The organism is Streptomyces sp. NPDC048254, assembly GCF_043201895.1.
In the GTDB taxonomy this organism is placed as follows: domain Bacteria; phylum Actinomycetota; class Actinomycetes; order Streptomycetales; family Streptomycetaceae; genus Streptomyces.
In genome coordinates this window covers 279,700-328,429 of sequence record NZ_JBICZJ010000002.1, presented here as the reverse complement: position 1 = coordinate 328,429, position 48,730 = coordinate 279,700, and the positions used below count along the sequence as shown (strand labels likewise).

The 48,730-nt window shown below is 72.6% G+C and carries 40 protein-coding genes, 1 pseudogene and 1 riboswitch; of the genes and pseudogenes, 13 read left to right on the top strand and 28 right to left on the bottom strand.

What is annotated here, in order from left to right:
* Positions 1-401 precede the first annotated feature (401 nt).
* The 3 genes and pseudogenes from ACGFZQ_RS06765 to ACGFZQ_RS06755 form a co-directional block, all read right to left on the bottom strand.
* Complete coding sequence (locus ACGFZQ_RS06765) at positions 402-752, bottom strand: hypothetical protein (protein ID WP_351742008.1); 351 nt, start codon at positions 750-752, stop codon at positions 402-404.
* On the bottom strand, positions 742-2,499 hold the full coding sequence (locus ACGFZQ_RS06760; RefSeq protein ID WP_393839456.1) for a hypothetical protein: 1,758 nt from the start codon (positions 2,497-2,499) through the stop codon (positions 742-744). Before ACGFZQ_RS06760 ends, ACGFZQ_RS06765 begins: the two co-directional genes overlap by 11 nt.
* Before the next feature lie 145 nt (positions 2,500-2,644).
* Positions 2,645-3,163, bottom strand: a pseudogene (locus ACGFZQ_RS06755) (LysR substrate-binding domain-containing protein); the annotation flags it as partial.
* Between the two features lie 231 nt (positions 3,164-3,394).
* Between ACGFZQ_RS06755 and ACGFZQ_RS06750 the strand changes: the two are divergent.
* Positions 3,395-4,081 (top strand): siderophore-interacting protein, encoded by a 687-nt coding sequence (locus tag ACGFZQ_RS06750; RefSeq protein WP_393839455.1) that lies wholly within the window; start codon positions 3,395-3,397, stop codon positions 4,079-4,081.
* A 9-nt stretch (positions 4,082-4,090) separates the two neighbouring features.
* Here the strand turns inward: ACGFZQ_RS06750 and ACGFZQ_RS06745 are convergent, their stop codons facing one another.
* The 8 genes from ACGFZQ_RS06745 to ACGFZQ_RS06710 form a co-directional block, all read right to left on the bottom strand.
* Positions 4,091-4,852, bottom strand: coding sequence for a hypothetical protein (locus ACGFZQ_RS06745; protein ID WP_393839454.1), 762 nt, complete (start codon positions 4,850-4,852; stop codon positions 4,091-4,093).
* An 801-nt stretch (positions 4,853-5,653) separates the two neighbouring features.
* Positions 5,654-6,643 carry a malate dehydrogenase gene (locus ACGFZQ_RS06740; protein WP_393839453.1) on the bottom strand — a complete coding sequence of 330 codons (990 nt, stop codon included), beginning with the start codon at positions 6,641-6,643 and terminating at the stop codon, positions 5,654-5,656.
* A 355-nt stretch (positions 6,644-6,998) separates the two neighbouring features.
* Entirely contained in the window at positions 6,999-8,066 is a 1,068-nt protein-coding gene (locus tag ACGFZQ_RS06735) for a DUF2690 domain-containing protein (RefSeq protein WP_393839452.1), read from the bottom strand.
* 355 nt (positions 8,067-8,421) lie between these two features.
* Positions 8,422-8,883 (bottom strand): helix-turn-helix domain-containing protein, encoded by a 462-nt coding sequence (locus ACGFZQ_RS06730; RefSeq protein ID WP_393839451.1) that lies wholly within the window; start codon positions 8,881-8,883, stop codon positions 8,422-8,424.
* A gap of 239 nt (positions 8,884-9,122) precedes the next feature.
* Positions 9,123-9,827, bottom strand: a complete 705-nt coding sequence (locus ACGFZQ_RS06725; protein ID WP_351742025.1) for a response regulator transcription factor — start codon at positions 9,825-9,827, stop codon at positions 9,123-9,125.
* Complete coding sequence (locus tag ACGFZQ_RS06720; RefSeq protein WP_393839450.1) at positions 9,824-10,987, bottom strand: sensor histidine kinase; 1,164 nt, start codon at positions 10,985-10,987, stop codon at positions 9,824-9,826. The genes ACGFZQ_RS06725 and ACGFZQ_RS06720 overlap by 4 nt, the downstream gene beginning before the upstream one ends.
* A gap of 182 nt (positions 10,988-11,169) precedes the next feature.
* Complete coding sequence (locus ACGFZQ_RS06715) at positions 11,170-11,598, bottom strand: DUF3017 domain-containing protein (RefSeq protein WP_351742029.1); 429 nt, start codon at positions 11,596-11,598, stop codon at positions 11,170-11,172.
* Positions 11,588-12,442, bottom strand: a complete 855-nt coding sequence (locus tag ACGFZQ_RS06710) for a bifunctional methylenetetrahydrofolate dehydrogenase/methenyltetrahydrofolate cyclohydrolase (protein ID WP_351742031.1) — start codon at positions 12,440-12,442, stop codon at positions 11,588-11,590. Before ACGFZQ_RS06710 ends, ACGFZQ_RS06715 begins: the two co-directional genes overlap by 11 nt.
* Positions 12,443-12,671: 229 nt before the next feature.
* On the opposite strand from ACGFZQ_RS06710, the gene ACGFZQ_RS06705 reads away from it, so the two are divergent.
* Complete coding sequence (locus ACGFZQ_RS06705) at positions 12,672-13,265, top strand: RDD family protein (RefSeq protein ID WP_393839449.1); 594 nt, start codon at positions 12,672-12,674, stop codon at positions 13,263-13,265.
* Between the two features lie 96 nt (positions 13,266-13,361).
* Here the strand turns inward: ACGFZQ_RS06705 and purH are convergent, their stop codons facing one another.
* Both purH and purN read right to left on the bottom strand, forming a co-directional pair.
* Complete coding sequence (gene purH / locus ACGFZQ_RS06700; protein ID WP_393839448.1) at positions 13,362-14,933, bottom strand: bifunctional phosphoribosylaminoimidazolecarboxamide formyltransferase/IMP cyclohydrolase; 1,572 nt, start codon at positions 14,931-14,933, stop codon at positions 13,362-13,364.
* Positions 14,930-15,559 (bottom strand): phosphoribosylglycinamide formyltransferase, encoded by a 630-nt coding sequence (gene purN, locus ACGFZQ_RS06695; protein WP_393839447.1) that lies wholly within the window; start codon positions 15,557-15,559, stop codon positions 14,930-14,932. Before purN ends, purH begins: the two co-directional genes overlap by 4 nt.
* 362 nt (positions 15,560-15,921) lie before the next feature.
* On the opposite strand from purN, the gene ACGFZQ_RS06690 reads away from it, so the two are divergent.
* Positions 15,922-16,701, top strand: a complete 780-nt coding sequence (locus tag ACGFZQ_RS06690) for a hypothetical protein (protein WP_393839446.1) — start codon at positions 15,922-15,924, stop codon at positions 16,699-16,701.
* A 294-nt stretch (positions 16,702-16,995) separates the two neighbouring features.
* On the opposite strand, the gene ACGFZQ_RS06685 is transcribed toward ACGFZQ_RS06690, so the two are convergent.
* Complete coding sequence (locus ACGFZQ_RS06685; protein WP_393839445.1) at positions 16,996-18,849, bottom strand: DUF6350 family protein; 1,854 nt, start codon at positions 18,847-18,849, stop codon at positions 16,996-16,998.
* A gap of 87 nt (positions 18,850-18,936) precedes the next feature.
* On the opposite strand from ACGFZQ_RS06685, the gene ACGFZQ_RS06680 reads away from it, so the two are divergent.
* Positions 18,937-19,788, top strand: coding sequence for an RNA polymerase sigma factor (locus ACGFZQ_RS06680; protein WP_393839444.1), 852 nt, complete (start codon positions 18,937-18,939; stop codon positions 19,786-19,788).
* A 180-nt stretch (positions 19,789-19,968) separates the two neighbouring features.
* Here the strand turns inward: ACGFZQ_RS06680 and sucD are convergent, their stop codons facing one another.
* The 7 genes from sucD to ACGFZQ_RS06645 form a co-directional block, all read right to left on the bottom strand.
* Positions 19,969-20,853: a succinate--CoA ligase subunit alpha gene (gene sucD, locus ACGFZQ_RS06675; RefSeq protein WP_351742051.1), complete on the bottom strand. Its 885-nt coding sequence runs from the start codon at positions 20,851-20,853 to the stop codon at positions 19,969-19,971.
* Between the two features lie 27 nt (positions 20,854-20,880).
* Positions 20,881-22,059, bottom strand: coding sequence for an ADP-forming succinate--CoA ligase subunit beta (gene sucC, locus ACGFZQ_RS06670; protein WP_351693433.1), 1,179 nt, complete (start codon positions 22,057-22,059; stop codon positions 20,881-20,883).
* A gap of 431 nt (positions 22,060-22,490) precedes the next feature.
* A complete protein-coding gene (locus ACGFZQ_RS06665; RefSeq protein ID WP_393839443.1) occupies positions 22,491-22,781 on the bottom strand; it encodes a hypothetical protein in 291 nt (96 codons plus the stop codon).
* A 232-nt stretch (positions 22,782-23,013) separates the two neighbouring features.
* Positions 23,014-24,222 carry a hypothetical protein gene (locus tag ACGFZQ_RS06660; RefSeq protein WP_393839442.1) on the bottom strand — a complete coding sequence of 403 codons (1,209 nt, stop codon included), beginning with the start codon at positions 24,220-24,222 and terminating at the stop codon, positions 23,014-23,016.
* A 191-nt stretch (positions 24,223-24,413) separates the two neighbouring features.
* Positions 24,414-25,571, bottom strand: a complete 1,158-nt coding sequence (locus ACGFZQ_RS06655; protein ID WP_393839864.1) for a VWA domain-containing protein — start codon at positions 25,569-25,571, stop codon at positions 24,414-24,416.
* Between the two features lie 59 nt (positions 25,572-25,630).
* On the bottom strand, positions 25,631-28,165 hold the full coding sequence (locus ACGFZQ_RS06650; RefSeq protein WP_393839441.1) for a DUF5682 family protein: 2,535 nt from the start codon (positions 28,163-28,165) through the stop codon (positions 25,631-25,633).
* A complete protein-coding gene (locus ACGFZQ_RS06645) occupies positions 28,162-29,343 on the bottom strand; it encodes an AAA family ATPase (protein ID WP_393839440.1) in 1,182 nt (393 codons plus the stop codon). Before ACGFZQ_RS06645 ends, ACGFZQ_RS06650 begins: the two co-directional genes overlap by 4 nt.
* Before the next feature lie 132 nt (positions 29,344-29,475).
* Between ACGFZQ_RS06645 and ACGFZQ_RS06640 the strand changes: the two genes are divergently transcribed.
* Both ACGFZQ_RS06640 and ACGFZQ_RS06635 read left to right on the top strand, forming a co-directional pair.
* The gene (locus tag ACGFZQ_RS06640; protein WP_393839439.1) at positions 29,476-30,831 is read left to right on the top strand and encodes an SWIM zinc finger family protein; all 1,356 of its coding nucleotides are present in this window, start codon (positions 29,476-29,478) and stop codon (positions 30,829-30,831) included.
* A 64-nt stretch (positions 30,832-30,895) separates the two neighbouring features.
* Entirely contained in the window at positions 30,896-32,488 is a 1,593-nt protein-coding gene (locus tag ACGFZQ_RS06635) for a DUF5691 domain-containing protein (RefSeq protein ID WP_393839438.1), read from the top strand.
* A 178-nt stretch (positions 32,489-32,666) separates the two neighbouring features.
* Here ACGFZQ_RS06635 and ACGFZQ_RS06630 read toward each other — a convergent pair whose 3' ends face one another.
* Positions 32,667-33,083 carry a cobalamin B12-binding domain-containing protein gene (locus ACGFZQ_RS06630; RefSeq protein WP_351693455.1) on the bottom strand — a complete coding sequence of 139 codons (417 nt, stop codon included), beginning with the start codon at positions 33,081-33,083 and terminating at the stop codon, positions 32,667-32,669.
* 316 nt (positions 33,084-33,399) lie between these two features.
* Between ACGFZQ_RS06630 and ACGFZQ_RS06625 the strand changes: the two genes are divergently transcribed.
* Positions 33,400-34,254 (top strand): esterase/lipase family protein, encoded by an 855-nt coding sequence (locus tag ACGFZQ_RS06625; RefSeq protein WP_393839437.1) that lies wholly within the window; start codon positions 33,400-33,402, stop codon positions 34,252-34,254.
* A 302-nt stretch (positions 34,255-34,556) separates the two neighbouring features.
* Positions 34,557-36,038: a M23 family metallopeptidase gene (locus tag ACGFZQ_RS06620; protein WP_351742074.1), complete on the top strand. Its 1,482-nt coding sequence runs from the start codon at positions 34,557-34,559 to the stop codon at positions 36,036-36,038.
* Between the two features lie 104 nt (positions 36,039-36,142).
* Here the strand turns inward: ACGFZQ_RS06620 and pcrA are convergent, their stop codons facing one another.
* A complete protein-coding gene (gene pcrA / locus ACGFZQ_RS06615) occupies positions 36,143-38,629 on the bottom strand; it encodes a DNA helicase PcrA (RefSeq protein WP_393839436.1) in 2,487 nt (828 codons plus the stop codon).
* 323 nt (positions 38,630-38,952) lie between these two features.
* Positions 38,953-39,126, top strand: a riboswitch (cyclic di-AMP (ydaO/yuaA leader).
* A gap of 8 nt (positions 39,127-39,134) precedes the next feature.
* Between pcrA and ACGFZQ_RS06610 the strand changes: the two genes are divergently transcribed.
* Positions 39,135-40,295 (top strand): NlpC/P60 family protein, encoded by a 1,161-nt coding sequence (locus ACGFZQ_RS06610; protein ID WP_393839435.1) that lies wholly within the window; start codon positions 39,135-39,137, stop codon positions 40,293-40,295.
* Between the two features lie 87 nt (positions 40,296-40,382).
* Positions 40,383-40,685: a hypothetical protein gene (locus ACGFZQ_RS06605; RefSeq protein ID WP_393839434.1), complete on the top strand. Its 303-nt coding sequence runs from the start codon at positions 40,383-40,385 to the stop codon at positions 40,683-40,685.
* Positions 40,686-40,688: 3 nt separating this feature from the next.
* Here ACGFZQ_RS06605 and ACGFZQ_RS06600 read toward each other — a convergent pair whose 3' ends face one another.
* Positions 40,689-41,042 carry a hypothetical protein gene (locus ACGFZQ_RS06600; RefSeq protein WP_393839433.1) on the bottom strand — a complete coding sequence of 118 codons (354 nt, stop codon included), beginning with the start codon at positions 41,040-41,042 and terminating at the stop codon, positions 40,689-40,691.
* A 471-nt stretch (positions 41,043-41,513) separates the two neighbouring features.
* Here ACGFZQ_RS06600 and ACGFZQ_RS06595 point away from each other — a divergent pair, with 471 nt between their 5' ends.
* Complete coding sequence (locus ACGFZQ_RS06595) at positions 41,514-42,572, top strand: NlpC/P60 family protein (RefSeq protein ID WP_393839432.1); 1,059 nt, start codon at positions 41,514-41,516, stop codon at positions 42,570-42,572.
* A gap of 49 nt (positions 42,573-42,621) precedes the next feature.
* Here the strand turns inward: ACGFZQ_RS06595 and ACGFZQ_RS06590 are convergent, their stop codons facing one another.
* Entirely contained in the window at positions 42,622-43,335 is a 714-nt protein-coding gene (locus ACGFZQ_RS06590; RefSeq protein WP_351742085.1) for a response regulator transcription factor, read from the bottom strand.
* Entirely contained in the window at positions 43,332-44,624 is a 1,293-nt protein-coding gene (locus tag ACGFZQ_RS06585; RefSeq protein ID WP_393839431.1) for a PspC domain-containing protein, read from the bottom strand. The genes ACGFZQ_RS06590 and ACGFZQ_RS06585 overlap by 4 nt, the downstream gene beginning before the upstream one ends.
* A gap of 335 nt (positions 44,625-44,959) precedes the next feature.
* On the opposite strand from ACGFZQ_RS06585, the gene ACGFZQ_RS06580 reads away from it, so the two are divergent.
* Positions 44,960-46,387 carry a PspC domain-containing protein gene (locus ACGFZQ_RS06580; RefSeq protein ID WP_393839430.1) on the top strand — a complete coding sequence of 476 codons (1,428 nt, stop codon included), beginning with the start codon at positions 44,960-44,962 and terminating at the stop codon, positions 46,385-46,387.
* On the top strand, positions 46,374-46,607 hold the full coding sequence (locus ACGFZQ_RS06575; RefSeq protein WP_393839429.1) for a hypothetical protein: 234 nt from the start codon (positions 46,374-46,376) through the stop codon (positions 46,605-46,607). Before ACGFZQ_RS06580 ends, ACGFZQ_RS06575 begins: the two co-directional genes overlap by 14 nt.
* Before the next feature lie 92 nt (positions 46,608-46,699).
* Here ACGFZQ_RS06575 and ACGFZQ_RS06570 read toward each other — a convergent pair whose 3' ends face one another.
* Positions 46,700-47,230, bottom strand: a complete 531-nt coding sequence (locus ACGFZQ_RS06570; RefSeq protein ID WP_393839428.1) for a DoxX family protein — start codon at positions 47,228-47,230, stop codon at positions 46,700-46,702.
* Positions 47,231-47,407: 177 nt separating this feature from the next.
* Positions 47,408-48,685, bottom strand: a complete 1,278-nt coding sequence (locus ACGFZQ_RS06565) for a hypothetical protein (protein ID WP_393839427.1) — start codon at positions 48,683-48,685, stop codon at positions 47,408-47,410.
* Between the last annotated feature and the right edge of the window lie 45 nt (positions 48,686-48,730).

Genomic DNA, 48,730 nt, shown 5'->3' with positions numbered 1-48,730 from the left:
TACGGGCGGTGGGACCGACCCGACGGGCGGTGGGACCGACCCGACGGGCGGTGGGACCGACCCGACGGGCGGTGGGACCGACCCGACGGGCGGTGGGGCCGACCCGACGGGCGGTGGGACCGACTCGGCGGGCGGCCACGCCGGCTCGCCGGACGGGCGGCCGGGAGCAGCACCGGCCGACGACCACGACGGCCCCCGACCCGCCTCCGCCCACCACTCCCCCGGCGGAGCCGCAGCCGTCGCCGGTGCCGGAGCCGAAGGGGAAGGCGGTACCGGAGCCGGAGTCGGCGTCGGGGCCGTCGCTGGTGGTGGGGGTGTCGTGGTGGTGGGCCGGGGCCCGGCCTCCCAGCGTTGTGCGTCCTCGTTCCAGTGCCGTGCTCCCCCGTTGCTCATCGGGTCTCTCACCTGCCCAGCAGGCCGGCCAGTGTGCCCGCCGAGGCCAGGACGTTCAGGAGGGCCTGGGAGTCGGTGAGGAGTTCACGCAGGCGCTCCCGGCGGGTGGGGCCCGCCTGGCCGGTGCGGGTGATCTCGTCCTCGGTCTCCGCGAGCTCCGTGCCCAGCGCCGCCGTCTGCTCGGTGCCCCGCACCCGCGCCAGGTCGGCGCGCAACTCCCGTATCGCCGCGAGGAGTTCCTCGTCGGCCGGGGAGCCGGCGGCGCCGTGGTGGTGGCTTTCGGCGTGCGCGTGGCTGCCGATGGCGAACGTGCTCCCGGAAATGTTCCCCAGGGTGACCTGCGGCTCGTCACTTGCCATTGCTGTCGGGCCCCTTCTGCGTCGTGTAACTGGTGGCGGTGGCGTGGCTGCCGAAGGCGAGCGTGGAGCCCTCGACCCGGTCGATGCTCACGTTGGTGCTGTTGTTGACGGTCTTCTGGACGAACTCGCCGGTCTCGTAACCGGCTTCGGCGAGCGCGGCGCGCACGCCGTTCGCCACCCGGTCCTGGATGCTGCGCAGGTACCGGACGACGTCCATCTCCTGGAAATGGGAGCCGACGTCCACCGCGCCCAGTTCACGCACGGACAGCGCCGGCCCCTCGGGCAGCGCGCCCGCGTGGCCGCCGGTCAGCAGCCGCCAGAGGTACACCGCGCCCCGGCCGAGCTGGCCCACCGAGCGGCCCACCGAACCGGGGACCAGGGCGATCGCGGCGGCGGTCTTGCCGGCCCAGTTGTTGTTCCGGAACCGGTGGGCGGTGCGGTCGGCGCCCTTGAAGTCCGCACGGACCGGGGTCAGTACATGCGGGGCGATCTCCAGCACGAGCATCCGGCCCTGGGTGTGGATGCGCACGAACACCGTGACGACCACCTCCTCCTCCCAGCCGCCGACGCGGATCCGCAGGAAGTGCCGGCGCTTCTCGGCGCCCTCCTCGACGGCCCGCGCCCGGTGCTCCTCGAAGGCCTGCGGGGTGTACGGCGCCTGGTCCCGGGTGAGCAGCCCCTCGGTGGGCAGGAACACGCACTCGTCGATCTCCAGCTGGCGCAGCCGGTCGCGGTTGCCGGGGCCGGCGTACTCGGCGGGGACGCGGAGCTGTTCGAGCAGCGGGCGGACCTTCTCCAGGATCGCCCGGTTGCTGAGCGGCTGCCGCTCCTTCTTCAGCTCGTCCGGCCTGAGTTCGACGGCGAGCACCCACGTGTCGTAGGCGGCGCCCGCCCCGCAGAACGGGTCGGCCTCGTTGTACATGATCAGCGGCGCGTGCTGTTCGATCCGGATGCGCTGCTTGAGCCGCTGGAAGCGGGGGTTCTCCGCCTTCTCGGCGGGGTCGTTCGCCGCGTCCGGGAAGCGCTGCGGGGAGAGCTCGCCGGCCAGCGCCCGGCTGAACTGGGTGCGCTGGGCGTGCGCGCACAGGGCGACACCGGCGAACACGGCGAGTGTGAGCCAGGCGTGCCAGGCCTCGGCCAGGCCGCCGAGGTCGCCGACGCCCGGGGCGAACAGGTCGCCGAAGCTGGTCGAGTCGGAGTAGCTGGAGCCGTAGTAACCGTCGGAGCCGTACGAGTCGTACGACGGGCTGTCGTCCGAGCCGCCGCCGAACGCGACGACGAGGGTCGCGATCAGGGCGGCCGCGTAGAACGACCGGCCCCACCAGCGGAGCAGGAAGGCGGCGATCACGCGGTACAGCGGCGGGCGGGCGGCACGGCCCCTGATCCAGGGCGCGACGGCGAGCGCGATGCCCGGCACCAGGAAGAGCAGGAGCAGCCCGCCGCTGAGCGGCAGCCCCACCACCCACAGGCCGAGGATCGCCCCGGCCCAGAGCAGTTCCTGGCGGCGGGCGCGCAGGGCGTGGGCGAGGACCCGGGCGGCGTCGAAGCCGAGCGAGGGCGCCGCGATCCGCTGTTCGTTGAGGTGGAGTTCCTCGATGACCCGGTCCCGGTATGCGGAATCCAGATAGGTGCCCGCGCACAGCAGCCGGCTGGCCTCACTGGCGTACGGCGGTATGGGCGGCAGCGCGGGCGGTGCCCCGGCGGGCGGCCCCGGCTGTGGTTGTTGCGGCACGTAGGCGGTGCTCACGACGATCCCCCGATGCGTGTGAAGTGCGGTGCTGGACGCGCGTTGCTAGACGTCGAGTTGACAGACCATCAGCATAGGGGGGCGACCGTGACCGGTGAGACGGAATTGACCGAAGTCGCCGCTGGTCAGAAGTCGGCCGCCGGGACTACGGCCCGGTACCGGACCCAGCGATCATCAACTCCCTTACGCGGCACCGGCGCCAGGCGTGTGCCGGGTCGGCGTCATGGCGCGGATGCCAGGCCAGCCCGATGCCGACCGGCGGGAGGTCCAGCGGTACGTCGAAGGTGACCAGGCCGAGCGCGGTGGCCAGGGGCGCGCTCCAGGAGGTGATCAGACCGATCGGGTCGGAGTCGCAGCGATCAGGGAGGCCGGGAAGGTGCCGACGGTGCCCACCACCCGGCGCACCAGGCCCAGTTCGGCCAGCGCGGTGTCCACCGGGCCGTGCAGCCTGCCGCGCCGGGAGACGTTCAGGTGACCGGCCGCGGTCGCATACCGCTCGGGCGTCGGCTCACCGTCCAGGAGCGGGTGTCCGGCCCGTACGACACCGAGCATGCGGTCCTCGTGGAGGTGCTCCACCCACCTCGGGGACGGAGGAGTCGATCACCCCCAGCTCCAGGTCGGCGGTGCCGTGCCGCAGGAACGGCGCGTCGACGTGGCTCTCGGCGTCGCGGCCACCGGCACCATCCTGTCCGCCCACACCGGCCTCGCCTCCGGCATGGGCCCGGCGCTGCGCACGGTCGCGCTGCTGGTCCTCGCGGCGACGGTGCTCGTGGTGGCCGGTTACCGCGCCCGGCCCCCGACACGCACTATCGCGTCTGACCCAAAACGCGTACTATCGCGTTCATCCGGTGCCTGAGCAACTCCCCTGACCATACGGCCCGTTGAGGAGCCTCCCATGCCCGCCCTGCTGAATCCCGTCCTCGACCTGCTGACCCTGCGCGGCACCGTCACCGAGGCCGAACAGATCACCGCCCGCATACGCCGTCTGCGCATCGACGGCGACCAGCTCGCCGGTCTCGACGTCCGCCCCGGCCAGCAGGTCCGGGTTCTGGTCACCGGCCTGACCCTCCGCACGTACTCCGTGTGGCACTACGACCCGTCCGGCGTTGTCGAGTTGTGCGTGCTGGACCATCCCGAGGGCGGCCCGGGGGCCCAGTGGGGGCGCACGGTCTCCACCGGCGAGCAGGTACGGCTGCGCAAGCCCGAGGGCACGTTCACACTGCGCCCCGACGCCGCCCACCACGTCTTCGTCGGCGACGAGACGGCCTCGGTCGCCTTCGGCGCGATGCTCGCGGCACTGCCCGAGGAGGCCACCGTCTCCGGCTGCGTGGAGACGGCGACCGCGGCGGACCGGCTGCCCCTCGCGTACGCGGAGCGCCTCGACTGGGTGCTCCGCGGCGAGACCGCACTGCCGGAGGCGGTACGGCGGCTTGCCCCCGAGCCCGGCGGGATCGCGTATGTCGCCGGGGAGGCGCGGGCCGTCCAGGCGGTGCGGAAGGTGCTCGTCCAGGAGGCGGGGTGGGACCGGCGGGCGGTCCTCACCAAGCCGTTCTGGACGCCGGGGAAGAAGGGGATGGAGTGACGCCGACGCTCAGGAACACTGGGCGCCGGCGGGGCAGAAGGAGTCGACGGCCGTGGTGAGCGGCCCCCGGACCAGCCCTGCGGCGAGGCTCCCGGGGCCGCTGGAGCGGATCGAGTACAGGGTGCCGTCGGCCGCCTGGAAGCGGTGGTCGATGACCTGTCGGGTGCCCTTGTCCTTGTCCTCGTAGCGGTACGACAGTTCGGCCCAGGTGTCGCCGGAGGTACGGTCGCCGGGCTGGTATCCGGGCTGCTTCGCGTATCCGTACCCGGGGTCGTTCTCGGCGAGGTCGAGGGACTCGGCCGGGGTGGCCTCGGAGAGCGCGAAGATCTGCAGCTGGCGCCCGTCGGACGGGGAGTCGTAGTACACCACCGGCGCCTTCTCCCCCTGCTGCTGCCGCCGGGTCCACCCCTGGGGCACGTCGAGGGTGTAGCCGACGGGATCGCGCACGACGCGGTATCCGGAGGCGACGGAGGGGGTGGGGCTGGGGCTGGCCGTGGGCTCGGGAGACGCGGGCGCGGACGACTTGGCACTGACGCTCACGCTCGCGGACGGGGCCGCTCCGGCGCCGGAGCGCTCACCGCCGTCCCGGCCCAGGTACCAGACCCCGAGCCCGGAGAGACCGGCGACAAGAACCAGACCGACCACCGCGGCGAGCGCCCGGCCGGACCGCCGCCGCGGGGCGTACCCGGCCGGCGGAGGCGTCGCCGCGAGCCGCCGCCCCGACGAGGTGGGATCACCGGACCAGGGAGGCGGGGTGTAGCTCCTCCGCACCTCGTCCGGCGACGGGGGAAGGGACGGTACCGGCGAGGCGGGCAGGGTGGGGGACGCAGACGGGGACTGCGCCCAGGAGGCGGGCAGGGTCGGGGATGGAGACTGCGCCGGCGAGGCGGGCAAGGTCGGAGACGAGGGCGGGGGCGGCGCCGGCGAGGCGGGCAGGGTCGGGGACGGAGACGAGAACGCGGTCGGGAGCGGAGGCAGGGGCAGGCCCGGGGGCGGCGTCGGGGGCCACGCCGGGCGTCCCTGGTCCTCAGCCGGTTCGTGCCCGGGGCCGTACGGCTCGTCGCCACCGCCCTGTCGCCGGGGAAGCGCGCCGGGCGCGGAGCGCTCCGTGCGCCGCGGTTTCTCCAGGGACACCGGCCACTCGGACTGCCTCGAACTCTCCGACGTGGGCGGCCACTCGGGCCGCCTGGGGCTGTCCGGCGCGGGCGGCCACTCGGACTGCCTCGGGCTCTCCGGCGGCTCCGGCCGGTCCTGTTGCCATGGACTCTCCGGGAGTCCCGTGTGCCGCGGGGTCGCCGTCGGCCATCTCTGGGTGCTCGGCTCCTCCGGCTCCTCCTGGTCGCCCGGCTCCGCTGCCTGCCGCAGGACCTCCGGCGGCTCGCTCCGGCCGGTCGGGGCGCTCTGCCCCGTGGCTTCCTCGGGCCAACCGCCGTCGCCGGTCCCGCCGTTCCTGTCGCTCATCGCGAACCCCCCGATTCACTCCACCGCTTGCCCCTTCCGACGGTAGCGGCGGAAACGGGAACGGGCCCCGTTCCGGACGAAACCGGAGTGGGGCCCGTGGGCGCGGGAAGCTCAGATGAGGCCGAGGGCGCGGACCGCGTCGCGCTCCTCCGCCAGCTCCTGCACCGAGGCGTCGATGCGGGCGCGGGAGAACTCGCTGATCTCCAGGCCCTGCACGATCTCGTACACGCCGTCCTTGGTGGTGACCGGGAAGGAGGAGATCAGGCCCTCCGGGACGCCGTAGGAACCGTCCGACGGGATGCCCATGGAGGTCCAGTCGCCGTCGGCGGTGCCGTTGACCCAGGTGTGGACGTGGTCGATGGCGGCGTTGGCGGCCGAGGCCGCCGAGGAGGCACCGCGGGCCTCGATGATGGCCGCACCGCGCTTGGCGACGGTCGGGATGAACTCCTCGGCCAGCCACTTCTCGTCGTTCACGGTCTCCGCGGCGTTCTTGCCGGCGACGGTCGCGTGGAAGATGTCGGGGTACTGGGTGGCGGAGTGGTTGCCCCAGATGGTCAGACGCTTGATGTCGGCGACCGTGGAGCCCGTCTTCTTCGCCAGCTGGGTCAGCGCGCGGTTGTGGTCGAGGCGGGTCATCGCGGTGAAGCGCTCGGCCGGTACGTCCGGCGCCGCGGCCTGCGCGATCAGCGCGTTCGTGTTGGCCGGGTTGCCGACGACCAGGACCTTGATGTCGTCCGCGGCGTGGTCGTTGATGGCCTTGCCCTGCGGCTTGAAGATGCCGCCGTTGGCCTCCAGGAGGTCACCGCGCTCCATGCCCTTGGTGCGCGGGCGGGCGCCCACGAGGAGGGCGACGTTGGCGCCGTCGAAGGCGACGTTCGGGTCGTCGCTGATGTCGATGCCGTGGAGGAGCGGGAAGGCGCAGTCGTCCAGCTCCATGGCGGTGCCCTCGGCGGCCTTGAGCGCGGGCGTGATCTCCAGGAGGCGGAGCCGGACCGGCACGTCCGCGCCGAGCAGCTGGCCGGAGGCGATGCGGAAGAGCAGGGCGTAACCGATCTGGCCGGCCGCGCCGGTGACGGTGACGTTCACGGGAGTGCGGGTCATGGCGTTCTCCGTATGACAGCTGGCGGTGGGCGTCCTTGCCCTGGGGTGCGGACGTACAAATGATCGATCTCTTGGCATCAAGAGATCCACCGGTCAGGCTATCGCGCATTCCGGATGCCGGACGTGGAGGGGTGGGTGTGGCTCACCCCACAGACGTGCCCCGCGGACGCGCCCCCACGGACGTGACCCTGCAGACGTGCCCCCCGCAAGCGACGTACGAAAAAGAGGCGGCCGCCCGTCCGGGAGAGGTGAGACGGGGCGGCCGCCACCCGGGGGTGCCGGAATCCGGACTCCCGTGGGGGGTACGGTTCGCGTGCCCAGGAAACGCCACGGCATTCCTGGGCCCGCCGATTTTCTACGAGGTGCACCCCGTCCGCCCCGACGCCAGCGTCGCGCACGCCTTGGCCTGGGCCGCGTCCCGTACCGCCACCATCGGCGTGTACGCGATCGTGTCGCCGGCGGCCGTGATGTCGCCGGTCTTCGTGGTGGTGCCGGCCGTGACCCGGACCGAGTCGCCCTGGGCGGCGCCGGTGATACGGCCCCAGGCGGCGCCGCAGGTGCTGCTGTAGCGGACCTCCAGGGTGGTCGCGCCGACCGTGGCGGTCTTGGCGGTGGTCACCAGATCGCCGCTGCACCCCATGGCCTCCGCGTCCTTGCCGGTGCAGCCGGCGCCCGCGCACTTCACGCCGGCCGGCAGGTCGGTGCCTGCGCTGGTGGACGGGGCGGACGAGGTGGCACCGCTCCGGTTCTTCTTCCCGTCGCCGCCGTCGCTGCCGGTGAGGAAGAAGACGGCGGCGACGACCACGGCCACGCCGACCACCCCCGCGAGGAACATCGTCAGCCGCCGCCGGCCGCCGCCGGGGGCACCCGTCCCCCCGGGCGCGGCCGGCCCGCGGGACCCCGTCCCCTCCCGCCCCTCCCGGCGGTTCGCGTCGGGTGCCGTCGGCTGGGGCGGGATGGTGGGCGAGACGCCCGCCGGCCCGGCGATCCCCGGCGTCGCCACCGCACTGCCCGCCCGGCGCGGCAGTGCCTTGCCGCCGGCCTTGCTCCCGGCCGTGGTCGTGGACGTGGCCGGCGGTGCTCCGAACTCCCCCAGCGCGGCCCGCGCCTGGGAGACCCGGATCGCCTCCATCGTCATGTCGTGACGCATCTCCGAACGGCTCCAGGCCCGTTCGGCCAGCTCCCACATGGTGGTGAGATGGACGGGATTGGCGCCGGTGACCTCGGCGAGCGCGACGACCGCGCCCTTGGGCGCCAGCAGGCGCCCGCCCAGGTACCGCTCCCAGGACGTCTTGCTGTAGCCGGTGCGGTCGGACAGTGCCGCGACGCTCAGCCCGCTGCGGTCCACGAGCCGCCGCAACTGGGTCGCGAACTCCCTGACCTGCGGATCGAGTTCATCCGGCAGAGCCTTCCAACGAGGCATTGCTTCCCCCCTCTTCCCCCGGTCCTCCCCGGTCCTCTTGTCCCCGGTTCAGTGCCGTGTCTTCCCCCGCGTTCCCCTTGCGCGTGGTGCCGCCGCGCCGGTCCCCGTTCTGGCTACCCAGCGGACCGCGGCGCCCCCGGAACCCAGTCCCCCGGCAGGGGGCGCACAGGAGCACTGACCCGCCCACGTGCACCGTCGCACGCCTACCGCGACGCGGTCCAACGGGCCCTCGGGTCGCCCCGATTGGACACGTTAGCCCGCTTGTGAGTCGGCTTCGTGACATATCCGCGAACTTGTCAACACATCGACACACCGGTCATCCAGCCGTGACCTCGCAGGTCACAGGAGACCCGGCTCACCCGAGAAGCACGGCACCGACGACCGCCACCAGGAGCAGTGCGAGCAGCAGCAGGACCGCGGCCGGCAGCAGCCGCCCGTGCCGGCGGGGCGCCGGCTCCTCCTCCGGGCGGTCCCACCAGGGGAGGGTGGGGTCGTCCTCGTACTCCCCGGCGCCGGGCGGCCGTTCCGGCATGTTCGCCGGGCGTGGCCAGGCCTGGACGGCCAGCTCCCAGCGCACGGTGTGCCGTTCGGCGTCGGCGCCGGTGAGGCCCGCGACCCGGCACAGCGCGGCGACGGCCTGCCGCGGCGGCGGCTGTACGGCGTTGAGGTACCGCTGCCAGGAGGACTTGCTGTACGCGGTGCGGGCGCCCAGCGCGACCAGGCTGAGACCGGTGCCGTCCTTGAGGAGCCGCAACTGCTCCACGAAGTGCCGCACCTCCGCCGGAAGCCCCTCCGGCAGCGGCTGCCAGCCGCCCATCACACACCTCCACGGCTTCCCGCGTTGCCAGTTCGTTGCCAGTTCAGAGCGGGTGACGACGGTCGGCGGTCCGACGGTTCCCGCAGGCTGTGGCAGTGCGGGCGGTCCGTAGCGGAACTGTCACCTCTGTGCCACAGCGCACGGACGGCCGTTGAACAGCCGCCGTGCCATGGGAAGGCTGAAACCCGACGGCGGTCCGTCCTGCTCGGGGGAGGGGACGGGCCGCCTATCGGCCGCTTTCAGCCGCCCAGGCCTCCTGGCCCCGCGGGCCCGCCCAGCCCGCCGGGCGTCACCAGTCCCGTCTCGTACGCCACCACCACCGCCTGCGCCCGGCTGCCCAGGTCGAGCTTGGTCATCGTGCGGTTGAGGTGGGTCTTCACGGTGGCCTCGCTGATGTAGAGGCGGTCGGCGATCTCCAGGTTGGACAGCCCGCGCGCGGTGAGCCTGAGGACCTCGACCTCACGGGAGGTGAGCACGTCGAGGTCGGGCGGCGGGCCGGCCTGCGGGTCGGGGCCGTGCTGCCGGGCGAAGGCCTCGACCAGGCGCCGGGTGACGCTGGGCGCGAACAGGGCGTCACCGCCGTCCACCGCGGTGACGGCGGCCAGCAGCCGTTCGGGGCCGGAGTCCTTGAGGAGAAACCCCGAGGCGCCGGCGCGCAGCGCGCCGTACACGTACTCGTCGAGGTCGAAGGTGGTGAGCACGAGGACCCGGGGCGCGGGCCCCGCCGCCTGCGCGAGGATGCGCTCGGTGGCCTCGATGCCGTTCAGACCCGGCATCCGGATGTCCATGAGCACGACGTCGGGGCCGGTCTCGGCGGCCAGCCGCACCGCCTCCGCACCGTCCCCGGCCTCCCCGACCACCTCGAACCCGGGCGCGGCTTCCAGCAGCCCCACCAGACCCGCGCGGATGAGGAACTGGTCGTCGACCACGAGCACTCTGGTCATCCGGTACGGTCGTCCCCCCGCCGTGCGAGTGTGGCCGAGGTCGGCAGGGCCAGTTCGACCGCGTAGCCTCCCTCGGAGCGTGGGCCGACGCTGATCGTCCCGCCGTAGAGCTTGGCCCGCTCGCGCATGCCAATCAAGCCATGTCCGGCGCCCGTTCGCACTCTGTCCGGATTCACCCCCTCCCCGTCGTCGCGGACGGACACGGTCAGCTCGTGCGGGTGGTACCGCAGCAGCACGCGCGCGTGGGCGCGGCCGGCGTGCTTGAGGACGTTGGTGAGCGCCTCCTGGACCACGCGGTAGGCGCACAGCTCGACACCGGGCGGCAGCGGCCGGGGCTCGCCCTCGACCACGAACTCGACCGGCAGCCCGCCGCTGCGCACCCGCTCCACGAGGTCGGCGAGCCGGTCCAGGGTGGGCATGGGAGCCCGCTCGGCGGCCTGCGGATCCTCCTCCCGCAGCACCTGGAGCATGCGCCGCAGCTCCTCCAGGGCCTCCCCGCTGGTGTCCGCGATCGTCCCCAGCGCCCCGCGCGCCTTGCCGGGGTCCGACTCGAAGACGAACCGGGCGAGGCCCGCCTGCACGGAGATCACCGACATGTGATGGGCGACGACGTCGTGCAACTCCCGCGCTATCCGCCCGCGTTCCTCGGCGACGGCCCGCCGCGCCCGCTCGGCCTGCTCGGCCTTGAGATGCCGGGAGAGTACGGCGGACCGCTGCGCGAGATGTCCGAACCAGACGAACACCGAGCAGTACAGCAGGGCCTGGACGACGACGGAGGGCATCGAGGAGCCGTGGGTGACGAGCCCGGCGTACACCCACATGCCGGTCATGCAGACCGCGCAGCCGACGGCGACCCGGACCGGCCGCACCGACGCGACCGTGTACAGCCCCAGCAGAGAGCCGAAGGTGCACACCACGGGCCAGAAGCCGAGGCCGACGTAGACGATCGACGCGCACTGCATGACGGCGAAGACCGCGACCGGCCACCGCCCGCGCAGGGCGACGGGCAGCTGCGCCAGCAAGATCAGCGCATACGCCCGCGCGTCGAGCTGCGGCCACCCCTGGGCGGGCGACTCCTGCCCCAGCAACACGGCCATCACGACCGTCCCGCACGCGATCAGCGTGTCGACGGCGAGTGGGGGCGGGTTCCGCAGTCGCATCGTCGCAGCGTAACGCGGGGGTCCGGGGTGGGGAGTCAACCACCGGAGGTACCGCGGAAGTTGTAGTCGGTTCAATCAGAAGGGGGATTCGCCGGGGGTGCCGGGTCCCTACCTTCGAACAGGGGGAAGGCCCGCACCCACCGGGGGAGGTGCGGGCCACTCTTCTGCTGCCCGGGCTGCCGCTAGCTCCTCATCGTGAAGTGCAGCGTGTCCTTCAGATACGGGATCACCAGCCACGGCTTCGGCTGCGCCATCAGCGCCAGCAGCACGATCGCCAGCCCCAGCACCCCGTACGTCGCGATGTCCGTGAAACGGGACCGCACCGCCAGCATCCCCACGCTCGGCAGTATCCAGCGCATCACCGCCCCCGCGAGCAGCGCCGCCCCGATCAGCAGCGCACCCACCCGGAACTGGTCCAGCGAGGTCAGCAGCAACCCCACCGCGACGGCCGCCAGCACCACCAGCAGCGGCCACTGCCGGGCCGGCGCCGGCAGGTCTCCCGACGCGGCCCTGCCGCCCCCCTCGGGGCGCGCCGTGTCCCGTGTGAACAGCGGGAAGCGCCGGGTCGCCCGGCGCCCCGCGCCCTGTCCGTGACCGCCGTCAGCCGACACTGCGCTCCGCCGCCTCGACCACGTTGACGAGCAGCTGCGCCCGGGTCATCGGCCCGACACCGCCGGGGTTCGGGGAGAGCCACCCGGCGACCTCGGCGACGTCGGGGTGCACATCGCCGACGATCTTGCCGTCGGCGTTGCGGGAGACGCCGATGTCCAGGACGGCCGCGCCCGGCTTGACGTCCTCGGCGCGGATCAGGTGCGGGGAGCCGGCCGCGGCGACGATGATGTCGGCGCGCTTGAGATGGGCGGACAGGTCACGCGTGCCGGTGTGGCACTGGGTCACGGTCGCGTTCTCGCTGCGCCGGGTGAGCAGCAGCGGCATCGGGCGCCCGATGGTCACGCCCCGGCCGACGACCACGACCTCGGCGCCCTTGATCTCGACGCCGTAGCGGCGCAGCAGGGTCAGCACGCCGTTGGGGGTGCAGGGCAGCGGCGCGGGCTCGCCGAGCACCAGCCGGCCGAGGTTCATCGGGTGCAGGCCGTCCGCGTCCTTGTGCGGGTCCATCAGCTCGAGGATGCGGTTCTCGTCGATGCCCTTGGGCAGCGGGAGCTGGACGATGTAGCCGGTGCAGGCGGGGTCGTCGTTGAGCTCGCGGACGACGGCCTCGATCTCCTCCTGGGTCGCGGTGGCGGGCAGCTCGCGCTGGATGGAGGCGATGCCGACCTGCGCACAGTCACGGTGCTTGCCGGCGACGTACTTCTGGCTGCCGGGGTCGTCCCCGACCAGGATCGTGCCGAGGCCGGGCGTGACGCCCTTCTCCTTCAGCACCGCCACGCGGGCGGTCAGATCGGACTTGATCGCGGCTGCGGTGGCCTTGCCATCGAGAATCTGGGCGGTCATGGCTCCATCCTCGCGGATGCCGGTGTCCCGGTTCCAATCGGGTGTGCGGTCATGATCAATGATGTTGCACTTGCACAACACCTCGCGAATCGGACTGGACAACAACTCGCCCTTACTAAACGATGAGCGGCGCAGTATCGCGGTCCGGTTGGGGGGCAAACCGCTCAGATCATGACGTACCTCCGTCCCAATCCGCGTCGTCCCCGCAGGTCCAACGGAGGAATCGGCCATGAGTTTCGGCTCGCCCAACAACCCCTACGGTCAGCAGCCGCAGAACCCGCAGCAGGGTCAGCCCGGCTACGGCTACCCCCAGCAGCCCGGCTACCAGCAGGCCCCGCAGGGCGTGCCGCCGCAGCAGGGCTACGGCTACCCCCAGCAGCCCGGTTACCCGCAGCAGGGCGGCTACGGCTACCCGCAGCAGGGTTACGGCGCGACCCCGCCGTACGCGAACTGGGGTCAGCGCTTCCTCGGCACGCTCGTCGACGGCCTGGTCTTCCTGGTGCCGTACATCCTGGTGATCGTCGGCAAGGACACCCCGGCGCTGGCGGCCATCGGCGGGCTCGCGCTCCTCGGCCTGGCGATCTGGCAGCTGATCATGGAGGGCCGCACCGGCCAGACGGTCGGCAAGAAGGCGCTGGGCATCCGCCTGGTGAAGGAGGCCACCGGCCAGCCGATCGGCGTCGGCATGGCCTTCGTGCGCCGTATCGCCCACATCCTGGACAGCCTCGCGTGCTACCTGGGCTGGCTGTGGCCGGCGTGGGACTCCAAGCGCCAGACGTTCGCCGACAAGGTGTGCGGCACGATCGTGATCCGCAGCAACTGAGCGCCGACTGAGCAACCGGCCGACTCCCGCACACTCCAAGGGCCGTGTCCCCCGCACTGGGGGACACGGCCCTGGTGTTGTTCGGTCCCACAACCCTCAGTGGAAGAAGTGCCGCGTCCCCGTGAAGTACATCGTCACGCCCGCCTTCTTCGCGGCCTCGACGACGAGTTCGTCACGCATCGAACCACCCGGCTGCGCCACGGCCTTCACGCCGGCCGCGGTGAGGATCTCCAGGCCGTCGGGGAAGGGGAAGAACGCGTCGGAGGCGGCGTAGGAGCCACGCGCCCGCTCCTCCCCCGCCCGCTCGACGGCGAGCTTCGCGGAGTCGACGCGGTTGACCTGGCCCATGCCGACACCGACCGAGGCGCCGTCCTTGGCGAGCAGGATGGCGTTGGACTTCACGGCCCGGCAGGCCTTCCAGGCGAACGCGAGCTCGGCCAGTTCCTCGGGGCTGAGCGCCTCGCCGGTGGCCAGGGTCCAGTTGGCCGGGTCGTCGCCGTCGGCCTGGAGCCGGTCGGTGACCTGGAGCAGCACACCGCCGTCGACGGGCTTGACCTCGACCGGGTTGGCGGGGGCGCCCGGCGCCTTCAGCACCCGGATGTTCTTCTTCTTGGCGAGGGCCTCCAGAGCCCCCTCCTCGTAGTCGGGCGCCACGATGACCTCGGTGAAGATCTCCGCGACCTGCTCGGCCAGCTCCTTGCTGACCGGCCGGTTCACGGCGATGACCCCGCCGAACGCGGACAGCGGGTCGCAGGCGTGCGCCTTGCGGTGCGCCTCGGCGACGTCCGCACCGATCGCGATGCCGCAGGGGTTGGCGTGCTTGATGATCGCGACGCAGGGCTCGTCGTGGTCGTACGCGGCACGGCGCGCGGCGTCCGTGTCCGTGTAGTTGTTGTACGACATCTCCTTGCCGTGCAGCTGCTCGGCCTTCGCGAGGCCACCGCCGCTGGCGTCGACGTAGAGGGCGGCGGGCTGGTGCGGGTTCTCGCCGTAGCGCAGGGTGTTCTCGCGCTCCCAGGTGGCGCCCAGGAAGTCCGGGAACTGCGACTCGTCGACCGGGGCGTACTCGGAGGCGAACCAGGAGGCGACCGCCACGTCGTACGACGCGGTGTGCTGGAAGGCCTCGGCGGCGAGCCGCTTGCGGGTGGCGAGGTCGAAGCCGCCGTTCTGCACGGCCGCGAGGACGTCGGCATACCGCTCCGGGCTGGTGACCACGGCGACCGAGGGGTGGTTCTTGGCGGCGGCGCGGACCATCGAGGGGCCGCCGATGTCGATCTGCTCGACGCACTCGTCGGGCGAGGCACCCGAGGCGACGGTCTCGCGGAACGGGTAGAGATTGACGACGACGAGGTCGAACGGCTCGACGCCGAGCTCGCCGAGCTGCTGCCGGTGGCTCTCCAGGCGCAGGTCGGCGAGGATGCCGGCGTGGACCTTGGGGTGCAGGGTCTTGACCCGGCCGTCCAGGCACTCCGGGAAGCCGGTGAGCTCCTCGACCTTGGTCACGGGAACGCCGGCGGCGGCGATGCGGGAGGCAGTGGAGCCGGTGGAGACGAGTGCGACACCTGCCTCGTGCAGTCCGCGGGCGAGCTCTTCGAGCCCGGTCTTGTCATAGACGCTGACGAGCGCGCGCCGGATGGGCCGCTTGTTGCTCTCGGCGGTGGCGGTCACTGGATAACTACCTTTCGTCCCTCAATGCGGTGGCCGTTGCGAGCGATCCGCCCCACGACCTCGACGAGCAGGCTTCGCTCGACTTCCTTGATGCGCTCGTGCAGAGCGCTCTCGTCGTCCTCGTCCCGGACCTCCACCACGCCCTGAGCGATGATCGGCCCGGTGTCGACACCGTCGTCGACGAAGTGGACGGTGCAGCCGGTGACCTTGGCGCCGTACGCGAGCGCGTCCCGCACGCCGTGGGCCCCGGGGAAACTGGGCAGCAGGGCGGGGTGCGTGTTCACGGTCCGCCCGCCGAACCGCGCCAGGAACTCCTTCCCGACGATCTTCATGAACCCGGCGGAGACGACGAGGTCGGGTTCGTGGGCGGCCACGGCCTCGGCCAGCGCCCGGTCCCACTCCTCCCGGCTCCCGAAGTCCTTCACCCTGGTCACGAAGGTCGCGATCCCGGCGCGCTCGGCACGCGCGAGGCCCTCGATGCCGTCCCGGTCGGCACCGACGGCGACGACCTCGGCGCCGTAGGCCTCGACACCGGTCTCGGCGATCGCGTCGAGGAGCGCCTGGAGGTTGGTGCCGGATCCGGAGACCAGCACGACGAGGCGCTTGGCCACGGGCTTGGCGGCCACGGTGGGGCCCTTTCTCGGGGGAGCGTCGGTACGGCGGCCGGACTCGCACACGCTTTGTACATTCGTACGAGTGCTTCGCGCCCCGGGATACGGGGAAGTCTACGAAGCGGCCGACCGTCAGCAACGATACCGGCACACCGGACGGCCCCCACGGGACGGGGGCGTGGCCGGAAGGTAGCGTCTGGGAGGTACCGGGACGGGAACGCGTCCGGGATACGACGCGTTCACGAAGTAACCAGCCGTTTCGTCCGCTGTATCGATCAGCCGTAGCCATCAGCTGTATCCATGCAGCCGTATCCGTAAGCCAGCCTGTCGTATCCATCTGCTCTGTTCATCTTGATCTAGGGGAAGACGCTCACTTGATGCCGGACCGCAGCCTGGGACTTCGTATGCTCCCCCCGCAGTCGGTGCAGGGAGGGCCGCGTTTCGTCGTGCTGTTGCGGGAGCGGCCGACCTCGCCGCCGGAGGCACCCTCGGACCGGCCGAAGGGTGACCAGCAGGACGACAACCCCTTCGCCCCACCGCCGGAGGGCACGCCGGACAAGCCGTGGCAGCCGCGCCGCCCGGCCGGGGACGGCGACCAGGAGTCGCCCTGGGGCAGCCAGTGGAGCGACCGTCAGCCCGGCCGGCAGTCCGGCGGCTTCGGGCAGCGTCCCGACGAGAGCGGTCCGGGAGGCGGCGGTCAGGGCGGCCCCGGCGGCCCGGGCATGCGTTTCGACCCGACGGACCCGGCCCAGCGCCGGGCGCGGTACGCCCTGCTGAGCGGCATGTGGGGCTTCCTCTTCGCCCTCTTCGGCTGGCCGTACCTGGCACTGCTGCTGGGCGCGCTGGGCATCTACTGGGGTGTCAGCGCGCTCCGCGCCAAGCCGCGCAGCCCCGAGGAGGCCGCGGCCCACGCCAACGCCCACGCCACTGCCCACGCCAACGTCAACGCCGGCCGACCGCAGACGACGGCGGCGATCAGCGGCCTGGTCACGGCGTCCCTGGCCCTGGCCCTGGTGGCGGCGACCTTCACGGCCCAGATGGTCTACCGCGACTACTACACCTGCGTCGGCGACGCCCTCACCAACGAGGCCAAGCAGTCCTGCGACCACCTGCTCCCCCAGGAACTCCGCACCATCCTGGGCACCACGAACAGCTGAGGGAACGGGCGGGGGGCGGCCGGGAGTGGCCGGGGGCCGCCGACGGGACGACCGAGGGCGGCCGAGGGCGCCGGGGGCGGTCGGGAGCGGCCAGGGGCCGCTGATGGGGCGATCGATGGCGACCGAGGGCGGCCGAGGATCGCTGACCGGACGACGGGTAGCAGTCGGGGGCGGCCGGGAGGTTGCTGAGACGGCAGAGAGCACCTGATGGCGGTCCGGACCTGCTGACCGACGGTCGGGAGCCGGTCCCGGCTCGCTGACGGGCGGTCAGGGTCCGTCGGAGCTGTCCGGCGCTCAGGTTCTGTCCGGCGGCCTGGGTCCGTCCGGGCTGTCCGGCGGTCGGGTTCCGTTGAGGCTGTCCGATGGTCGGGGCCCGTTGAGGCTGTCCGGCGGCCTGGGTCCGTCCGGGCTGTCCGGCGATCGGGTTCCGTTGAGGCTGTCCGATGGTCGGGGCCCGTTGAGGCTGTCCGGCGGCCTGGGTCCGTCCGGGCTGTCCGGCGGTCGGGTTCGGTCGAGGCTGTCCGATGGTCGGGGCCCGTTGTGGCTGTCCGATGGATCGGATGCCTCTCGTAGTGCCGCCCAGCGGGTCCTGCGTGCCGTCTCGTCCTGCCAGGTGTCGGGCGGTGGTGGGGTGGCCGGCACCATCTCGTACGGCTCGGCGGGCAGCGCCTCGTACGGCTCGAAGGTGTCGCCGTCGCCCTGGTCGGGCAGGAGGACGGACGCCGGGGCCGGGGTCTCGCCCTTCTTCTCCGTCGGCGGCTCCTCCCCCGGCTCCTGCTTGCCGAAGCCCAGCCATGCCGCGAGCGAGGCCGGGCCCAGCCCCCGCCAGGCCCGCAGCGCCAGGGCCGCCGGGACGCCCGCCCCGAGGAGCCAGGCGCAGGTCGCCGCGCCCGTCTGCCACCAGACCGGGCCGAAACGGGTGAGCGCGGCAACGCCCAGGGGGCCGCCCGCCAACTCGGCCAGGGCCGCGAGCAGCAGCGCGCACAGCAGTGCCGCCAGTGTCATCACCCCGGCCGTTCGCCCGGCCGGCCAGCGCCGTCTGGCCGCCCTGCCCACCACGAACCACGCCATCGTCACCCCGGCCGCCACCGGCACCGCCCCGGCCAGCCAGTTCACCGGCGTGCCCGGGCCGTGGGCCGGCACGGCCGCGAGCAGCGGAAAGGGCGGCAGCAGTGGGGCCGGGTCAGCGGCCAGCGGGTTCACGACATGACCGGCGCCGAGCGCGAAGCCGGGGCCGACGGCGTACGACGCCGACCACACCGCCGCGTTCGGGATCAGCGAGACGCAGAGCAGCAGGACCGCGAACCGGCCCGTCCACCCCTCCGTCAGCTGCAGGAACGACGCCCGGGCCGCGTCACCGTGCGCCACCAGCTCCACCGCGAGCAGCAGCGTCCCGCCCCCGAAGAACACGGTCACCCCGGCCAGGGAGGCTCGGACGGCCGTACCCCACCGCACCCGGGTGTCCCGGCCGAGGAGCCGTCGCCGTACCCGCCCCGGGAGCACCACCGCCAGACTCAGCAGCGGCTCGCGCGGACGGCCGTACGCCGTCCACACCCCGGCGCCCGCCGCGCCCGCCGCGAGCAGCGGCAGACACACCGCCACCCACCCCCACTCGGGGCGAAGTTCACCGCCGGACGCGTACAACGCGGCGCAGCCGCCGACGCCGAGGTAGCCGGTCACGACCCCGGTCCAGGCCGTACGGGCCCGGACCGGCGGCGCTGCGTCGGCGCCGTCGCCGTCGTGTTCCGGGGCGTCCACCGCCTCCCGCGCCCCCCGGTACACCAGCAGCACCGGCAGCACGAGCAGCAGCAACGGCGTCACCCCGACCGGGGCCGGCACACCGGACAGGGTGTCGGTGCGGACCAGTTCGACCCCGTGGGCGAGGAACCACAGCGCCGCCGCGAGATGCAGCGCGCCGCCCGGTCCGCTGTCGGGATACGGCGAACTGACCCACAGCGCCATCACCAGCACGGCGAAACAGGCGAGTCCGAGCCCGGCCGCGATCGCGCCGCCCAGGAGGCTCGCGGCCAGCCCGGGGGAACGGTCGCGCAACCGGGTGAGCAGGAGCGGCAGAAGCGGCGGGCGCGACGGGCGCGACGGAGGTGCCGACGGCGGTCGGTGGGCGGGCATCCGAATCACGACGGCCATGCTCCCAACGACACGCGCTTTCCCGTCGTAACAGGCGAACCACCGAAGTGTCGCCCAATATATGTTTATGTGTTTTTTCGAAGGAAGGTGCGCCCGGTGACGCAGAGCCCTGTCCCCTCCGGCGAGGCCGTACCGTCCGCTGCCCTGACGCCCACTCAGGCCTTTGACGCGCTGTACGCGTTCTGCGCCCCGGCCCTGGTACGGCAGACCTACCTGCTCACCGGGCGCCGGGAGCTGGCGCGGGAGGCCGTCGAGCGGGCCTTCCAACTCGCCTGGCAGAACTGGCCGCAGGTGGCCCGCGACCGGGATCCGGCCGGCTGGGTGCGGGCGGTGGCGCACGAGTGCGCGCTCTCCCCCTGGCACCGGTTCCGGCTGCGTTACCGCCAGCCCGAAGCTCCGCCGGCCGACGCGGCCGACCGCGCCGTGCTGGAGGCACTCCTCCAACTCCCGCCGTCGTACCGCCGCACGCTCCTGCTGTACGACGGTGTCGGCCTCGACCTGCCGGAGACGGCGGCGGAGACGGAGGCGAGCACGCCGGCGGCGGCGCGGCGGCTGACCCACGCGCGGCGGGCGGTCGCCGCGCGGGTTCCCGAGCTGGCGGACCCCGCCGCGTTGCACCGGCGGCTGACCGAACTGGCCTCGACGGAGCGTCTGCGGGCGGCCCGTCCGACCGTGGTGCGGACCGGCTCCGAACGCCGGACACGTTTCTGGACCCGGTCCGCGCTGGCCTTCACGGCGACGATCATCGCGGCGACGACGCTCACACTGCGGACGGCGCCGACGCACTACGAGGCGCCGATCGGTCCGGCGCAGGCGATCAGCGGGGTACCGGCGGAGGTGGGGCTGGGACCGTTGTCGGCGGGGGAGCGGGCCTTGCAGGCGAAGCTGCGGAGGATCGCCGAGAAGGGGCCGGAGAGGTTGGTGCCGGTGGCGAGGTAGTGCGTTCGGGCGCGGGGGGGGGCTGGTCGCGCAGTTCCCCGCGCCCCTGAAGGGGCGCCTTGGTCGCGTCAGCTGCAGCGGCACCCCGCGAGCGCCGGTGAGCGAAAACGCCGGTAGGCCCGCCCCCACCCCGGGGAACGGGCCTACCGGCGTTCAGTCAACCGGCGTCGAGAACGACGCTCAGCCGGCGAGCAGCTCGCGCGCCAGCTTCGCCGTCTCGGTCGGGGTCTTGCCGACCTTGACGCCCGCGGCCTCCAGGGCCTCCTTCTTCGCCTGGGCGGTGCCCGACGAACCGGAGACGATGGCGCCGGCGTGACCCATGGTCTTGCCCTCCGGCGCGGTGAAGCCCGCGACGTAACCGACGACCGGCTTGGTCACGTTCTCCTTGATGAACGCGGCCGCACGCTCCTCGGCGTCGCCACCGATCTCACCGATCATCACGATCAGGTCGGTGTCGGGGTCGTCCTGGAACGCGGCGAGCGCGTCGATGTGCGTGGTGCCGATGATCGGGTCGCCACCGATGCCGACGGCGGTCGAGAAGCCGATGTCACGGAGCTCGTACATCATCTGGTACGTCAGCGTGCCGGACTTCGAGACCAGGCCGATACGGCCCGGCTTGGTGATGTCGCCCGGGATGATGCCGACGTTCGACTGGCCCGGGGTGATGATGCCGGGGCAGTTCGGGCCGATGATCCGAGTCTTGTTGCCCTTCTTGCCGGCGTACGCCCAGAAGGCCGCCGAGTCGTGCACGGCGATGCCCTCGGTGATCACGACGGCCAGCGGGATCTCGGCGTCGATGGCCTCGTCGACCGCGGCCTTGGTGAACTTCTCCGGCACGAAGATGACGGAGACGTTGGCGCCGGTGGCCTCGATGGCCTCTTTGACGGTACCGAAGACCGGTACCTCGGTGCCGTCGAATTCGACCTTCTGACCGGCCTTGCGCGGGTTGACGCCGCCCACGACGTTGGTGCCGTCGCCCAGCATGAGCTTGGTGTGCTTCATGCCAGTGGCGCCGGTCATGCCCTGGACGATGACCTTGCTGTCCTTGTTGAGCCAGATAGCCATGGTGTGTTCTGTCCTCGTCCTGAGTGCTTACTTGGCGGCGTGGGCCAGCTCGGCGGCCTTGTCGGCCGCGCCGTCCATGGTGTCGACGCGCTGCACCAGCGGGTGGTTGGCGTCGGTGAGGATCTTGCGACCCAGTTCGGCGTTGTTGCCGTCGAGGCGGACGACCAGCGGCTTGGAGACGTTCTCGCCGCGGTCCTCCAGGAGCTTCAGGGCCTGCACGATGCCGTTGGCGACCTCGTCGCAGGCGGTGATGCCACCGAAGACGTTGACGAACACGGACCGGACGTCCGGGTCGCCGAGGATGATCTCCAGGCCGTTCGCCATCACCTGGGCGGAGGCGCCGCCACCGATGTCGAGGAAGTTGGCGGGCTTGACGCCGCCGTGCTTCTCACCGGCGTACGCGACGACGTCCAGGGTGCTCATGACGAGACCCGCGCCGTTGCCGATGATGCCGACCTCGCCGTCGAGCTTGACGTAGTTGAGGTTCTTCTCCTTGGCGGCGGCCTCGAGGGGGTTGGCCGCGGCCTTGTCGTGCAGCTCGTCCCAGTCGTGACGGAACTCGGCGTTGTCGTCGAGCGACACCTTGCCGTCCAGGGCGAGGACCTCGCCGGAGACGACCTTCGCGAGCGGGTTGACCTCGACGAGGAGGGCGTCCGACTTGATGAAGGTGTCCCACAGCTTGACCAGGATGTCGGCGACCTGGTCGGCGACATCGGCCGGGAACTTCGCCGCGGCGACGATCTCCTTGGCCTTGGCCAGGTCCACACCGTCGATCGCGTTGATCGGGGTCTGGGCCACGGCCTCCGGACGGGTGGCCGCCACCTCCTCGATCTCCATGCCGCCCTCGACGGAGGCGATGGAGAGGAAGGTGCGGTTCGCACGGTCGAGGAGGAAGGAGACGTAGTACTCCTCGACGATCTCCGGGGCGGTCTCGGCGATCATCACCTTGTGGACCGTGTGGCCCTTGATGTCCATGCCGAGGATGTCCGTCGCACGGGCGACGGCCTCGTCCGCGGAGGCGGCCAGCTTGACGCCACCGGCCTTGCCACGACCACCGACCTTCACCTGCGCCTTGACGACGGACTTGCCGCCCAGACGCTCGGTGATCTCGCGCGCCGCCTCAGGCGTGTCGATGACTTCACCGGCCAGCACCGGTACATCGTGCTTGGCGAAGAGGTCCCTCGCCTGGTACTCGAACAGGTCCACGCGCTTCCGTCCCTATCAGTGATCTCGCGGTTCGTTGGATGCGTGGGCGTGCCGCGAAGGGCAACGTGACGTCCGCAATGTGTCACAAGGGGGGCGCACACGGTGTCCGAGCGCGCGGCATGTCCGTCTCGCAGATTATCGCCGCTCGCGGGGGGTCTCTAAATCAGGGGTCACACCTGAGCGGTGATACCTGTCACATGATGCCGGGTATCCGGGGTTCTGGTGGCACGGCGTGCCGTCCTGCGAACGATGTGCGAGGCCTCACCGGGCTGGGGTTGGCCCGGTGAGGCCTCCGCCCCGGGGGGCCGCGAGCCTCCGGGGCGGGCCGCCGTTCCCCCGCCCCACTGGGGATCGGCCGGCCCGGACCGCGGGGTCCCGGCGGGGGCGAACCGACGGTGTTCGGCCGCCCGCACCGAGCTGACTCCGCGGAGTCAGACGGAGTGGGTCCTGGTCTGTGGACCGAGGACGTACTCCGGGATCATGGGGGCGGTGCCGACGCCGATCATGGTCGCCGCCCGCCGCTGCAGGGCCTGGGCGTGCGCCCTGGCGATGGCCTGAGCCTTGGCCGTGGCCTGCGCGGCCCGTGCCGCCCGGGCACCCTGGATGGCCTGCGCGGCGCGGATCCCGGCCGCCCGGCCGGTCCCCTCCGCACCGAACCGCCGGCGTGCGGCGGCGTCGTCGGCGGTGGCTATGGCGAGGTGGCCGCTGATGTTCTTGTTCATGCGTGTGTCAGTCCTTCGGGGCTCCGGTGCGTGCGTCACGCATCCGCGGAGCCGGGAGTGCCTCCGGTGAGCCGGAAGCGCGGCTGGTTGGGGACATCGCCGTCCGGAACGCTCGCAGGGGAGTCCACGGGGGATCCGAAGGAGATCCCAGGGGTTCCGGACGGACGGGCAGACCTGTTCCGCCCCCGCGCGACAGGTCTGTGGCGGGGAGTGAGGAAAGCGGTCGGCGGTCCTAGCCGGGGAAGACGGGGATGTCCCGGTACCTGTCCCGGGTCCCGGCCGCGTCGACACGCGCGGCGGCACCGGGCACGAGCCGCAGCGGCGCCCGGTCGTCGAAGGTCACGGCGTAGGCGTCGCCGTGCCGGGAGGAACCGCCGTCGACCACCGACTTGCCCAGCGCCCCGTCCGGGTCTCCGGTGGGCGCGGGGTGGCTCGGGGCGTCGAAGGCGTGGGCGGCACGGCGGCCGCCGGTGTGCGTGTGCGCCGCCGTCCGGGAGACGGGAGCGAAGGTGACCGTGGTGCCCTGCGGCCCGTACGACCCGACGGCCGCCGCCGGCTTCTTCGTGCGGGACGTCTGCTGCCGGCCGCCGTCCGTCACCGCGGGCCGTGGCTCGGTGGTGCCGGGCGCCGAGGTGACCGGCACCGGGAGCGACTCACCGGGCGGTTCCGACACCGGCAGGGTGGTGGACGTACCCGGCAGCGCCGGAAGCGTGGGGAGCGTGGGCAACCGCACGGGTAGCGTGGCCAGCTCCGCCGGCAACTCCGACACCTGCTGCGCCACGTCACCGAGCCCCTGAGTCACGACCACGCTGACGGTCACGGTCACCGAGCGAACCGTTTCGCCCACCACCGGCACGACCGGGACCACGGACGCGGCGGGCAGCGTGGGGGCGATGGGCAGCGTGGGGGCGATGGGCAGCGTGGGGGCGGGGGGTGCTGTGCGGGCCACGGGTGCGGTGGGTGTCGTGGGGCCCGAGGAGAGCGTGGAGAGCGTGGAGCGAATGGGGGCCGTGAAGCGCGTGAGGGCCGTGTGGGTGACGGGCGGCTTGTGGGGCGCGGCCTCACGGGCCGTCGCGCGGGCCGTTGCCTCGCGGGCCGTCGCCTCGTGAGGCGCTGTCGGGCGGGGCGATGTCGCGTGGGCCGGTGCCGGGCGGGCCGATGCCGGTCGGGGTGACGTCACGCGGGGCGTCGCCTTCTCCTCCTCCCGCACCGTCTCGCTGTGCGGGAGGACCTTCTCCAAGCCCAGCCGGCCCACCACGGCCGTCAACGACGGCGTCGACGGCACCGATGGCGTCTCCTCGGCCGCTTGTGCCCGCCCTCCGCAGAGGAGGCCGAGCGCGAGCAGTCCGCCGGCCAGCAGCGCCAGTTGCAACGCACGTCGCCCCGCCGCCGTGCGCGACACACGCGCGGCGGAACCGGGCACAACGGCTGGCAAGGTCAAGACGGGGAGGATCCTCCCGTGCGGCGGGACGAGGACGCGGAACTGGGACGCGGCGCGAGGGTCCGGAGGAACGCGGACCGCCACGCGGGCGTCGATCCTCGCACGCCCGGCCCTCCGTTGCACAAGCCCCCTCTTACCGACGGGTAATCATGACCGGTTCACAAGACCTCTTTGACTTGATGCGGTCTCCTTCACAAGGTGTCCGGTACGGGAAGGGGCCGCTTCTCGATCGCCGCCGCCATCACCTCCGGGAAGAGATCGGGTGTGCAGGCGAACGCCGGTGCCCCCAGCGCGGCGAGCGCGGCCGCGTGCTCCCGGTCATAGGCCGGCGCCCCCTCGTCCGACAGCGCGAGCAGCGCCACGAACCGCACCCCCGACGCCTTCATCGCCGCGACCCGCTTCAGCATCTCGTTCCGTATCCCGCCCTCGTAGAGGTCGCTGATGAGCACGACGACGGTCTCGGTCGGCCGGGTGATCTCGGACTGGCAGTAGGCGAGCGCCCGGTTGATGTCCGTACCGCCGCCGAGCTGGGTGCCGAACAGGACATCCACCGGGTCGTCGAGCTGGTCGGTGAGGTCGACCACCGCCGTGTCGAAGACGACGAGCCGGGTGTCGATGGACCGCATGGACGCCAGCACCGCCCCGAACACCGAGGCGTACACCACCGAAGCGGCCATCGACCCGGACTGGTCGATGCAGAGCACCACTTCCTTCTTCACCGACCGTGACGCCCGCCCGTACCCGATGAGCCGCTCCGGCACGATCGTCCGGTACTCGGGCAGGTAGTGCTTGAGGTTGGCCGCGATCGTGCGGTTCCAGTCGATGTCGTGGTGGCGCGGCCGGCTGATCCGGGCGCTGCGGTCGAGGGCGCCGGTGAGGGTGGCCCGGGTACGGGTGGCCAGCCGTTTCTCCAGATCCTCGACGACCTTGCGTACGACCGCCCGTGCCGTCTCCTTCGTCGTCTCCGGCATCGCCTTGTTGAGCGAGAGCAGTGTGCCGACCAGGTGCACATCGGCCTCCACCGCCTCCAACATCTCCGGCTCCAGCAGCAGCGCGGCCAGCCCGAGCCGGTCGATGGCGTCACGCTGCATGACCTGGACGACGGAGGACGGGAAGTACCTCCGGATGTCCCCGAGCCAGCGCGCCACCGACGGCGCCGACGCCCCCAGCCCCGCCGAACGCTCCCGCCCCGACCGCGGTCTGTCCCCCTTCCCGTAGAGCGCGGCCAGCGTGCCGTCCATCGCCGCGTCCCGCCCGGACAGCGTGCATCCGGTCCCGTCGGCGGCCTCGCCCCCGAGCACCAGCCGCCAGCGCCGCAGCCGTTCCTGCGCCACCTGCATCTCCGGCATGTCCGGCACCTCCTGTGCCGGGACGTCGAAGCCGGTGCCGCCGTCCGTCAGATCCGCTGTCATCTCCCCGCCCCCACAAGGTCGTCGTCGTCAACAGCCGCCGCGTCGTCCAGGCCGAGCAGCATCCGCAGCACCGGCAGTACGGCGTCCGCGCGCTCGGCATCCGCTTCGGCGCCGAAACCCGGTGTCCCGCCGACCTGCCCCGCCCCTTGCGGCCGCTCCCCCGGGCCGCGGCGCACCAGCTCGCCGAGCGTTCTGCGCACCCCCGGCTCATACGCCGAGAACGTCCGCCGCAGCAGCGGCAGTACGTCCGTGAACGCCTCCGCCGGCACCCCGGTCAGCCACGCGTCGACCAGGCCGAGCAGCCGCTCGTCGTGCACGAGCAGCATCCCGCCACCGCCGCTCCCCCCGACGAACCCCTCGATCCAGGCCGCCGCCTCGGCCGGCGGGGTCCCCGGTGAGAGCACCAGCCCCATCAGCCGGGCCGCCTCCGCCGCCTCCAGCTCCCCTTCGTCCAGCAGAATCCGCACGGCCCGCCCCCGCAGCACCCCGGGCACGGTGTCCCGCCCGGAGAGCACACGCAGCACCGCCCGCCAGCGCCCACGAAGGTCACGGTGGCCGGGGCCGGAGCCGGTCTCCGCGTCTCCCGCCGTCGCGGTCTCCGTCCCCTTCAGGGGCTCGGCACCCGCCACCGGCACGGTCTCCGCGCCCGTCGCCGTCTCGCCCAGCAACCCCACCGCCGTGTGCACCGCGTCCACATGCCCCCGCATCTCCTCCGCCGCGTCCGCGTCGAGGGCGGCGCAGGCCGGTGGGAGCCCGACGAAGACCCGCTCGGCGAGGCCCTCGGCCACCTCGGCGAGCGCCCGGGTGTCGGTACCCCGTACATCGCCGTAGCGCAGGGAACGGACCAGGGCCGGGAGAGCCTGGGCTAGTTGGCCGACGTCCGTGTCCAGGGCGGCCCGGTCGGCGAGCGCCCGCATCACCACGGGCAGCGCGTCCGGCAGGCCGGCGAGCAGGCAGTGCTCGGCGAGCGCGGTGACGTCGGCGAGGGCGGTCGCCTGCACCGCGTCGGCCTCGGCCCTGGCCGTCGCCGCGCCCTCGACGGTCGTCCCCCACACCCCGGCCTCGGCCACCCGCACCGACAGCTCCGGCTCCCAGCGCAACCGCCAGGTCTCCCGGAACGTCCCCGTGCTCCCCCGCGACTGCGCCTGCTCGCCCCACCCGATGCCCAGCAGCCTCAGCCGGTGCAGCAGCCGGCTGCGCCCGGCGTCGGTCTCCTTGCGCAGGTCGAGCTCCAACTCCCGCTCCAGCGCCTCCGGCCTGAGTCTGAGCCGGCGCTGCTCCCGGACCAGGTCGCGCTGCAACGGCACCGCGGGCGCCGCCTCCGGCACCTCCCCGAGCACGTCCCCGACCACCAGCCGGTCGTGCACCAGCGCCAGCGGGACGTCCGAGCCCTCGCAGAGCACCGCCCGCACCGCGTCGGTCGTCTCGCCCAGTCCGGGCAGCGGGCGGCCACGCATCACGGCAAGGGTCTCGGCCAGCCGTACCGCCTCGATGACATGGGCCGAGGAGACGATCCGGTCCTCCTCGCGCAGCAGCCCGGCCACCTTGGTCAGCCACCGCTCCACCGGCCGGTCCGAGGCCCGGAACAGGTGCCCGTACCAGCCCGGTGAGTCGACACCCGCGCCGTATCCGCTCGCCCGCGCCAGCCGGCGGTTGGTCCACGGCACCCAGGTCATGTCCGTCTTGACCTTGGGCAGCCCCTTCAGCAACTCCTTGTCTGCCGCGACGGTGCTCCGCGCGCGCAGCGCCGGCACATGCCACGCCCCGCACACCACCGCGACGTCCTCACCGAACTCCCGCTGTGCTACTCGCAGTTGGAGCCGCATATGGGCCTCGCGCACCGGGTCCCGATCTCGCCCGCCGACCCCGTACGTCTCCCGCAGCGCCTCCATCGCCTCCGCCACCGCGGTGAACGGCGCGAGTACGTCCCGCTCCCGCTGCCCGGTCCCGCCCCGGAGCTCGACGACGTCCTCCCACCAGCGCTCGGGGTCGTCGTAACCAGCGGCCTCGGCGAGAGCGGCGAGGGGGTCGACCCGCATCCGCAGCTCGACGTCGGATTCACCGGCCCCGGCGTCGGGCCCGGCCCCGGCCCCGGCCTCGGGCCCGCCGGATTCACCGGCCTCGGCCTCGGCCTCGGACGCACCGGCCTCGGTGCCGGGCGGTGTGACCGCTTCCTCCTCGCTCTTCCCCCACGCCAGCGTGTGCGTGGCCGGCAGGTCGATGAAGCGGGCCGGGACCTCGTGCTCCAGGGCCCATCGGAGGGCCACCCACTCGGGGCTGAAGTCGGCCAGCGGCCAGAAGGCCGAGCGGCCGGGCTCGTCCACGGCGTGGGCGAGGAGGGCGACCGGGGGCCGCATCTGCGGGTCGGCGGCCAGCGGGATCAGCGCGTCGGCCTCGGGCGGTCCCTCGATGAGCACGGTCTTCGGCCGGGCGGCCTCCAGGACGGCCAGCACCGCCCGCGCGGAGCCGGGTCCGTGGTGCCGTACCCCCAGGAGCAGCGGCCCGGTCCGCTGCCGCGCGGAATCGCTCATGCGCTCGCCTCCCGGCAGGCGCGGTAGAAGTCCTTCCAGCCGTCCCGCTCACGGACGACCGTCTCCAGGTACTCCTGCCAGATGACCCGGTCGGCGGCCGGGTCACGAACGACCGCGCCGAGGATGCCGGCCGCGACATCACCGGCCCGCAGCACGCCGTCCCCGAAGTGGGCGGCCAGGGCGAGGCCGCTGGTGACGACGGAGATCGCCTCGGCCGTGGAGAGCGTGCCGCTCGGCGACTTCAGCTTGGTGCGGCCGTCGGCGGTGATGCCGTCGCGCAGCTCCCGGAAGACGGTGACGACCCGGCGGATCTCCTCGATGCCGTCGGGCACGGCGGGCAGGTCGAGGGAGCGGCCCATCTGGTCGACGCGGCGCGCGACGATGTCGACCTCGGCGTCCGGGCTCTCCGGCAGCGGCAGTACAACGGTGTTGAAGCGGCGGCGCAGGGCGCTGGACAGGTCGTTGACGCCCCGGTCGCGGTCGTTGGCGGTGGCGATCAGGTTGAAGCCCCGGACCGCCTGCACCTCCTGTCCCAGCTCCGGGATCGGGAGGGTCTTCTCGGACAGGATGGTGATCAGGGTGTCCTGCACGTCGGCCGGGATCCGGGTCAGCTCCTCGACTCTCGCCGTCATCCCCTCCGCCATGGCCCGCATGACCGGGCTCGGCACCAGAGCGTGCCGACTCGGGCCATTGGCCAGCAGCTGGGCGTAGTTCCAGCCGTAGCGGATCGCCTCCTCCGGAGTGCCGGCCGTGCCCTGCACCAGCAGGGTCGAGTCACCGCTGACGGCGGCGGCCAGGTGCTCGGAGACCCAGGTCTTGGCGGTGCCGGGCACCCCGAGCAGGAGCAGGGCGCGGTCGGTGGCGAGGGTGGTGACGGCGACCTCGACGAGACGGCGCGGGCCGACGTACTTCGGTGTGATCACCGTGCCGTCCGGCAGGGTGCCGCCGAGGAGATAGGTGGCCACCGCCCAGGGCGACATCTTCCAGCGGGCCGGGCGCGGCCGGTCGTCCTGTGCGGCCAGCGCGGCGAGTTCGGCGGCGAAGGCGTGCTCGGCGTGCGGCCGCAGGGCGTCGGGAGCAGTGGCGGCGCCCCCGGTCACGTCCCCGCCCCCGGTCGCGGAGTCGTTCGGGCTCGGTACGGCAGTCGTCGGATCGGTCGGTTCCACGGACACAGTCATGGCTGAGGCCCCCTCCAGCTCGGCCGGTTCGGATCTGGTGTCCACCGTGCACCACGCCACTGACAATCGCTCTGACCTGCACAAATGTCCCCGCAGGATCGATTGTCAGTGGTGGGATCTACCTTCGATGACATGACTCAGCAGGGGGTGCGCTGGAGCGCGGACCAGGTGCTGGCACTGGCTCCTGACGCCGCGTCACGCAAGGCGGGAAGCAAACTCGGGGCGGCGGGGCCGTGGTCCGAGGCGGGGAGTTGCGAGGAGGGGACGGTATGGGGACTGTGCAAGGGCAGCGGCAGCAAGCCGTACCAGACGATCGTGGACATCGCGGATCAGGCCGGGCTCGCGTACAAGTGCAGTTGCCCCAGCCGGAAGTTCCCCTGCAAGCACGCCCTCGGGCTGCTCTTGCTGTGGGCGGCCGAGGACGACACGGTGCCGACGGTGGCACAGCCGCCGGACTGGGCCGAGCAGTGGATCGCGGGCCGGCGCAGGCGCGCGGAGGACAAACGGCCGGCGGACGGCGGGAGTTCCCCGGCCGCCGCTGATCCCGAGGCGGCCCGGCGGCGGGCGGAGCGGCGGGCCGAGCGGGTCACGGCGGGCGCCACAGAACTGGAGCAGCGCCTGACCGACCTGCTGCGCGGCGGCCTGGCCTCGGCCGAACAGACGGGGTACGGGCTGTGGGAGGAGACGGCGGCCCGCATGGTCGACGCCCAGGCGCCCGGGCTGGCCGGACGGGTGCGGGAGTTGGGTGCGATACCGGGCTCCGGGCCCGGCTGGCCGGTGCGGCTGCTGGAGGAGTGCGCGCTGCTGCACCTTCTCGACCAGGGCTGGCTGCGCCGCGACCGGTTTCCGGAGGGTCTGGCCGCCACGGTCCGTTCCCGCATCGGCCTGCCCGCCTCGGCGGACGGGCCGCCGGTGCGCGACCGCTGGCTGGTCCTCGCCCAGTACGACACGGCGGACGCGAAGCTGACGACCCGCCGGATCTGGCTGCACGGCGCCGACTCGGGCCGTACCGCACTGCTCCTCTCCTACGGCGCGGCCGGCCGCGCCCCGGAGCTGGCACTGCCGGTCGGTCTCGCCCTGGAGGCGGAGCTGTCCGCCTACCCCGGCGCGGGCGGGCACCGGGCGGCCCTGGGTGAGCGGTTCGCCGCGCCCGCACCCCTCTCGATGCGGCCGCCCGGCATGACGGCGACCCAGGCGGCGGCCCGGTACGGGGAGGCGCTGCGGGAGGACCCCTGGCTGGAGTCGGTGCCGGTGACGCTGGGCCGGGTGGTACCCGTCCCGGACGGCGCCTCCTGGCAACTGGCCGACGCGGACGGGGAGCTGGCGCTTCCGCTCTCCCCCGCCGCCCGCTCCCGGCCCGGCCTGTGGCGACTGGTCGCGCTCTCCGGCGGGGCTCCGGTCACGGTCTTCGGCGAGTGCGGCCACCGGGGCTTCACACCGCTGACGGCCTGGCCGGAACACGAGGGCGAGGCGGTACCGCTGTGCTGACCCGGCCGCCCCACGCAACCCGACCAACTCGCATGACTCGACCGCCGCGCAGAAAGGAAACCCCGTGACCGCCTGGGAAGACCTCGTCACCACCGCTCTGCTGGGCACGGACCGGCGTCCACCCGCGACCGGCGGGCCCGGGCGGGAGGCTCCGGCGGCTCTGCTGGACGAGGCGGCCGTGGCGACCGTACGACTACGGGCCGGACTGCGGCCCGCACGGGCCGCGCACCGCCCCGAACCAGCTCCCGAGGACCCGCGCCCCGCGCTGCCGGCCGCGGCGGCGCGCAGGCTGGCGATGCTGCTGTCCGACCGCCCCGGCACCGGGACCGGCGGTCGCCGGGGTACCTCGCCCGACCTCATGGAGCTGCTGCCCCAGTGGCTCGCGGCGGCCAACGCGCGCGGGTTCGCCGCGCCTCCGCAGACGCTGCCCGCGCTGCTGGACGCGGCCCGGGGCCGTACCGACCTGCGGCCCGCCGCGCTGGCCTTCGCCGGATCGCGCGCCCTGTGGCTGGCCCGGTTCAACCAGGACTGGCGGTTCGCCCTGCGCGCGGCCCCGGGCGGCGGCGCGAGCCTGCCCGGCCCCGGGGACACGGAGGCGATAGGGCGGTTGTGGCAGGAGGGCTTGTTCGCCGAACGGGTCGCGCTGCTGGCGGCGCTGCGGGCCCGTACCCCCGAGGCGGCGCGCGAACTGCTGGCCGGGACCTGGGCGACGGAGCGGGCGGAGGACCGGCTGATGTTCCTCGACTCGCTGCGCACGGGACTGGCCGCCGGGGACGAGCCGTTCCTGGAACTGGCGCTGTCGGACCGGAGCCGTAACGTGCGAACGACGGCGGCGGAGCTGCTGTCCGCACTGCCGGGCTCGGCGCTGGCGGGGCGGATGGCGGTGCGGGCCGGGGCGTGTGTGGCCGTCGACCACACGGGCGACGGCCCGGTGATCGCGGTGGAGGCACCGCCGGAGTGCGACCCGGGCATGGAGCGGGACGGGGTGGTGGCCAAACCGCCGACCGGGCGCGGCGAACGGTCCTGGTGGCTGGGGCAGTTGGTGGAGGCGGCCCCGCTCACCACCTGGTCGGCGCGGCTCGGCGGCGGTACGCCCGGGGAGATCGTGGCGCTGCCGGTGGCGGACGGCTGGCAGGGCGAGCTGCACGCGGCCTGGTGCCGGGCCGCCGTACGGCAGGGAGACGCCATGTGGGCGAGAGCGCTGCTCGGGGTCCCGGCGGCACCGGAGGCGGGCGGTCCGGGCGCGGTGTCGCTGGCCGAGCGGGCCAAGCTGCTGGGCACGCTGGAGGGGGCGGAGCGCGCCGGGTGGGTGGCCGGATTCATCGCCGCGCACGGTCTGTCGGAGGCGTTCCAGTTGCTCGGTGTGTGCGCCGTACCGTGGTCGGCGCCGCTCGGCCGGGCCGTGGTGGACGCCCTCAACATCGCGCGGGATGCCGGGAGTTACCCCTGGAGTTTCAGCGGGGTGATGGGCCTGGCCGAGCGCTGCCTGGATCCCGCGGAGGCGGGCCGGCTGGACGCGTTGCTGGCGGTGCCGGACGAAGGGGAGGACGCGTCACCGGGGGCCGGCGGGTACTGGGCGGAGGCGTTCCAGCGGCTGGCGACGACGCTGCGGTTGCGGGCGGTGATGCGGGAGGAACTGGGGCCGGCCGACAGCTGAGCGTCCGATGCCGCGACGACTCCCCGGCTCCCCGGGGGGCGGCGCCGAGCCCCCGCCGGCGTGAACGGCCTCGCGCCCGGACGCATCCCGGCCGTCCGGCCCAGTCGCCGGGGTCGGACGGGTCGGGCCAGACCGGCTCGGGCCAGACCGGACCGGTGCGCCCTGCCGCGCACGCGGCCTACGCCTCCGTGGGCTGCCGGACGTTCTCCCGCACCCACTCCACGATCGACGTCGTCGTCGCCCCCGGCGTGAAGATCGCGGCGACACCCTTGTCCTTGAGGGGGGCGATGTCGTCCTCGGGGATGATGCCGCCGCCGAAGACGAGGATGTCCTCGGCGTCACGCTGCCTGAGGAGGTCGATGACCGCGGCGAACAGGGTGTTGTGGGCGCCGGAGAGGATGGAGAGGCCGATCGCGTCGGCGTCCTCCTGGATGGCTGTGTCGACGATCTGTTCCGGCGTCTGGTGGAGTCCGGTGTAGATGACCTCCATGCCCGCGTCGCGCAACGCCCGCGCGATGACCTTGGCCCCGCGGTCGTGGCCGTCGAGCCCCGGTTTGGCCACCACCACGCGGATCGGACCGGCTGCCACACCCATCACTGCCTCCATGACCATGAAACGAACACGCCAGCATGTGCGCGTACCGAGAAGTACCGCACATATGACGCGTTCCGCCACCCGTCTCCAGTGAACGAACGTTATCTCCAGCATCCCGCAACCGGCAGTTTCGCGGAGGTTACCGAGGGGGAAATCACACACAGTGGGACACGACAGGGAGCCGCAGCGTGGTCCGCGGGGGCAACAGTGGCACGCGACGCGGCCCGTCGTCGTGCCCTCGCCACCTCCGCTCGGCCTCCCATGAGGGCACACGGGGGACAGAGCGGTCCTCCGCGCGCCGACAGGAGGTCGGCCGATGAAGGTCACCGGGGTACTCGAGCCCTTTCTCCCGCTCTGCCGTCGCATTCTTCCCGGGGGACTCGCCGGCCTGTCGCTGGCCCTCCTGAAATCGACCGCGCTGGAAGCCGCGATCCTGGCCGGACATCTGCTGCTCTACCCGACCGGTCTCACCCCCGAGCGCCGCTCCCCCGCGCAGCCCGCACCGCATGACGGCACGGCCCTGCTACCGGTCCGGACGGCCCCGCCGGTCGTACTGCTGCACGGGTTCATCGACAACCGCTCGGTCTTCGTCCTGCTGCGCCGCGCCCTCGCCCAGCACGGCGGCCAGCGCGTCGAGTCGCTCAACTACTCGCCGCTGACCTGCGACATCCGCACGGCCGCCGGTCTGCTGGGCCGGCACATAGAGGAGATCTGCCAGCGCACCGGCAGCCGCCGGGTCGACATCGTCGGGCACAGCCTCGGCGGCCTGATCGCCCGTTACTACGTCCAGCGGCTCGGCGGCGACTACCGCGTCCGCACCCTGGTGACGCTCGGCACCCCGCACTCCGGCACCCGGGTCGCGCCGCTCGCGGACGCACACCCGATCGTGCGGCAGATGCGCCCCGGCTCGGAGGTCATCGAGGAGCTGACCCGGCCGGCGCCCGGCTGCCGTACCCGGTTCGTCAGCTTCTGGAGCGACCTCGACTCGCTGATGGAGCCGGTCGAGACGGCCCGGATCGACCACCCGGACCTCATGGCGACGAATGTGCAGGTGACCGGCATCGGCCACCTCGCCCTGCCCGTCCACCCGGCGGTCGCGACCGGCATACGGCAGGCCCTCGACGAGATGCACACGGAGGAGCGGGTCGCGAGCGGCCTCACGGTGGCCTGAGGACGAACCGGACGAGCAGGGCGAGCCGACCAAGTCAGGCGAGCCCAGCGAGTCGGGCGAGCCGGGTATTCGGGTCGGTTCGGACGGGCAACGACTGCCCGGCGCCACCGACTTGACCCCCCGAAACCTCGAACACTCCTCGAACACAAGGCCAAACCCGCGCCCGTCGTCCCCCGAAACACGGCCGAATGCCCGTTTCCCGAAACCACGAAACCTGTTGAAGATTGTCGCGCCCGTATACCGCCGGGTACAGTCGCCGCACTGCTCTGGCAGCCCCTGTTGTCGAGGCGAAAGAGAAGTTGGTGAACGACCGTCACCCGTCGGGGACCATGACCACCCCGGCCCCGGCTTCCGACGCCGACCAGGCGCACTACGCGCCGTACGGCACCCAGGAAGCCCAGTACGGCGACTTCACCACGTACGGCGACCACACCGCTACCGGCGCCTCGTTCCACAGCGACCCGCTCTTCGGTCATCTCCCCGGCGAGGGCCAGGCCACCGGCGCGTACGACGCCACGCAGTGGCAGACGACCGGCGACCAGACGCTGAACTACGACCCCTACGCGGCCCAGCACCACGCCGCCTACGACTCCGGTGCCTACGACAGCACCGCCTGGACCGTCCCGCCGCAGGCGACACAGGGAACGGTCGCCGACGGCAGCGGCCACTGGGACGCGAACGCCTGGCTCCAGCCCGACCAGTCGAACATGGCCGGCGCGACCCAGCAGTGGGAGTGGGGCACCCAGGCCTTCGACACCGGCGCGTACGACGCCACGCAGTGGAACTCCGACGGCACCCCGGCGCAGCCCGCGGAGCCGGAGCACGCGCACGAGCCACAGCCCGCCGACCCGTTCGACCAGTCGGCGACCCAGATGTTCGAGCAGCTTCCCTACGACGAGCTCCAGGAGTTCACGGAGGACTCCCCGGATGCCGGGGAGTTGGCCGCGACCGGTGAGCTACCTGCAGTAACGCCACTGCTGGAGGACCAGGAAGAGGTCACTCCAGTCGCTCCGGCCGCGACACGCGCCGGCGGCCGCGCGGGGGCGCGTTCCCGCCGCCGTACGCCCCCCAAGCGCTCCGCGCTGCTGACCGTCGCCGTGCCCTCGGCCTGTGTGATGGGGGTCGCCGGAATCGCGGCCGCCTCCGTCGGCACCCTGACCGGTGGTGACGGCCAGGACTCCACCGCCTCCGCCTCGGACGCGCAGTCGGTGAAACCGTCCGCCGCCAACAGCAAGCTGGACGCCCAGCTGAGGACGCTCTCGGCGGGCGCCGACGACTTCGCCGACCGGGCCAGCCGGACCCAGGAGCGCATCGACCTCAAGACCCAGCAGGAGGCCGAGAAGAAGAAGGCGGCGGCGGAGGCGGCCCGCAAGGAGCGACTGCGCCCCAAGTACGCCCTCCCGGTCACACAGCGGGGGCTCAGCGCCTACTTCGGCCAGGCCGGCGTGAACTGGATGTCCGTCCACACCGGCATCGACTTCCCCGTCTCCTACGGGACGACGGTGATGGCCGCGACCGACGGCGTCGTCTCCACCAAGTGGAACAGCGCCTACGGCAACATGATGATCGTGACGGCGAAGGACGGCACGGAGACCTGGTACTGCCACCTCTCGTCGTACCGTGTCGCCTCGGGTACGACCGTGAAGGCCGGGGATCCGATCGCGTACTCCGGGAACTCCGGCAACTCGACCGGCCCGCACCTGCACTTCGAGGTCAGGCCGGCGGGGGGCTCGGCCATAGACCCGCTGCCGTGGCTGCGGAGCCACGGGCTCGACCCGACCTGATCCTGGTCCTCGACCCGACCTGATCCAGCCTGACCTGATCCCGGTCAGTGAGCCCCGCTCGTGGCAGCGGGGCTCAGCCTTCTGTCTTCACAGCGATGGTGCGGTCACAGCTTCTCCACCGGTGCGTACCGCAGCAGCAGCCGCTTCGGCTTGGTGTCGCCGAAGTCGATCGTCGCCTCCGCGTTGCCGCCGGTGCCCTTGACCCCGACGACCGTGCCGAGGCCGAACTGGTCGTGGGTGACCCGGTCGCCGACGGCCAGCGAGACCACCGGCTTCTCCGAGGTCCGCCGGGTGGCGAAGCCGGACGCGCCGGACGCCGAGGAGCGCGAGCGGGTCGAGGAGAGCGAGGCCGCCACGCCCGACGCGGGTCCGGAGGACACCGGCGCCATCGCCCCGGTCCGCTTCCACTCCAGATACCCGGCCGGGATCTCCTCCAGGAAGCGCGAGGGCGGGTTGTACGACGGCTGTCCCCAGGCGCTGCGCATCGCCGACCGCGTGAGATACAGCCGCTCACGCGCGCGCGTGATGCCGACGTACGCGAGGCGCCGCTCCTCCTCCAGCTCCTTGGTCTGGCCGAGCGCGCGCATGTGCGGGAAGACGCCGTCCTCCATGCCGGTCAGGAAGACCACCGGGAACTCGAGGCCCTTGGCGGTGTGCAGCGTCATCAGGGTGATGACGCCGGAGCCGTCCTCGTCCTCGTCGGGGATCTGGTCGGAGTCGGCGACCAGCGCCACCCGCTCGAGGAAGGCGGACAGCCCGGCCGGCGCCTCGCCCTCCCCTGACTCCTGCTCGAACTCCAGCGCCACGGAGGCGAGCTCCTGGAGGTTCTCGATCCGGGTCTCGTCCTGCGGATCGGTGGAGGCCTGCAACTCGGCGAGATAGCCGGTGCGTTCCAGGATCGCCTCCAGGACGGTGGCCGGTCCGGCGCCGGACTCCACGACCGTACGGAGGTCCTCCATCAGCGTGTTGAACCGCTTGACCGCGTTGGTCGACCGCGCGGCCATGCCGTACGCCTCGTCCACGCGCTTGAGCGCCTGGGGGAAGCTGATCTTCTCGCGCTGGGCGAGGGCGTCGATCATCGCCTCCGCACGGTCGCCGATACCGCGCTTGGGGACGTTGAGGATCCGGCGCAGCGGGACGGAGTCCTCGGGGTTGGCGAGGACCCGGAGGTAGGCCAGGACGTCCCGGACCTCCTTGCGCTCGTAGAAGCGGACACCGCCGACGACCTTGTAGGGCAGGCCGACCCGGATGAAGATCTCCTCGAAGACACGGGACTGCGCGTTGGTGCGGTAGAAGACGGCGACATCGCCCGCCTTCGCCTCGCCCGCGTCCGTCAGACGGTCTATCTCGTCGGCGACGAACTGCGCCTCGTCGTGCTCGGTGTCGGCGACGTAGCCGGTGATCTGCGCGCCCGCGCCCGCGTTGGTCCACAGGTTCTTCGGGCGGCGGGACTCGTTGCGCTCGATGACCGCGTTGGCGGCGGAGAGGATCGTCTGCGTGGAGCGGTAGTTCTGCTCCAGGAGGATCGTCGTCGCGTTCGGGTAGTCCTCCTCGAACTGGAGGATGTTGCGGATCGTCGCGCCCCGGAAGGCGTAGATCGACTGGTCGGCGTCGCCCACCACGCACAGTTCGGCGGGCGGCAGGTCCTGCTCGCCCGGCGGCACGTCCGCCTCGTGCGCACCGGTGCCGACCAGCTCGCGCACCAGGGCGTACTGGGCGTGGTTGGTGTCCTGGTACTCGTCGACCAGGACGTGCCGGAAGCGGCGGCGGTAGTGCTCGGCGACGTCCGGGAAGGCGCGCAGCAGGTTGACGGTCGTCATGATCAGGTCGTCGAAGTCGAGGGCGTTCGCCTCGCGGAGCCGCGACTGGTACATGGCGTAGGCCTGGGCGAGGGTCTTCTCGAAGCCGTCGCTCGCCCGGGCGGCGAAGTCCTCCTCGTCGACCAGCTCGTTCTTCAGGTTGCTGACCTGGGCGCTGAACGACTTCGGCGGGAAGCGCTTGGGGTCGAGGTCCAGGTCGCGGCAGACCAGGGCCATCAGACGCTTGGAGTCGGCCGCGTCGTAGATCGAGAAGGAGGAGGTGAAGCCGAGCTTCTTGCTCTCCCTGCGCAGGATCCGCACGCACGCGCTGTGGAAGGTCATCACCCACATCGCGTTCGCGCGCGGGCCGACGAGGTGCTCGACGCGTTCCTTCATCTCGCCCGCGGCCTTGTTGGTGAAGGTGATCGCGAGGATCTGCCCCGGGTGCACCTGGCGTGCGCCGAGCAGGTGCGCGATGCGGTGGGTGAGCACCCGCGTCTTGCCGGAACCGGCGCCGGCCACGATCAGCAGCGGGGAGCCGGCGTGCACGACGGCCGCCCGCTGGTTCTCGTTCAGCCCCTCCAGGAGCGCGGCCGGGTCCAGGGCCGGGCGGGCGGCGCCGTCACGGTAGTAGGCGTCCCGGTCCGGGGGCGCGTCGAACTGCCCGCCGAACAGGTCGTCCGGAATCGGCTCCGGTACGTGCTCGTCCTCGGGCGGCGGCGGGGGTTCCTCCTCGTGGCCGCGCGGGGACTGGAGGCTCGCCAGGAAGCTGTCGTCAAAGAGGCTGCTCATCGCTCTCCGAGTCTAGGGCGCCCCACTGACAACCGGTCCCCACCCCGGAAAGTCACCCCGGTCACCCGCCAGAATCGGCCCCTCACGGTCAGCGATCACGCGTCGTGAGCACGGGTGCTCCCGTCAGCCGAGAGTACGGACCACTCGACCGCACCGGACAAGTAACCCCATACCATCCCTGATCAACCGATCCGACCGATCCGCAACACCAAGGTCACGAAAATGTATCGGGCATATCGCACATCAAACTTCACACAGCGCACACGAGTTGGCTAGCGTGCCGGGCAGGCCGTACGACCCCCACCGGCGAACGTCGCCGGGCCGCACGGCCTCCGCCGAATCCAGGGTGCCGCCGCGCATCCGGAACCGGGGACCCACACCGAACCTTGGGGTGAATCGGTCCCGACTTCCCACCGGGGAACGGACCGTAGGGCAACCCTTCCGAACCACCCGCCCGAACCCGACAGCTAACTCGGTAGGCGGAGCATGGAAGGAGTCGCCCCCGTTGGCGTCGCACCGCAAGTCGCGTCCGTCCGCAACGCGCGTAGCAGGCATACGCACCCCCGCCCTGGCCACCGCCGCCCTCACCTCCGTGGCCCTGCTCTCCCAGACGGCCAACGCCGCACCCCCCGAGGACGGCAAGCCCAGCCTGGAGGAGGTCGAGAAGAAGGTCGACGCCCTCTACCGGCAGGCGGAGTCGGCGACCGAGAAGTACAACGCGGCCAAGGAGAAGACCGGCAAGCAGCGCAAGCAGGTCGACACCCTGCTCGACGACGTCGCCGAGCGCACGGACCGGCTCAACAAGGCGCGTGAGGAACTGGGATCGTTCGCCGCGGCCCAGTACCGGACCGGGGCCAGTGCGCCCGACACGGCGACCTTCCTGCTCGCGGACAGTCCTCAGGACTACTTCGACCAGACGCAACTGATGAGCCGGCTGACCTCGCGCGAGAAGGACGCGGTCGACGACTACACCACACAGCAGTCCGCGACCATGGCGAAGCGGCAGGAGGCCGCCAAGAGCCTGGAGACGCTCACCGAGACGCAGGACGACCTCAAGACCGCCAAGTCCACCGTCCAGACGAAGCTGACCTCCGCGCGGGAGCTGCTGTCGCAGCTGACGGCCCAGGAGAAGGCACGGCTGGCGGAGATCGAGCAGAAGCAGCAGGCCGAGGCGGCACGCAAGGCGGCGGAGCTCGCGAAGCAGCAGGCGGCGGCCGCGAAGCAGGAGGCGTCGTCTTCATCGACGTCGACCTCCAGCGGCTCGTCGTCCTCGTCGTCCTCGTCGTCCTCCTCCGACTCGTCCTACGGAACGAAGGCCGCCAAGGCGATCGCCTTCGCCCGCGCGCAGATCGGCAAGCCGTACGTCTGGGGCGCCACCGGCCCCGGCTCCTACGACTGCTCCGGCCTCTCCCAGGCCGCCTGGAAGGCCGCGGGCGTCTCGCTGCCGCGCACCACGTACGACCAGGTGAACGCCGGCACCACCGTCTCCCTCACCGACGCCCAGCCCGGCGACCTGGTGTTCTTCTACGACGACGTCAGCCACGTCGGCATCTACATCGGCAACGGCATGATGATCCACGCCCCGAAGCCCGGCGCCTACGTCCGGGAGGAGTCGATCTACTACGGGGGCGAGTCGATCATCCACAGCGTGGTGCGACCGGCCTGAGAGGCGCGGACACACACGCGCGCATTTCGTGCCGCACGCGCGCGTGCCCCGCTCGCACGGCCGGTGAAGGTCCCTAGCATCGGCGGCATGTCCGGCATTCCACCTCTTCACGCCTGGTGGGCGCGGCGTCCGCCGACGGCCGGGGCCGCTGCGCGTTACGACGTACGCCGCTGGGCGACGGCGTTCCCGATGGGGATGACGGCCGCGGCGATGCTGTCGGCCACGGCGATGCTGTCGGCCGCGGCGGTGCTGTCGGTCGCGGCCGCCGTCGGCGTCCCGTGGCTGAAGTGGCCGGGGCGGGTCCTGGTGTGGGTCGCGGTGGCGGCCTGGCCGGCGGTGGCCGCCGGCGCGGTGGCGGTCACCCGCGACGCCCTCAGGAAGGCTTCCTGAGGATCACGTCCACAGCACGGCGATGAAGATGTTCACCATGGTCAGCAGGCCCACCAGGCCGAAGGCACCCTTCTCCACCTTCTCGTCGTCCCGTTTCACATAGACGAGCCCGAGGATCACGATCAGCAGCGCGAGCTTCACGCCGATCTTGACGGTGTTGACGTGGTGGTCGTCGGCCTCGTTGAGGCCGACCAGGATCACACCGGTCGCGAGCATGGTGAACGCGCCGTGCAGCATCCCGGGGATGAACCGGGCCGTGCCCTGGCCCATCGCCTTCATCTGGGTGAGGAAACCGCCGAGGAGCGCGGCGATGCCGATGATGTGCAGGCCGACGAAGAGATGGATGAGTACGCCCATGGCCCCGGAGCCTAATCAGGGCCCCCTGGAGCACCGGGCACCGGCCCCTCCCTCGGCGCCCGCCGCCGCTCGCCCCACGGCATCGCATATATGCACCCCATAGCACCCCGCGCGCCCTGCTCGCCCCGGAACCGCCGCTTCGGTCATCCCGCCCCGTGAAGCCGACGGCTCCGGACCGGAATCCCGGTCACATACCGTCGGGTAACGATCCGGTCACACCAATTCCGCGCATCGCGTTACCAGGCCGACACACTCCGGCCTAGCGTCCTCCCCCAGGTGACCGACTCCCCACCGCCGCCCGGGCCAGGGGCGGCAGTCGGACACCACCGCCGAGAAAGTCCGGCGGCGGCCCGCTCCCCTGTGCGGGCCGCCGCCGGACGCGCAATCCGCACCCCCGCGGCCGTATGCGCGCTCCCCCTGGCGTGTGTACGGACGACACGGCGGTCGTACGAAAGGACGTGAACAGTCCAGGTGGCAGCGCACCGCAAGCCCCGACAGCGCTCGCTCAGCGGCAATACGGCACGCACGGCCGCCACCCTCGCCCTGGCGGGCGCGGCCACCGCGACGGGCTTCGAAGGGACCGGACACGCCGAGCCGCAACTGACACCGGCGCAGGTGAAGGCCAAGGTGGACCAGCTGTACCAGGAGGCCGAGGCGGCCACCGAGAAGTACGACGGGGCGAAGGAGCAGGCCGACACGGCCCAGCGACGGGTCAAGGCGCTCCAGGACGAGACCGCCCGCAAGCAGGAGAAGCTCAACTCCGCGCGGGACGCCCTCGGTCTGGCAGCGGCCGCGCAGTACCGCGACGGCGGTATCGATCCGGCGTGGCAGCTGGCGCTCTCCAGCGATCCCGACCGCTACCTGGACAACGCCGCGTTCGCCGAACGGGCCGGTGCCGTACAGGCCGGCGCAGTGGCGCGGGTGCGCCGGCAGCTGCGGGAGATCGAGCAGTTGCGTGGCGCGGCGCACATCGAGCTGGCCTCGCTGCGGTCCCGGCAGGCCGAGCTGAAGCAGCAGAAGACCACGGTCACCGGCAAGCTCGACGAGGCCCGGCAGCTGCTGGACCGGCTCTCGCCCCAGCAGCGGGCGGCGGTCACGGCGGACGGCGCCTCTTCACGCGCGTCCCGCTCGGCCACCGGCGCCCGCGCCCCCCTGTCCCCGGGCGGCGACACGGCCTCCGACTCCCGTGCCGCGGCCGCCGTGGCGTACGCCTACTCCAAGCTCGGCAGCCCCTACGTCTGGGGCGCGACCGGCCCCAACGCCTTCGACTGCTCGGGGCTCGCCCAGGCCGCCTACCGCTCCGCAGGCATCTCCATCCCCCGCACCACCTACGCCCAGATCAACTCCGGCCGCCGCGTCTCCCGCTCCGAACTCCAGCCGGGCGACCTGGTGTTCTTCTACTCGGGCATCAGCCACGTGGGCATCTACATCGGAAACGGCCAGATGATCCACGCCCCCAATCCGTCGGCCCCGGTACGGATCGCCCCCGTCGACGAGATGCCGTTTGCCGGGGCGACGCGGGTCGTGTGAACCCCGCCGCCCCGGCCTTCGCGGACATCCGAACCACCCCGGCGCCGCCTCAGACCAGGCGGCGCGCCGTCGCCCAGCGGGTCAGCTCGTGCCGGTTCGACAGTTGCAGTTTCCGCAGCACCGCCGACACGTGGGACTCGACCGTCTTGACGGAGATGAACAGCTGCTTGGCGATCTCCTTGTAGGCGTAGCCACGCGCGATCAGGCGCAGGACCTCCCGCTCGCGCTGGGTGAGGCGGTCGAGGTCCTCGTCGACCGGCGGGGCGTCGGTGGAGGCGAAGGCGTCCAGGACGAACCCGGCCAGCCGCGGGGAGAAGACGGCGTCGCCCTCCTGCACCCGGAAGATCGAGTCCACCAGGTCGGTGCCGGTGATCGTCTTGGTGACATAGCCGCGGGCACCGCCGCGGATCACGCCGATCACGTCCTCGGCCGCGTCCGACACGGACAGCGCGAGGAAGCGCACCGGCCGTTCGGCGTCCGCCGTCAACGGGGCGCACCGGCGCAGCACTTCGACCCCGCCGCCGCCCGGCAGGTGCACATCGAGGAGGACCACCTCGGGCCGGGTCGCGGTGATCACCGTGACCGCCTGGTCGACGTCGGCGGCCTCGCCGACCACCTCGACACCGGTCTGCTCGGTCTGGCCGATCTCGGCCTGGACACCGGTACGGAACATCCGATGGTCGTCGACGAGGACCACGCGCACCCGACGCCCGGCCTTCTCCGTGCCTTCCGCCGGGCCGTTCGCCTCGGTCGCGTCGCTCATGACGTCTTCTCCGCCCTCTCCATCTCCAACTCGACCTCCGTGCCGCCGCCCGGCACGGACCGCAGCCGTGCCGTGCCGCCGTGCCGCTCCATACGGCCGATGATCGATTCTCTGACACCCATGCGGTCGGCGGGTATCGAGTCGAGGTCGAAGCCGGGACCGCGGTCGCGGACGGACACGAAGACCGTCCTGCCCTCGACTTCGGCGTAGACCTGGACGGCGCCGCCCTCGCCACCGTACTTGGCGGCGTTGACCATCGCCTCGCGCGCGGCCTGCATCTGCGCGCCCGTCCGCTCGTCGAGCGGGCAGTCGCCGACCACCACGACCTCGATGGGGACGCCGTGCTTGTCCTCGACCTCCGCGGCGTTGCGCCGGACCGCCTCGGCGAGGGTGGCGGGCTCGTCGGCCTCCTCCTTGCCGCTGCCCTCGGGCTTGTAGAGCCAGGTGCGCAGGTCACGCTCCTGGGCGCGGGCGAGGCGGCGCACCTCGTTCGCGTTCTCCGCGTTGCGCTGGATCAGGGTCAGGGTGTGCAGCACGGAGTCATGCACATGAGCGGCGACCTCGGCGCGCTCCTGGGCGCGGATACGCATCAGCCGCTCCTCGGAGAGGTCCTGGGTCATCCGCACGAGATACGGCCCGGCGAGCAGCGTGATGCCGACGAGCACGGCGAGCGAGGCCTGGAGCACCGCCCCGATGTGCGCGGCGGAGCCCTGCATGACGAACACACCCGAGACACCCGCGGTGACGAGCAGGACGCCGACGCCCGCGCGCAGCAGCGAGAGCGTGCGGCGCCGGCTGCCGACCTCGACCCAGCGGGCCCGGCGGGCGTTGTCCGCCTGGCGCCAGACGAGCGCCACGCCGGCGGCGACCAGGACCGCGGGCAGGAGATAGGCCTTGGCGCCGCTGGTGAGGTTGACGCTGCCCACGAACACCATGGACACGACGACCATGAGGAGCAGCGCGAGGATCTGGCCTCTGTCGGGTCTGCGGGCGACGAGTCTGCGCCGGCCGTCCGCCGAGGTCTCGGTGGTGACCAGGGAGGGCGGCTTCTGGCCGCCGACGCCGCCGAGGCCGAGGGGTACGAAGAACCAGAACGCGGCATACAGCAGTGCGCCGAGGCCGTTGGCCATGAACAGGCCGACGAAGACGAGCCGCACCCACACGACGGGCAGGCCGAGATGCCCGGCGAGGCCCCGCGCCACCCCACCGAGCCAACGGCCGTCGCTGCTGCGGTAGAGCTTGCGCGGCGGCCGCGGGTCGTCGAGGGGCACTGCTGCGGCTTCCGGCATGCCATCGATGTTCACACGCCGGGAGTCCCCGGGCATCAGGGTCGGCCCCCGAGACTCCCCTGATCTTCGGATTTCCCCGCGGCGGGCCCGTCCTTCCCACGGCACACGCCCACTTCCCGAGGCGCCTGCCCTCCTCGCGCGGCAAGCCCTCTGTCTGCGCGGTGAGTCCCCGGGATTTCCCGCGGCGAGTGCCGGAACCTCCGGCGGCGATCGGCCGGAGTCCGTCGCCGAGGCCCGGTTCGAACGCCTCCCGGCCCGGCCTCGGGGCCGATTTCAGGGTTCGGCCAGGGTCATCCCGACTGCCGTTGCGGCGGCTCGCCCGTCACCATTGACTCATGACTGATCACGAGCACGCCGCGACGGGTCCGGGACCCGGCCCCGGCCCGCGGCCCGCGCCGGGCCCCGGGCCGTCGGATGCCGCGCCCGCCGCGGCGGAGGCGGCCGGGACGGGGGCGCCCGAGACGGAGGCCGACGCCACCGCCACCGGCGCGGAGACGCTCCCCCGGTTCCGGCGCGACCGCCGGCACAAGATGATCGCGGGCGTGTGCGCGGGGCTCGGGCGCCATACCGACCTGGACCCGGTGATCTTCCGCATCACCCTCGCCGTGCTGGCCGCGACCGGCGGCATCGGTCTCCTCTTCTACGGCTTCGCCTGGCTCTTCGTGCCCTACGAGGACGAGGAGGAGAACGAGGTCCGCAAGCTGCTGACCGGCCGGGTCGACGGACAGGCCCTGGCGGCCGTGCTGTTCGCGCTGGTCGGCTGCGGAGTCCTGCTGACGATGATCAGGAACGGCGGGGTGCTGACGTTCGCCGTCGTCCTCTCCGTTCTGCTGGCAGGCGCCGGGTACTGGTCGCGGCGGCGAGGCGCCCCGGACCCCGACCCACTGGCCGCTCAGACGGTCGCCGACGCCCCTCCCGAGGCCCAGGCACCGCCGATCTCGATCACCTACCCGTCCTGGTGGCGCGACCCGATCGTCAAGGACGGCACGCATGTCGGTGGCACCGGCTATCTGTGGGGCCCCGGCGACGCCCGCGGCCGGGAGGTCCCGGGACTCGACTTCCGGCTGAGCACCCCGTGGGTCCACGGCCAGGACATACGTGCCCGGCAGAGCGCGCCCCCGAGAGCGCGCGGACCGCGCTGGATCGGCGGCTGGATCTTCCTGTTCGCCCTGCTGGCGGGCGGCCTGGGCACGGGCCTGACATGGGACACGCATCCGCTGGGCACCAGCCTCCAGGCCGGTCTGGCCGGCGCGCTGATCGTGTTCGGCCTGGGGACGGCGGTCAGTTCGTTCCTGGGACGCACGGGGGCCGGCTCACTGTTCCTGGCGCTCGTCACTGCGGGCCTGCTCGCGGCGGCGACGGCCCTGCCGTCCGACATCAGCACCCACTGGACACGCCAGAGCTGGACCCCGGCCACAGCGGCGCAGGTGTCGTCGAAGTACGACCTCGGGACGGGCGTCGCCATGCTCGACCTGACCCGTATACGTATCGCCCAGGGGCAGACGGTGTCGACGGCCGCCGAGGTGGGGGCGGGCCAGCTGAAGATCGTCGTGCCGGCGGACGTGACCGTGCGGATGAGCATCGACGTGGGGGTGGGCGACATCCAGTTGCCCGGTGACGACAAGAAGGACGTGGACGTGGAACCGGGCAAGCACAAGGACGTGACACTGCGGCCGACGGGCGGCGCGAAGAACGCGGGCACGCTCGACCTGGATCTCCAGGTCGGCGCGGGACAGGTGGAGGTGAGCCGTGCTGCGGCATGAGTTCCAGCCCGGGCGGCTGATCGTGGGTGTCTTCCTTACGGCGGCGGGTATCGCCTACGCCGGTGACGCGGGGGGCCTGTGGACGGCCGAGTGGTTCGCGGTCATCCCCGTGATGGTGGTCGGCCTCTTCCTGGCAGGCGTGACCGCGGCCCTGACCCGGACGATACGCAGGCGGCGCCGCCGCACACCGGAGAGCCAGGGCGAGTCGGCGGGGGGCTAAGGGCTGTCCGGCGGATCACGCCGCAGACGCGAGGCTCACCGGCGCTGATGATGTGCCGTTGTTCTCCTGCGACCTGATCCGCCGGACAGGCCCTAGCGCAGGCCCCCGGACCGGTGTCGGCGCCGGGCGCGCAGCATCGCGTCCAAGGAGAGGTAGGGGGCGCCGGCCAGGACCAGGGGCAGCCAGGCCATCAGGTAGGCGAGGTCGTTGCCGTAGTAGTACGGGGAGTTGGCCCAGCTGATGGTCAGCCAGAGGCTGAGCGAGATCAGCGCACCGCCGAGGGCGGCCAGGCGGGCCAGCAGGCCGAAGAGGGTGCCGAGGCCGACGGCGAGTTCGCCGATGGCGATCGCGGTGCCGAAGCCGACGGGGTTCTTCAGGGCCAGGTCGACCAGGGCCGGGATCGCGGCGGAGTCGCGGACCGCGCGCATGGTGTCACCGATCGAACCGGAGCCGCCGGACTTCAGGAAGGCGCTGTCGGTCAGCTTGTCCAGGCCTGCGTAGATGAAGGTGACGCCGAGGAAGATCCGCAAGGGAAGGAGGGCATATCGGGTGGCGGTGTCGCGCAGACCGCGATCGCCTTCGAGATACGGGGGGTGCGTGTCCGTACGAATGCCGTGAGTCATCGCCACTAGCCACCTCTCGCCGCTGTACCCAGAGCCCCTCAACAGACCATACGTACGACAACTGCGACCCGCTCAATCCTCCTCCGGATATTTTTACGAATTTCGGTCGGTCTTCGTCACCCGCCCGCGGGCCGCCTCCCCGGGCCGCTCGCCCGCGGATCCTCTCTCCCGCTCCCCTTACTCGGTCACCTCCACCACACACCGGTTGGTGGCCGCCCCGGCCGCCGTCACCACCTGGATCTCGACCCAGCCGGGTTCCACCTCGGCGGGCACGGGGACGGTGAGGACGCTGTCCGTGGGGTTGCTGAAGCCGCCGGTGACGGGGACCAGGGGCACATGGACGTTGACCGCGCCGACGCGGACGACCATGCGGGAGAGGCGGTCGGCGGTCTCGGCGCCGGGCGGGACGAAGCCGGTGCCCCGGATCTCGATGTCGTCGCCCGTGCGGATGGGCGCGTCCAGGTCACCGGCCTCGCGGGCGCGGACGACGGAGAGGATGACCGGGCGGCCGCCCTCGGCGTACTTGCCGGCGAGGTAGGTCGCGGCGGAGATCAGGACCACCGTCGCGAGGCCCCAGGGGAGGTCCGGGAGCTGGTCGGGGCGGCGGGCGAGTCGGACGGCGGCGAAGACGAGGGCGACGGCGCTGATCACGACGTACTGGATGTCGGCGAAGGTGCCCCGGCCGGAGTCGTCGGTGAGCAGGTCGGCCGCGCGGGGGCGGTGCGCGCGCACCTTCTGCAGGCGCTGGCCGAGGATGCGCAGGCCGACCACCCGGCGCACCAGGACGGCGATGCCGCAGACCACGGCGAGGACGGTCACCACACCGGCGCCGCGGGCGAGGTCGAGGCCGGAGATGAGGGCGTCCCGGTCGGTGGGAGAGGAGGCGACGGCCAGGCGGCAGGCCAGGACGAGTACGGCGTAGGCGACGAAGAGGACCCAGGAGGCGGCCACGGTGCGGGAGGTGGACATGCGGTTGTCCTCGCCGATCACGGGGGCGAGCACTCCGCCGCGCGAGCGGTGGAACCAGGAGGCGGCGGTCAGCGTGAGGGCCACGGCCACGGCGGCGACCAGTCCGGCGGTGCGGGCGCTGGTCCAGCCGGCGCCGATCGCGGTGAGGGACTGGGCGAGCAGCGTGATCACGACGGCCGCCCAGACCGTGCATGCGGTGCGCAGCCAGAGCCGGGCGAGCCAGGCCTCGCCCTCGGCGCGGCCGCGTTCGGCGACCACCCCGGCGGACTGGGAGAGTTCCTCGGAGACCCACTGGCGGGACGCGGAGGCGGAGTGGGCCACCGCCGCGGGCAGCCCCTGTCCGGCCGCGAACTCCTCCCGTTTGAGGAGGAATTCGGCGACCGCCCGCCGGTGCCCCTCGCGTGCCCCGTGCGGGCAGTCCCCGCACGCGCACCCGCCCCCGTGGACACCGGAACCGGCACCCTGCCTCGCCTCCTGCACCGCCACGCCCGACGCCCGCCTTCCCCACGCCCGGGGCACGACGCGCAGGGC

Bases quoted from the DNA above. Each gene is read 5' to 3' on its own strand.
- ACGFZQ_RS06765 (WP_351742008.1), bottom strand. From the start codon at position 752: ATGGCAAGTGACGAGCCGCAGGTCACCCTGGGGAACATTTCCGGGAGC.
- ACGFZQ_RS06750 (WP_393839455.1), top strand. From the start codon at position 3,395: ATGCCCGCCCTGCTGAATCCCGTCCTCGACCTGCTGACCCTGCGCGGC.
- ACGFZQ_RS06740 (WP_393839453.1), bottom strand. From the start codon at position 6,643: ATGACCCGCACTCCCGTGAACGTCACCGTCACCGGCGCGGCCGGCCAG.
- ACGFZQ_RS06735 (WP_393839452.1), bottom strand. From the start codon at position 8,066: ATGCCTCGTTGGAAGGCTCTGCCGGATGAACTCGATCCGCAGGTCAGG.
- ACGFZQ_RS06730 (WP_393839451.1), bottom strand. From the start codon at position 8,883: ATGGGCGGCTGGCAGCCGCTGCCGGAGGGGCTTCCGGCGGAGGTGCGG.
- ACGFZQ_RS06725 (WP_351742025.1), bottom strand. From the start codon at position 9,827: ATGACCAGAGTGCTCGTGGTCGACGACCAGTTCCTCATCCGCGCGGGT.
- ACGFZQ_RS06720 (WP_393839450.1), bottom strand. From the start codon at position 10,987: ATGCGACTGCGGAACCCGCCCCCACTCGCCGTCGACACGCTGATCGCG.
- ACGFZQ_RS06710 (WP_351742031.1), bottom strand. From the start codon at position 12,442: ATGACCGCCCAGATTCTCGATGGCAAGGCCACCGCAGCCGCGATCAAG.
- ACGFZQ_RS06705 (WP_393839449.1), top strand. From the start codon at position 12,672: ATGAGTTTCGGCTCGCCCAACAACCCCTACGGTCAGCAGCCGCAGAAC.
- ACGFZQ_RS06690 (WP_393839446.1), top strand. From the start codon at position 15,922: ATGCCGGACCGCAGCCTGGGACTTCGTATGCTCCCCCCGCAGTCGGTG.
- ACGFZQ_RS06685 (WP_393839445.1), bottom strand. From the start codon at position 18,849: ATGGCCGTCGTGATTCGGATGCCCGCCCACCGACCGCCGTCGGCACCT.
- sucD (WP_351742051.1), bottom strand. From the start codon at position 20,853: ATGGCTATCTGGCTCAACAAGGACAGCAAGGTCATCGTCCAGGGCATG.
- ACGFZQ_RS06665 (WP_393839443.1), bottom strand. From the start codon at position 22,781: ATGAACAAGAACATCAGCGGCCACCTCGCCATAGCCACCGCCGACGAC.
- ACGFZQ_RS06655 (WP_393839864.1), bottom strand. From the start codon at position 25,571: ATGCCGGAGATGCAGGTGGCGCAGGAACGGCTGCGGCGCTGGCGGCTG.
- ACGFZQ_RS06650 (WP_393839441.1), bottom strand. From the start codon at position 28,165: ATGAGCGATTCCGCGCGGCAGCGGACCGGGCCGCTGCTCCTGGGGGTA.
- ACGFZQ_RS06645 (WP_393839440.1), bottom strand. From the start codon at position 29,343: ATGACTGTGTCCGTGGAACCGACCGATCCGACGACTGCCGTACCGAGC.
- ACGFZQ_RS06640 (WP_393839439.1), top strand. From the start codon at position 29,476: ATGACTCAGCAGGGGGTGCGCTGGAGCGCGGACCAGGTGCTGGCACTG.
- ACGFZQ_RS06630 (WP_351693455.1), bottom strand. From the start codon at position 33,083: ATGGGTGTGGCAGCCGGTCCGATCCGCGTGGTGGTGGCCAAACCGGGG.
- ACGFZQ_RS06625 (WP_393839437.1), top strand. From the start codon at position 33,400: ATGAAGGTCACCGGGGTACTCGAGCCCTTTCTCCCGCTCTGCCGTCGC.
- pcrA (WP_393839436.1), bottom strand. From the start codon at position 38,629: ATGAGCAGCCTCTTTGACGACAGCTTCCTGGCGAGCCTCCAGTCCCCG.
- ACGFZQ_RS06605 (WP_393839434.1), top strand. From the start codon at position 40,383: ATGTCCGGCATTCCACCTCTTCACGCCTGGTGGGCGCGGCGTCCGCCG.
- ACGFZQ_RS06600 (WP_393839433.1), bottom strand. From the start codon at position 41,042: ATGGGCGTACTCATCCATCTCTTCGTCGGCCTGCACATCATCGGCATC.
- ACGFZQ_RS06590 (WP_351742085.1), bottom strand. From the start codon at position 43,335: ATGAGCGACGCGACCGAGGCGAACGGCCCGGCGGAAGGCACGGAGAAG.
- ACGFZQ_RS06585 (WP_393839431.1), bottom strand. From the start codon at position 44,624: ATGCCGGAAGCCGCAGCAGTGCCCCTCGACGACCCGCGGCCGCCGCGC.
- ACGFZQ_RS06580 (WP_393839430.1), top strand. From the start codon at position 44,960: ATGACTGATCACGAGCACGCCGCGACGGGTCCGGGACCCGGCCCCGGC.
- ACGFZQ_RS06570 (WP_393839428.1), bottom strand. From the start codon at position 47,230: ATGACTCACGGCATTCGTACGGACACGCACCCCCCGTATCTCGAAGGC.